This window comes from Solirubrobacter soli DSM 22325, assembly GCF_000423665.1.
GTDB lineage: Bacteria > Actinomycetota > Thermoleophilia > Solirubrobacterales > Solirubrobacteraceae > Solirubrobacter > Solirubrobacter soli.
Map to the genome: position 1 here is coordinate 224,143 of NZ_AUIK01000020.1, position 57,671 is coordinate 281,813.

Genomic DNA, 57,671 nt, shown 5'->3' on the forward strand with positions numbered 1-57,671 from the left:
TGAACCCGGCCGCCGCGCAGGCGGCCAGAACCGCGTCGTAGCGGGCCGGCAGGGCGGCTCGCTCATGCAACAAGAGGCTGCGGTCGGCGAGCTCGCCCAGCTCGATCTCGGCGCGGTCGGCCAGGGGGTCGTCGGCTCGCAGGACGATCCCGGCCGCGTGGCGGCCGAGCTCCTGCACGAACAGGCCTTCGGTGTTGGTCGTCCAGCGCGCGAGCCCGACGTCGATACGCCCGTCGCGCAGAGCCTGCGGCAGGTCGGGAGACGGCAGCTCGGACACCTCGATCCGCACGTCCGGATGGGCCTCAGCCATGGCCGCCACCAGGCGCGGGGCGGTAGTGAAGGCAGCCGATCGCCAGAAGCCGAGACGCACGACGCCCGCCTGGCCGGTGCCGTGGCGTCGCATGTCCTCCCACAGCGCTTCGACCTCGCGCAGCAGCGCTCGGCCCCGTTCCGCCACCGCGGCGCCGGCTTCGGTGACCCTGACCTGGCGCGTGCTGCGGTCGAAGAGCCTCACGCCCAACTCTTCCTCGAGCTGCCGGATCTGCGCGCTCAGAACCTGCTGAGAAACGCCCTCTCGCGCTGCCGCGCGGGTGAAGTTGAGCTCCTCGGCGACGGCGACCGCATAGCGGATGTGGCGCAGCTCGGGCACGGCACCCGATTGTGACGTGACAACCGCGGGCTGTTTCTCTCCGCGGCCCGCTCGACGTATCGTCGGCGCCATGCCGGACTACGAGGTCATCGCTCTCTTCACACCCGCCGACGGCCAGGCCGATGCGGTGCACGCCGTGCTCGCAGGCCTTGTCGCGCCGTCGCGCGCCGAGCCTGCCAACCGCGGCTACATCGTCCGACGCATCAGCGCGACGCCGCCACGCTACGCAGTCCTCGAGAGCTATAGCGACCGGGCCGGGTTCGAGGCCCACAGCGCGGCGCCGCACCTGACCGCCTTCCGCGAGCGATTCGACGAACTGCTCGCCAAACCACCCGAGGTGCTTGTCCTCGAACCCGGGGAGGTCCGTTGATGCGGCTGGTGGCCAGGGCCTGACCGTGAGCGACCCAGGAAACAGTCCTCCCGTTCCCGCGCTACCGCAATGGACGACCGCCGAGCGAACTCTGGGGCGACCGCCCAACCAGACATGAGCGGCAACGTGCGCAGTGGTGCACGGTCCGTGTGGGAGCTTGGCTCGTTCGGCGAAGGCCCGTCATGGTTCGGCTAGCTCGATTGCCGCGGGCGGACGCATGGTTAAGGTCCGGGTGTGGCACGCGTGCTGGTGTTGGCGGCGATCCTGGCGATGTGGCTGTGCGCCCCGGCCAGGGCCGGCGTGGTCACCCTGGATGGGATCGACGTGATCTCGTGGCTGTCGTTCGAGGACACCGAGGGCGTAGCCGACGACCTTCGCGTCGTATCGCCGGGCGAGGACACGATGATCGTGCTCGGGCCGACCGTGATCGCCGGCAAGGGCTGTGTTCCGGTGCCCGGCGGTGCGAGCTGCACCCATCCACTCGCAGGGTCGGGGATCGGTCACGGGTGGGAACGGTCTCGCATCGGTCTCGGCGGTGGTGACGACACGCTCGTGGTCGAGGCCTCCAAGCCGCTGGACGTCGACGGCGGCGACGGGAACGATCAGATCTCGCTCGGGCCCGGCGCGCTCGCCTCGGCGAGCGGAATGGCCGGCGACGACACGCTCGTCTCCGCCGGCGCGGCGACGCTCGACGGCGGCCCGGGCAACGACCAGCTGAGCGCCGGCCCAGGGACCAGCGCAGCCGGCGGACCCGGCGCGGACCGGCTCACCGGCTCACCGGGAAACGAACTGCTCGTCGACGCAGGCGATCGCGGCGTGCGTGACGTCGTCGTGTGCAACGGCGGCGCGGACATCACGCAGGTCGATGACACCGATGTGCTCGAGGGCTGCACACGCTCCCCGCTCGACGACCTCTCCAAGGTCAAGTACCACTGGGTCGTCCGCTTCGGTCCGCGGCTGAGCTTCCCAACGAGGCTGACCGTGGTCTGGCCGGACTACTTCGGTGACCTGTATCGCGAGTTCGCATACTGCGTCGGGGCGCCCTGCCACGGGGCAAAGCTCGACGCCGGGACGATCGTCTCGGGCGGCAAGCGCGTTCGCTACAAGGGCCGCTGGTGGCGAGGCGTCTCGCCGGGCGCGCTCGTGCGCGTCGGCGTCGAATTCACATTCAGCAACGTCAGGTTCACCAAAGGGCTGGAGTTCCGTACGCGCGCCCGCGCCCTCCCGGTGCGGCGCAAGCGCTGCACCGTCGCCATCCTCAAGGCGCCGCGCACGACCGGCCGCGTGCGCGTCGTGCCATGTACGTGACCGTGCGGCGCGCCCGGCGTGTCGGGATCGAGCGCCCTCGCATCCAGTCCTAGGATCACCGGTTCATGACGTTGGGGCGTGTAGGGGTCTAAGCCCGAGGGAGCGTGCCACGGTGGCCAGGGGACCGGTGGCCAGGTGGAGCGCCTGCCGTGCCGCTCGCGAGTGCTCAGGGAACTCGTCGACGAGCATGGCGATGTAGAGCAGGGCGCGAGGGCCGTTCAGGTCGCCCAGGTCGCGCGCGTTGGCGGTGGCGCACAACGCGCGGATGTAGGGCTCGAAGTCGCGCGCGGGCCGGTGCACGTTGCGGACCCGGGCGGGCGCCGCCCCGACCCGGGAGGTGTGGACGGCACCGGCTTCGACCGAGGCGTGATCGCCTGGTCGCAGGCGGCGCCATGAGCGGTTGATCAGCAGTTCGAGCTCGCCGTCGAGCACTTCGTAGGTCTCGGTGATGTGCGGGTGGATGTGCGGCTGCGGCGACCAGCCGCCGGCCGGCAGCTGCCACTCCATCTCGAGTAGGACGCCGTCGGTGTCGGCGCTCGAGCGGGTGATCGTGTAGATGGTTCCGTCCGGCCACGTCAGCCGACGACTCACGGCGCGCTGAGCTGGGCCGCGGCGGAACCGCCGTCGAGCCAGAGGTTCTCGCGGCTGATGCGGCCGTCGGCGAACTCCCACACGTGCAGCATGCGGATGCAGACCCGGCGCCCGTGGCCGGGGATGCCGAGGAAGTGGCCGTGGACGGTCCCGGTCCACTGATGCTCGGTCACGCAGAAATCCTCGCCGTGGTAGGTGCGCGTCGGAGTCATCGACTCCGTGGCGATCTCGCGGTTGAGCTGCTCGTAGAAGCCGCGCGCGGCGTCGCGGCCCTGCAGCGGACCGTGCGGGGCGCCCACCACGTCGTGCTCGACATCTTCGGTGTACATGGCGATCGATGCGTGCGCGTCGCCCGCCCGCTCCGCGGCGAGATGCTGCTCGATCAGCCGGTCCATTTCCGCTGCGTTCACGCTGGCTCCTCGTAGTACAGTCTTTTTACCACCAGACCGTACCAGATTTTTACTATGCCCGACCAGCCCTCCCCCAGACTGCCCGCGCTGTTGCGCATGCTTTCTCAGCGCACGTACCGCGACATGCTCGACCAGGTCACCGCGGCCGGGTTCGACGACATCCGCCTCGCGCACTGGCCCGTGCTGCAGTGGCCGGGTCCAGAGGGCGAACGCCCGTCGGTGATCGCAGAGCGCGCGGGCACGAGCAAGCAGGCGATCAACCACCTGCTGCGCGATCTGGAACGGCTCGGCTACCTCGAACTGCGTCCCGACCCGGAGGACAGCCGCGCGCGGCTCGTCACGACAACCGCGCGCGGCCAGGCATTGGTGCAGACGATGTTCGCGGCCGCGGCCGCAACCGAGCGCGCGTTCGAGTCCGTCCTGACCGAGGACCAGAGCCGCGAACTCAAGGCGACGCTGAACCTGCTCTGGCGAAGTGACGTCGGCGCCAGTGGCTCCACGCGCGAGGCCATCGACGCTCCTGCCGTGGGCGAACCTGACGGGGGTGGCTGACGCGGCGCGACGCGGCGCGGCGCCGCGCCGCTGGCGTCGAGGCGCTCGATCCGCTCGGTGTGCCAGTTGCCCGCGTCGGCGAGCAGGACCTCAGGCTCGCACGCGATGTGGCTGCGGAGAGCTCGCGCTTGGCCGCGTGGACTGGTCCTCGGTGCACACGGCCCCGCACGCAGCCGCGGAGCGCCGACTTCGAGGGGCCGTCCGTCCGTCTGAGCCGGCAGGGAGATCGACAGCAGCGGGGCGGTGGCTGGCGGCGCCTCCCCGCCTGTCATCTCCCCGATGCACGCCGCCCTCCGAGAACGCCGAGCCCAACCCACCGCATCGCACCACGAGCCAGGGGTGGCAAGGAAAACTTGACTCAGAGGACGGTTTTCCTGCCCACCCCATGCTTCTGCTCTGCATCTCGACGATCTGGAGGTGCTGGCCGACGCGGACCTCGCGCAGCAGCAGCACGGCCACGCCCGCGCCGCGTGAGGATCACGCCTGGCCAGGAGGAGCAGACCCGTTCGATGATCGCGGAGGGCGGCGTGTCGATGATCCAGGGCACGGCCGGATCGGGTGCCGCGTACTGGGCGCGCCCGCAACGTTCGTGAGCGTTGACGTCTGCGACGTCGTCGGCCAGGCGTAGACCTTCCGGTCCGCGCAGGAGTCGCTCCTGACCACCACATGCCGGTCGCCCTGCCTGAGCGCGACGTGGAGCCCGACGATCAGCACCCGCCGCCGTCGAAGTGGATCACCGCCCGCTGCATTGCCTTGGCAGCACTTTGCTCGATGACCTGGTTCCGCCCGCGCGGGGCTGAGCGCGCGTTGCGCCGGACGGCGATGCCAGTGATGATCTCGAGTGCGGCGCGTTCTGCGGCCAGCGCGGTGATGCCCTGGGGATCGGCCGGCGGGCAGACCTCGACGACGTCGGCCGCGCACAGGTCGAGCGACTCGCTCGCGAGAGCGAGTGGTCACCGCCGAGGACGAGCGGAACCGCTCCCGCCGTCGTCCGCGGCGCGGATCGCACGCGGGCCGTACCGCGCGCCCGGGCGATTGGAGGTCCCGTCGTCGAACGGCGCGCCGAGCACCGCGACGTCGGCGCCGGCGAGGCCGCGCGGGTCCTCGACGAGCGGCCGCCCGCAGAAGGTGCCACCGACGCCTGCGTGCGGCGGGCCTTCACGAGTCGTCACCACGCGGCGCCATTCGGATGACATGGACGCCGACTCTATTGAGCCCGGCGCGGCCTGGTTTCAGTTTGCGTTGATCGCCAGCGCGACCGTGCGCTCCGTGGTGACCAAGGCGACCGCCATCACGTTCCCGCGATCGTCCGGGCGCGGGTCGTACACCACGTCCAGCGCGAGCTGAATGCAGATCGAGGCTTGCTCATGGCCGTCAAGGTGGGTCGGGGCGGGCTTTGGACGCTTCTTCATTGGCTCACAGGTGTCGGGCTCGGGGGTCGGTGGATCTACGAACAACGAACCCGGCTCGCGCCGGCCGTTACGTCGGCCGCGCAAGTGTGCGGAAGACCCGCAGCGGCGCTCCGCACTTGCCCGCAACTGCTCCACTGACGATCAGCCGACCGCCTCGCATCACGACCTTCGGGTTCTCCGCCGCCTGTCAGGACGCTCAGGAAACCCGCGGCGCGTTCCTATGCGACAACATCACGCTGTGGCGACACAGTCTCGACACCGACAGCGAGGTCCGGTCCGTCGCTGGGCCCGCGCCCGCCCAGCGGACGTCATCGACGTCTTCGTCTACGTGGTCGTCCTCAATCTCGCCATGCAGTACAAGCCGTCGGTCATCAGCGAGACGTTCACGCTTTCGCTCTTGACCGCGGTGCTCCTCAAGCTCGCCCTGGAGGTCGTGATCCTGCTCAAGGGCAAGGTCCTCACCCGGCTTCGCGCCGCCGACACGCGACGCGCCAAACTCGTGGCCGCGGTGTCGCTCTGGGTGGTCGCCGCCGGGAGCAAGCTCGTCGTCCTCGAACTGGTCGACCTCGTCTTCGGCGATGCGGTGAGCCTCGGCGGCTTCATATCGGTCACGTTGCTGGTCGTCGCTCTTCTCGCGTCGCGAGCCGCGGTGCGCGGCCTTCTGGACGAGACCGCGACCGCCGCCCGAGAACCCATATAGGGCGACGCACGCGCGCCAGATCCAGCGTTCGCCCGATGCGCCGCGGCCCCGATCCGCATAGGGTCGGCTGAGCAAACAAGGGGGCTCAGCCATGTCGGTCCGTCGTCCGTCTCCAGCCATGCTCGTCGCGTTGACGGCCCTCGTCGTCTCGCTCGGCGGCAACTCGTACGCCGCGGTCACGTTGGCACGGAACAGCGTCACGTCGAAAGCGATCAAGGATGGTCAGGTGAAGCGCGCGGACCTGGCCGACAACGCGGTCGGCACCGACCAGGTGGCCAACGGTTCGCTCCTCGCCGGCGACTTCAAGGCAGGCCAACTCCCGGCCGGCCCACAGGGACCGAAGGGCGACAAGGGCGACAAGGGGGACAAGGGCGTGGGTGGCTTCGTGGTGCGGGCCAACTCCGGCGAACATCAGGCGGCCGTCACGGCGAGCTGCAATCCCGGAGAGGTGGCCGTGAGCGGCGGCGCGCACAGCTTCGACGGAGTCCTCGACGCCATCGCGCCCGCAGCGGACCCGAACGCGATCTTCACGATCGGGACGCCCACCTTCCTCGGCTACCAGCCGTCGTCGTGGACCGGGCACGCGGTCAACGACACCAACGACGCGCACGTCACGGTCTGGGTGGTGTGCGCGACCCCGTGATCATTGCGATGAATTTCGGGCGTCCGCCCCGTCATACCCGTCGACCGTCCCATCGACGAGAGGAATGCGGATGCCGAGAACGAGCGTCACCATCACACCGATCTGTGTTGCCGACCTGCTCGCCGAGGACGAGCGGATGCCGGTGTACGTGCACGTCATCGACCATCCCGATGCGCGCGTGCTGGTCGACACCGGGATCACGGAGTCGCACCCGGCGGCTGCCGACCTCGACCCCCGCCTCCGGCCGCTGAGCGAGCAGGACTTCGACCTCGCCGGGATCGACATCGTCGTCAACACGCACCTGCACTTCGACCACTGTGGCGGCAACCACCTCTTCGCCGGCAAGCCGACCTACGTCCAGCGCCGGGAGCTCGACGACGCGCGCAACGAGGACGACTACACCATCCGCGAGTGGGTCGACGCGCCCGGCGTCCGATACGTGCCGGTCGACGGCGAGCTCGAGCTGCTCCCCGGGCTCCGACTCGTCCCCGCGCCGGGCCACACCCCTGGCATGCAGGTGGTCGTGGTCGAGACCGGCGGGCGTCCGCTCGTGGTCGGCGGCGACGTGGCGGTCTGGTTCGGCGAGCTGGACGAGCCGCACACCGAAGGCCAGCTGCGCGTCCGTGCGCTCGACCCCGAGCTGGTCTGGCTCACGCATGAGCACGAGCCATGGCGACCTCATGCCGGAAGCAGCGGCGGCGGTGACGCCTTCCCTCGCGATGGGCTCAGCAGCTCGAGAGCCCGTCGTTCTGGAAGTGCATGAAGTCGGTCTCGTTCCAGTTCCCGCCCCACGTGGTGAAGCCGTTGTTCGAGAGCGCCGTGACCTGGGGGTCGCCACGCGTGAACTTGCCGTATCCGGCGCGGTGGTCGAAGTGGTACTGGTTCGGGTGGTAGCCCTGCAGCACGCCGTTGTCGAACTCCTCCTCGGGGTTCTCCCACGGGTTGATGTCGATCGCGGCGCCGCAGCGATGCGGCGACCAGACGTGCTCGTTCTCGTCGAACGTCTTGTAGCGGCAGTTGAAGGCGGACGTGTTGTCCTTGCGCATCGCCTCGTCGTCGTCGGCGCCGGGATACGTCACGCCGTTGCGGGTCGTCTTTCCGAACTGGTCGGCCATGGGCTCCATCCGGCGGATGCGGAACTCCTGGTTGTAGAACGCCGTGAAGATGCGGGCGATGTTGTCGCCCTGGCCCTGACGCACCACGATCCCGCCGCGTGACCGCACCCCGTCGAAGCCCCAGAAGTTCACGCGGACGAGCTTGAGGTCGGCGCGGCCGATCGGACAACCCGAGGTGTATGAGTACCCGGTCATCCGGTTCCAGAGCCCGTCCGGGATGTCCGTGATCACGGGGTTCGCACCGGCGCCGGAGGCCAGATCGTTGCTGGGGAACTCGATCGCGGGTGGGTGGTCCACGTGGATCGCCCCGATCTGGACCGGGTCCGCCCACGCCACCGGTGCTCCCAGCCCCATCGCCCCCACGATCGCCACGATCAGCGCCTTGCCCCGCATCTCGGTCCTCCTTGCGTCGTACGACGCTGGTCATCATCCCCCCACGGGGGAGGATCATGCGCCGATGCGACCCAGGAACGCCGAGAGCGCCGCGTTGAACGCCTCGGGCCGCTCGAGGTTCGGCATGTGCCCCACGCCCTCCAACACGAGCACCTCGGGCTCGCGCAGGCAGCCGACCAGCTCGGCCGTGACCTCGGCGGTCGACCACGTGTCGTGGTCGCCGACGCACACGAACACGGGCACGTCCACCGCCCGCAGGATCGGCCGGTAGTCCGGCCGCTGCACCCGCCCGCGCATCGCCGCGGCGGCGCCCGCGGGGCGGTTGCGCTCCATCATCGCGTGCACGCTCGCGACGACATCGGGCGGAGCATCCGGGCCGAACAGCGGCGGCGCCATGTATTCGACGAGCGGGCCCATGCCGACGCGCTCGACCTCATCCGCCAGGGCGCGCCGCTCCGCCCGCTCCGCGTCGGTGACGGGCTGCGCGGTCGTGGCGACGAGCCCGAGCGCGGACACGCGCTCCGGCCGCGCGTGCACCATCTCCATCGCGATCAGGCCGCCCATGCTCATCCCGACCACGGCGACCCGCTCGACGTCGAGCGTCTCCCAGATGTCCGCCGCCAACTCCCGCATCTGCACGGTGCCAGGCGTCAACGGGCTGTCGCCGTACCCGCGGAGGTCGGGCGCGATCACCCGGCCCGGAAGCTCGTGGAGTTGCGGCGCCCACATCGACCGGTTGAACGGATGGCCGTGGATCAGGACCACGGCCGGGCCGTCACCCGCTTCGTCGAACTCGAGCTTCACCCCCGTCACGCTACGACGCCGTGCGGTCGAGCGCGGTGTCGGCGAACGAGCGGGGGTCCTCGGCGGGCTCGAGGTGGGTGAAGACCGTCGCGTGCGGGAGCTGGTGGCGCACCTCCGCCTCGACCTCCTCGACGACGTCGTGCCCGTGCTGGACCGTCCACGAGCCCGGGACCAACACGTGCAGCGAGACGAACGCGCGTGAGCCCGCCTGGCGGGTGCGCAACGCGTGGAAGCGGACGTCGTCGCTCTCGAAGCGCTCCAGCGCAGCGGCGATCTTCGCCTGCTCAGGAGCGTCGAGCGCGCGGTCCATCAGGCCGCCGACCGAGCGGCGCACGAGGCCCGAGCCGGTGATGACGATGTTGGCCGCGACCGCAAGGGCGATCAGCGGGTCGAGGACGTCCCAGCCGGTCACCGCGACCGCGACGACACCGACGAGCACGCCGGCCGAGGTCCAGACGTCGGTCAACAGGTGGCGGCCGTCCGCCTCCAACACGATCGAGCGCTCACGCCGGCCGGTGGTCAGGAGCAGGTAGCCGACGCCGAGGTTGATGACCGACGCGACGGTGGAGATCGCGACGCCGAGGCCGACCGAGTCCAGCGGCTGCGGGTCGAGCAGGCGCGGGATCGCGGTCGCGGCGATCGTGAGCGCGGCGACGACGATCAGCGCGCCCTCGACGCCCGCCGCGAAGTACTCCGCCTTGGCGTGGCCGTAGGCGTGCTCCTCGTCGGCGGGCTTCATCGCCCAGCGCAGCGCGAGCATCGCCACGATCGCCGCGACGAGGTTGACGACGGACTCGGCCGCGTCGGACAAGAGGCCGACCGAGCCCGTCAGCGCCCATGCGACGGTCTTGAGCGTGATCGTCGCGACCGCCGCGGCGATCGACAGCCACAGCAGCCGGAAGAGCATCCGCTACGTGGTGGCGCGCACGCGCTGTTCGATCAGCGACACGTCGCGGATCGCGCCGCGGTCGGCGGACGTCGCCATCGCCGCGTAGGCACGCAGCGCGGGTGAGACGACGCGGTCGCGCCCGACCGGCTCGAAACTCGACACCGCCTCGCGACGCTCGGCCAGCTCGGCTTCGGTCACCGCGAGCTCGATGGTGCGGTTCGGGATGTCGATCACGATCGTGTCGCCCTCCTCGACCAGCGCGATCGCGCCGCCGGCCGCCGCCTCCGGCGAGATGTGGCCGATCGAGAGCCCTGAGGTACCGCCGGAGAAGCGGCCGTCGGTGATCAGCGCGCACGCCTTGCCGAGCCCGCGGCCCTTGAGGTAGGACGTCGGGTAGAGCATCTCCTGCATGCCCGGCCCGCCCTTCGGGCCCTCGTAGCGGATGACCACGACGTCGCCGGGCTGCACGCCTCCCGACAGGATCAGCTCGACCGCCGCGTCCTGGGAGTCGACGACCCGCGCCGGCCCGCTGAAGGTGAGGATCGACTCGTCCACGCCCGCGGTCTTCACGACGCAGCCGTCGACGGCGATGTTGCCGTAGAGGATCGCCAGGCCGCCGTCCTTGGAGTGCGCGTGCTCGAGGTCGCGGATGCAGCCGTTCGCCGCGTCGGTGTCGAGCGACTCCCAGCGCTCGGACTGGGAGAACGCGGTGGCGGAGCGCACGCAGCCGGGCGCGGCGTGGAAGAGCTCGAGCGCCTCGTCGGTCGCCTGGCCGCCGCGGATGTCCCAGTCGGCGAGCCACGTGTCGAAGTCCGCGTGGACGGTGTTGACGCCGGTGTTGAGCAGCCCGCCGCGGTGCAGCTCGCCGAGGATCGCGGGGATGCCGCCCGCGCGGTGGCAGTCCTCCATCAGGTAGGTCCCGTTCGGCGCGAGCTTGCTCAGGCACGGCACGCGGCGCGAGATCGCGTCGATGTCCTGCATCGTGAACTCGAGCTCGGCCTCCTGGGCGGCGGCGAGCAGGTGCAGGACGGTGTTGGTCGAGCCGCCCATCGCGACGTCCAGCGTCATCGCGTTCTCGAACGCCTCGCGGGTGGCGATCGCGCGCGGGAGCACGGAGTCGTCGTCGTGCTCGTAGTAGCGGCGGGTGATGTCGACGACAGCGCGACCGGCGGCCTCGTAGAGCGCCTTGCGGGCGGTGTGCGTCGCCAGCGTCGACCCGTTGCCGGGCAGCGCGAGGCCCAGCGCCTCGGTCAGGCAGTTCATCGAGTTGGCGGTGAACATGCCGCTGCAGGAGCCGCACGTCGGGCAGGCGGACTCCTCGATGATCGCGATGTCCTCGTCGGAGACCTCGGTGGCGACGGCATCCGCGATCGCCGTGATGAGGTTGACGCGGGTGCGGACGGTGCCGTCGACCAGCGTGGCGGTCCCGCCCTCCATCGGCCCGCCGGAGACGAACACCGTCGGGATGTTCAGCCGCAGCGCGGCGTTGAGCATCCCCGGCGTGATCTTGTCGCAGTTGGAGATGCAGATCAGCGCGTCGGCGCAGTGGGCGTTGACCATGTACTCGACGCTGTCGGCGATCAGGTCGCGCGACGGCAGCGAGTAGAGCATCCCACCGTGACCCATCGCGATCCCGTCGTCGACCGCGATCGTGTTGAACTCGCGCGGGATGCCGCCCGCCTCGATGATCGCGTCCGCGACGATCTCCCCCACCGGCTTGAGGTGCGTGTGGCCCGGAACGAACTGCGTGTAGCTGTTCGCCACGGCGACGATCGGCTTGCGCCCGAGGTCGTCCTTCTCGACCCCCGCGGCGCGCAGCAGCGCGCGGGCGCCGGCCATGTTGCGGCCGTGGGTGACGGTGCGGGAACGGTATGCGGGCACGAACGATCTCCTGCGCGGAATGAACCTAGGGGTGCCCGACCGGCGGACGCTCCGACACGTTCTCCGCCGGTCGGGCGGGCCCCCGAGCATTCTCGGTAGGCTAGCGGAATGGCCATTCCGGTGTGGTCGTCGCTGACCGGCGACGAGAAGCGGGCGCGCACGTTGGCGGCCGCCGACGACCTCTTCGCCCGCGAAGGGCTGGACGTCGCGATGCCGGTCCTGGCGGCCGCGGTCGGCGCCGGGGTGGGAAGCATCTACCGGATGGTCGGCGCCAAGGAGGACGTGATCGCGGCGCTCGTGATCGAGCGGGCCCAAGCCCTCGTGCGCCGCTTCACCGACGCCTTGCGCGAGGACGATGCCTGGGCGGCGCTGTCGCGCGCGACCCTCGAGACCGCCCACGACGGCGCGACCGACTTCCTGTCGCAGCCCGCCTGGGACGAGGCCGCGGCGCTGCGCCCGGAGGTCGCGGAGGCCCGAGCGGAGGCCACGCGAGCGCTCGAGGCGCTGGTCGAACGCGCGCGGCCTGTGCTGCGCGACGACGCGAGCCATGAGGACCTGCGGCTCGTGTTCATGTCCGTCCGCGGCCGCACCGACCCCGCCGGCGCACGCCGCCTCGCCGAGCTCGTGCTGCGCGGCATGCGCCAGAACTGAGGCGCGGCGACACCGCGCTCAAGAGGCCTGATAGACAGGCGTGATGGAGCTACGTCCGGCGACCCGGGAAGAGTTCGACGACTTCGGGCGGGCGGTGCTGTCGGCCTTTCACCAGCAACTGACCGACGCCGATCGCGAACGCTACGGGCGCATCGATGAACCCGAGCGCTCGCTGGCGTGGTTCGACGGCGGGCGGATCGTCGCGACCGCCGGCGTGTACACCCGCGAGCTCACCGTGCCGGGTGCGGTCGTGCCGTGTGCGGCGGTGACCGCGGTCGCCGTCGTCGCGACGCACCGGCGGCGCGGGTTGCTGACGGCGATGATGCGCAGGCAGCTCGAGGACCTGCACGCACGCGGCGACCCGGTGGCGGTCCTGTGGGCCTCGGAGGGAGGGATCTATGGGCGTTTCGGGTACGGGATCGCCGCCCGCGCGGCCCGGCTGGTCGCTCGCCGCCCGCAGGCGCGGATCGCAGCGGCCTCGAACGTCGGCGGGCCGCTGCGGGCCGGCCCGGCGGGCGAGCATGTGGAGCCGATGCGCGCCGTGCACGAGCGGGTTCGACCACAGCGGCCGGGCATGCTCGACCGTCGCGGCCCGTGGTGGCACGACCGGCTCAGCGATCCCGAGAGTGCGCGCGGCGGCGCTCAGCCGTTGCGTGCGGTGGTCGACGAGGATGGCTACGCGCTCTATGCCGTGCGTCCGGACTCCGACGAGGATGGACCCGCGGGGGAAGTGCGGGTGCGCGAGCTGGTCGCGGCCACCCCGACGGCTCACGCGCGGCTGTGGGCGTTCCTGCTCGACCAGGACCTCACCCGGACGATCACGTGGCGCCTGGCGCCGGTCGACGAGCCGTTGTGGCTCGCGTTGACCGACCCGCGCGCGGTGCGCATGACACTGACCGACAGCCTGTGGGCGCGGCTCGTGGACGTCGCGGCGGCGCTCAGCGCCCGCAGCTACGCGCACGACACCGATGTCGTGATCGCCGTCGCGGACGAGTTCTGTCCGTGGAACACCGGGCGCTATCGGTTGTCGGCCGGCGGTTGCGAGCGTACGCGGGCCGCCGCGGACCTCGAGCTCGACGTGAGCTCCCTGGGAGCCGCCTACCTCGGAGGCACGTCGCTCCGCGCGCTGGCCGCCGCGGGCCGGGTGCGCGAGCTCACGGCGGGCGCGGTGGCGAGAGGAGCCGCGGCCCTGCGCGGTGAGGTCGAGCCGTGGTGTCCCGAGGTCTTCTAGGGTCTTCGCGTCGTGTCGATCGAGCCGGAAGACCTCGTCCTCGTCGTCCAGCGGGGGCGCACGTTCTATGCGCGGGTGCTCGGGGTCGAGCAGCACGGGCGGCTGACGATCGCACCGCTCGAGCGGGCGGTGCGCGCCCGCTCGGCTCGCCTCGACGAGCTCCGCGGGCATTGGACGCACCAGGGTGATCCCCGCCCTGGCGCCGGAGATGCGCGCCAGGGCAGCTTCGATCACCTGCTCGATCGTTAGGGGGTCGTGGTGCTCAGCGTGAAGGTGAGCGTCTTGCTGTAGGACCCCGTGCGCAGCGCGTCGGTGGCGCCGATGTGCTGCTTGAAGCCGATCGTGACCGACTCGTTCGACGTCGGAGCGGTCCAGGCGGCCTTCGACAGGGAGACCTCGAGCGGCGACGGCAGCGAGAAGGCGCCGTTGGTGAGGTGGCCCGGGTCGGAGTACGTCAGCGCCGCGTCACCCGCGGTCGAGATGACGTTGGCGGTCGTCGACGCGGTGTAGTCCTTGTCCACGCCCGGCGCGAAGGCGCCGAAGGAGGCCGAGGAGCCGAGCGTCAGCGAGAGCGTCGCGGGAACGGTCCCGCCACCGGAGCCCGGCTGGTCGACGCCGTAGTCCGAGCAGCCGCCGTTGGCGTCATAGAACCCGCCGCCGGCCAGGCCGGGGCCGGTGATCGTCGGCCGATTGCCGGCCAGCGGGGCGCCCGTGTAGGGCGTGTCGAACCACTGCTTGAAGAACGCGTCGAGCTTGTTCGAGCAGCCGATCGACTTGTTCGGCATGTACTTGTGGAACTCTTTCTCGAGGTTCTCCTCGGTCATCGAGCCCCCGCGGTAGGCGGTCTGGATGTAGTGCAGCGCGGCGTTGTAGTTGTCCTTGCCGAGGATCGCGCGCAGGGCGAGATACGCGGTGCCCGGACGCGTGTAGGCGTTGGAGTTGCCGTTCATCGACACCGACGTCGGATTGCTCGGCGCGACGTTCCAGAACGAGGTCGACGTCGTGTTGTAGTTGGTGGCGAACTGGCCCACGATGCTCGCCTCGAAGGCGGCGTCGCCGGCCGCGGTGCCCTGGCCGCCGGCGGCGTTCGCGGCGTCCAGCGCGGTCTGGAAGTACTGCGCCGTCGTCGCCTGGCCTTCCTTGTACCACATCAACTTGGGCGCGCCCTCGGCGACGTTGTCGCCCCACCACTGGTGGTAGTTCTCGTGGGCGAACGTGCCGACGTTCGTGCCCTGGGCGCCGCCGATCGTGCCGCCGACGAACACGATCTTGGTCTGCATCTCCTCCTCGAAGCTCGCGCTCGGCAGCGCGACCACGATCCCGTTGGCGTTGAACGGGAACGGCCCGCTGAACTGCTCCTGGAAGTGCGTGATCGCTTCCTGCTGGTCCATCGCGACCTTGTTCAGCGTCTTGCGCGCCGGGGCGATCGCGGCGTCCTGGGCCTCGAAGTAGACGACGTCGTTGGCGCCGTCGCGGAACGAGTAGTCGAAGTTGCCGACGCTGTTCTCGACCAGGTAGTTCGCGATCGGATCGCTCGACTTCCAGTGGTAGCTCGTCGAGCCGTTCGCGAAGTTCGCGTCGGGCGCGTTGTCGCCCGAGCTGACCAGGCGGCCGGGGCCGATCGCCAGCTTGCCCTTGGTCACCGTGTCGTAGATGTCGTAGGTCGGCTTGACGGACGGGTGGTTGTTCAGCGGCATCCAGGCCATCGTGCCGCTGGGCTCCGAGGTGACCATCGCGCCCTCGGCGCCGAGCGTGCCGTTGCGGAACCAGCCCTCGGTCCCGGTCGGCGACGGGCGGACGCCCGGGCGGCCGGTGTAGTTGACGGTCACCTTGAAGTCGGTGCCGGCCGGGATCGGGGCGGCGGGCGTGATGACCAGCTTGGTGGCGTCACACGGAAGGTCGACCTGGTTGCGCGGCGTGGAGGTCGTCACGGGCGCGCAGGCCGGCGGGTTCGGGTTGGTGGCGCTGAGCGGCGTGACCAGGCCCGTGCGGTGCGCGAGCGGGTCCGGATCGTCCTGGCCCTTCGGGTCACCGGGATACGTCGGCTGGACGAACTTGAACGTCGCCGGCTGGCCGTTGACCGTGACTGAGCCGACCGTGAAGTTCGGGCCCGGGACCGTCGTGCTGGTGATCGAGTTGTGCGTGTCGAAGTCGAGGCTGAAGTCGCTCAGGCACTGCGTCGAGCGCTGCGCGAGGTCGACGTGGGTGCCGTTCAAGAACTGGTTGGTGAGCGCGTCGTAGTTGATGAAGACGTCGCTGTGGACGCTCGTGTAGCCGCCGTTGCCGAGCTCGGGATAGACGCGATCGCCAGGCTGCGCGAGCGTGTGCGCGCCGGAGGTGCAGTCCTCCGCGCTCGCCGCCCGCGCGCCCCGCGCGGCGTTCGGCAGCTGCGCCGCCGCGCCACGGGTCGGCGCGCCGCCCTTGACGCGGATGTCCTTCTCCGAGGTCGCGCAGCCGAGATCGCCGGTGCCGTCCGGCGTGCACGCGGCGAGGTAGTAGTTGCCGCGGCTGAGCCCGCCGGGGAGCTTGACCGCGACCGTGTACGCCGCCGACGCGTTCGCCGGGACCTTGACCGTCGTGGCGCCCACGAACTTCGCGGGCGCGCCGGTGCGCTGGATGCGCACGGTGACCGGCGCCTCGACCGCCCGTCCGGTGCGGTTGGCGACCTCGCCGCGCAGCGTCCCGGCCTTCGCGCCCGCCGCGAGCGAGCTCACCGAGGACACGGTCACGCCGGGCGACGCGAGAGCCGGACTGGCAACCGACCCTACGAGCGCAACGCCGACCAGTGCGACGCCCGCGGCGCGCACCTTGTTTCTGTGCATAGACCCTCCGTTCAGACCCTTCGCGGGTGCGACATCCCGCGAACAAACGAAGCTGAGCCTGCCACATGGCCGGCGTCAGTCAATGAGATTTCGCGTTTAGACGCCTAAACGCCGATCGGCATTCACGCGTATCTCCCGCACAGCGCGCGCCGAGGCGACGTTCTGCTTGCTCTCATGCAGCGCGATGGCGTCGTCGAACGCGGCCAGCGCCCCCACCCGATCACCCGTCGCGACCAGCACCTCCGCGAGGTCGGTGAGCGCGCCCGCGGTCAGGTATTCGGCGGAGGCGCGGCGGGCGATCCTGACGCTCATGCGGCCGTACCGCTCGGCCTCATCCAGGTCTCCCATCTGGGCGAGCAGCCGCGCGCGCGTCCCCGCCCAGATGATGTGGCTTGAGGTGTCGTAGGCGTAGCTGAGGTCCTCGCTGCGCCGCGTCAGCGCCAGCGCGTCCTCGTGCATGCCGAGCCGGTCGCGCACCCGGGCGAGCACGGCGATCGCGGTCGCCAGCCGGCCGCTCTCGCCGATCCGCTCGAGCTTGTCGCACGCGCGGGCGAGCCCGGGCTCGACGATCGCGGGATCGCCGGCGATCAGCTCGACCATCGCGGCGTAGATCTGCAGCCCGGCGAGCCGCGCGGTGAGGTCGAACTCCTCGAGCCGCGCGCGAGCGCCGTGATAGAGCTCACGCGCGCGGTCGATGTCCGAGCGCATCGCCTCGAACACGGCCTGAGTGGCATCGGCGACCGCGCCGGTGGTGGCCAGGTCGCCCGCGTTCGCACGGGCCTGCTCGCAGCGGCGGATCCCCTCCGCGACGGTGCACGGCCCGACGACCGCCGCGCGCAGATACGTGTTGTAGGCCTCGCCGCGCGCCCGCGCGTCGTCGGCCGCGTTGGCGTGGTCGAGCGCCCGCTGCAGCGACTCCTCGAGCTGCTCGATCTCGAGGCTGCCCCAGTGCAGGACGCCGATGTGGTTCCACGCTCCCGCGAGCCCCGAGTGGTCGTTCGCGCGGGCGAAGATCGCGAGCGCGGTGTCGGCCGTCCGGCGCATCGCCCGCAGATCCGGCTCGGCGTTGGCGAACAGCCGCTGGTGCGAGAGCGCCACCATCGCGTGCGCCTCGACCAGGCGCAGCTTCGCGGCACGCGCGCCCTCGTGCGCGGCCTGCAGCATCGGCTCCGCCTCATGCCAGTTGCCGAGGTCGCACTGCGCGCTCCCGAGCGCGAGCAGGATCTCGGGGCGCACCTGGTCCGCCTTGCGCAGCAGCGCGACGGCGCGCTCCAGCTGCCCGCTCGCGGCGATGCAGTGCGCGCGAGCGAGCGTGCGGCGGCCCGCCGCGCCGAGCCGCTCGCCGGCACGAGCCGCCAGCTCGGGGTCCGGCGCCCCGAGCTCCTCGCGATAGCGGAACGCCTGCTCGAGGTGGAAGCCGATGACCTCGTCGACATCCTCGCCGCTGGCGCGCAGCATGCGCGGCCGCTCGCGTCGCTCGTCCTGCGCGAGCGCGTCCGCATAGCGCTCGTGCAGGCGGCCGCGTTCCTCCTTGGTCAGCGTCTTGTACGCCTCGTCGCGGATCAGGATGTGGTCGAAGCGCAGGAGCTCCTCCCCCGCGATGGGGCTGCGATCCGGCGTGATGAGCCCGCGGTGGACGAGCTCGCGCAGGTGCTGCGCCGCCGCCGGCCGGACCGCGTCCGGCACCAGCTCGACGACGGCGTCGGCCAGGAAGCGGCGGCCGATCACCGCCGCGTGCTGGATCACGACCCGCTCGCCCGGGCTGAGCCGGGCCAGACGAGCGGCGAGCAGCGCGTTGATCGTCGCCGGGATCGCGGGGGAATCGGGCTGCTCGCGCCGCATCGCGTAGATCTGCTCGATGAACAGCGGGTTGCCCTCGGCGACGTTGAGCACCTGGTCGCGCGCGAGCTCGACGTCGTGCTCGTCGATCAGGTTGTCGAGCATGCTCGCCGCGGCGTCGGGCTCGAGCTTCTCCAGCATGAGGTCCGCCCCGACCCAGTCCCCGCGGATCTCGAGGAACTCCGGCCGGGCGAGGCTGAGCACGAACAGCGGCGCGCTGCTCAGCCACTCGACGAGGTGCTGGAGCTGGTCGAGCAGCTGCTGCTCGGCGGCGTGGATGTCCTCGACGATGAGCACGAGCGGCTGTTGCTCGGCGATCGTCGCCAGCAGCTGCCGCAGCGCCCACGGCACGGCCTCCTGGTCGGCCGCCGGGTCGGCGAGGCCGAGGCCGGCCATGGCCAGGTCGGTGATCGTGTCGGCTTCCTCGACGTCGCCGAGCAGGTGCCGGATCGCCTCGCGTGACGTCCCGCCGGCGAGCTCGGCGACCGCCTCGCCGAGCGGCCACAGCGACCCGCCCGCCCCGTAGGCGCGACAGTAGGCGACGAGCACCGTCGCCTCCTCGGCCACGCGCGCGCGGAACTCCTGCGCGAGCCGCGACTTGCCGAGCCCCGGGTCGCCGAACACGGTCTGCATCCGCGCCCGACGGGTGCGCTTGGTGCGGGCGAAGCCTGCGAGGACGGTGGCGAGGTCCTCGTCGCGGCCGACCATCGGCGTCGAGTGCCGGCGCACCACCGCGGGCGCGTTCGGGATCACGTCCTCGAGCCGCCACGTCAGCGGGTCGAGCGGCTCGACGCGGATTGCGTCGGGGGCGAGCCGCCGGGTGCTCTCGCTCAGCAGGATCCCGCCGTCAGGGGCGGTGCGGGCGAGCGCGACCGCGCCGTCGAACGGGTCGCCGAACACGTCGTCGGCGGGGTCCTCGATGATGACCTCGCCGGTGTCGACGCCGATGCGCAGGCAGGCGTCGGCGTCGAGCAGTGCCGTGATCCGCTCGCGCAGCTCGACCGCCGCCTCCAGGGCGTGCAGCGCGTCGTCCTCGTCGACGGTGTCGAGCCCGAAGACGCCGACGAGCTCCGCGCCGAGGCCGCGGCGGAAGCGCCCACCGCGGGCGACGATCACGTCGACCGCCTCGTCGCGCCCGCGCTTGATCAGCCGTCGCGTCAGCTCCAGGTCGGGGTGCGCCCCGCCGAGCTCGAATCGCAGCGTGGCGACGAGCACGGTCACGGTGCGTCGCGTGAGCGGCGGTGTCGCCGGCCGTGGCGGCAGCTCCACGACCACCGCGGCCACGACCGGCTCCTCCTCGAGCTCCAGCGCCGGGTCGTTGACGAGCACCGCCTGTTCGAGCGCCCGCAACTCGCGTCCCGGCTCGACCCCGTGCTCGTCGACGAGCCGCGCCCGCGTCGCACGGAACGTCGCCAGCGCGTCGGCCTGGCGGCCGCAGCGGTACAGCGCGACGACGAGATGCCCGGCGAGCCGCTCGCGCGTCGGATGGTCCAGGCAGAGCTGCTGCAGCTCCGGGATCAGCTGGGCGTGGTGGCCGCCGGCGAGCTCGGCCTCGACCCGTAGCTCGAGCGCCGTGAGGCGGAGCTCCGCGAGCCGCCTGATCTCCGGCTGCGCGAACGACGCGAACGCGAAGTCCTCCAGCGGCTCGCCCCGCCACAGCGCGAGCGCCTGGCGCAACACGTCGACGGCGAGCTCGGGCCGGCCGCCGGCCAGCGCGTCCCGGCCCTGCCGGACGAGCTGCTCGAAGCGCTCGGCGTCGAGCTCCCCAGGCCGGACGGTCAGCCGGTAGCCGGCGGGCGTGGTCGACAGGATCGCGGCGCCGAGGGACGTCCGCAGCCGCGACACGTAGACCTGGATCGTCTTGACGGCGCGGCTCGGCGCCTCGTCGCCCCACAGCGCGTGCGCGAGCTGCTCGGCGCTGACGGCGGTGTTGGCGCGCAACAACAGCATCGCAAGGAGCGCTCTCTGCTTGGCTCCTCCGAGCTCGAGCGGGCGGCGGTCGTCGCGGACTTCAAGTGGTCCGAGGATCCGGAAGTGCATTGCCGCTGCGTGAGACGCTACTCCGGTCTGCTCCGGGCCATCAAGGGGCTCGATCCACGATGCGGTCCGCACGCACGTATGGACCCTCAGAAGCGACGCGCAGATACGCCAACCGGCAAAACGTCCGCGTACGAACAGTCCGGATTCCGGGGTTGCACACCGGTCAAGAGAAACGGTATGGATTGACAGTGTCATCCGCCGGAACGGTCGTGGCGCCGGATCAACGACATCTGGAAGTGGTCGTCGTGCTCCGCGAGGACGCGGACGCGGGTGTCGTCGCAGCCCAGCTGCGACGACACGGGTTGGAAGTCGTGGCGCTCACGGCGGGTCTGCTGGCGACGGGAGACGCGGATGCGGTCAACGCCGCCTTCGGTGCCGAGCTGCGCGTCCCGGACGCGCTGCGCGAGCACGTGGAGTCGGTCGCGGTGGTGCCGCCGAAGCGCCTGCACTGAACGCACAGAGAGAGGAAGACGCCATGCCGGAGGCCAACGAGATCGTGCTGCCGGACAAGATCGTCGGCTACCTGTCGGTCCGCGGGAAGGATCCGAAGTCCATCCTGCTGCACGACGACCTCTCGAACCTGGACCAGTTCCGCGCGGAGCAGGCCACCCGCGAGCGAGCGGAGGCTGAGATCGCCGAGAAAGGGTTCGACATCCTCACGCGGAGCGACTTCGGCTTCGCCGTGGCCGGCTCGGGCGACGCCTGGCAGACACTCGGCGACATGCAGCTCACCACGTTCGAGCAAGGTCTGTACACACGGGTCGGGCAGGTCAAGAGCGTCACTCAGATCGCGTTCGACGGCCGCGTCGGGCCGGTCACGGCGCGGATTCCGACTGGTTCGGACCTCGGCGAGCTCTTCGACGCGGTGGTCATCGAGCGCCCGCGCTCGGTGCAGGAGGACCCGCCCAGCGCCACGCCGCCGTCCGCTCCCCGGTTCCACCTGCGGGTCCCCGAGGACGTCGCGACGATCCTCGGCGCGCGCGAGGCGCACGAGCGCGGGTTCAAGGGCAAGGACGTGACGGTCGCGATGGTCGACACCGGCTGGTGGAAACACCCGTTCTTCAAGCCGTACACGGTCCTGGAGCCAGAGACCGTGATCCCGGGGACCGATGTCAAGGAGGACCCGCACGGGCATGGCACCGGCGAGTCGGCGAACCTCTTCGCGGTGGCGCCCGAGGCGACGCTGCTGCCGATCCGCGCGGCCAACGACAAGGGCGACTTCGTGGGCGGCCTCGCCGGCTTCATGCTGGCCAAGCAGCGCCTGCTCGAACGCGGCGGCCCCGTCGTGATCTCGAACTCGTGGGGCGGCGACTACCCGTCCTATCCCAGGGTCCCAGGGCTCCCGCACCCCGCCGACCGGATGCTGGAGATCGAGATCCGCGACGCGATCGCCAAGGGGATCGTGGTCGTCTTCGCGGCGGGCAACGGCTCGTTCGGGATGGAGGCGCAGGTCCCGGGCGTCATCGCGGCCGGCGGCGTGTACGCCGACGTCGGCTGGGCGCTCCAGGCGTCCGAGTACGCGAGCGCGTACAGCAGCCCGTGGTACACGGACGCGACCGGCAAGCCGATCACCGTCCCGACGGTCTGCGGCCTGGTCGGGCAGCCGCCGCGTGCCTCGTACCTGATGCTGCCGATCGCGCCCCGCTGCCGGATCGACACCGAGCGCGCGACCGCCGGCCGCGACGACCCGGCCGACGGCACGACCGCGTCCGACGGCTGGGCGCTCTTCTCGGGTACCTCCGCCGCCGCGCCGCAGGTCGCCGGCGCCGTCGCCGTGTTGCGCTCCATCAAGCCGGACAAGAAGCCCGCCGAGATCGCGCGGGCGCTCTCGGACTCGGCGCTGGACATCCGCGTCGGCCACTCGCACCCGAGGTTCGGCGCCGAGGCCGGCGACGGGCACGACCTCGCGACCGGCGCGGGGCTGATCAACGTCGTGGCCGCGGTGGACCGGATCGACCCTCCGGAGCCCGAACCGCCGCTGACGCCGAGGGGCGTCGTCGGCACCACGCCTGACGGGCTCGCCGCCGTGCTCAGCCGGGAGGGGCTGATGGAGCGGTTCCTCGAGCTGCTGGCCACCGACGACCAGTTCCGGGCGGACCTGGAGAAGAACGCGGCGGCGGCGTTGGCCGGCATCGGCGTCAAGGGCCCCGTCGACCTCCGCGAGAAGATCGAGCTCGCGCCGAAGCGGTTGTGCGCGTCGGCGTTGCGCGACTTCAAGGACGGCGAGCCATTCGACGTCGGCAACGAGACGGTGCGCGTGACGTCCATGCTGTCCTGATGCAGGTACAGCGGGCGCGGTTCGCGCTCTTCGACATCGCCGACACGCGCCGGGTCGTCCTCGGGGACACCATCGAGGTGCGTGCCGAGCCCGCCGAGATCGTCGCGCTCGCGCTGCTCACCGGCCGGCGCGAGCGGCTGACGCGCGAGGAGTTCGACGCGCTGTTGCGCGTTCCCGCCGGCGAGACGATCGACGCGGGCGAGATCGGCGAGGAGCTCGCGCGCTCGCTCGTCTCGCGCGGGCTGCTGGTGGACGAGGCCTCGCTCGCGCGTGTGGACGCGTTGCTCGATAGCGGCTGGAACCTCTACGCCGCCGGCTACCACTTCATGACACGCCGCGAGGACGTGGATCTACGGGTGAACCCCGACCACGACGAGTGGTCGCAGGTCGGCAATCCGGAGATGCGTCGCTGGGTCGAGCTGCACGGTCCGGCGCCGCCGCCGTACCACGACCCGGTCCCGGAGGCTCCGCGGACGCCGCTGCCGCGGGTCTCGCGGGCGGGTGGGCTGTTCGACGCGCTCGCGCGGCGGCGCACGACCCGCACGTTCGCCGTCGACGTGCCGATGCGGCTGGAGGACCTCGCGACGATCGCGTCCTGGGTCTTCGGCGCCCGCGGCGAGGCGGAGACCGACCTCGGCGTCACGATCAAGCGCACGAGCCCGTCCGGCGGCTCTCGCCACCCGATCGAGGCGTACGCGCTGGTCTCCGGCGTCGACGGGCTCGCCCCGGGCATCTACCACTACGACGTGCGCGCGAACGCGCTCGCGCGGCTCGAGGCGTTGGAGGCCGGCGAGGTCCGCGAGCTGGCGACGACGTTCGCCTGCGGGCAGGGGTATCTCGGCGACGCGCACGTCAGCTTCGTGCTCACCGCACGCTTCGAACGCGGCTACTGGAAGTACCGCCGGCGGGACGTCGGCTACGCCGCCGTGCTGATGGACGCGGGCCACCTCAGCCAGACGCTCTACCTGCTGGCCGCAGAGCTCGGGCTCGGGGCGTGGGTCACGCTCGCGGTGAACGCGCGCGCGATCGAGGCGCGGCTTGGCCTCGACGGCGTGCGCGAGGGCGTCCTCGCGATGAGCGGCTGCGGCGTGCCGACCGGGGAGCGCTCACCGATCGACATGCCGTTCCGTCAGGGCATCGAGCGCCTCTAGGCCGTGCTCGCGCCAGACCGTGCAGCCGAGCTCGGCGTCGCGGTCGATGCCGGCGCGCAGGTGGGCGATCGCGGCGGCGGTGTCACCCAGCAGCGCGGCGAGCTCGCCCAGGTGGCGGTCGATCGCCCCGTAGCTCATCACCGCCCGGCCGGAGGTCGCGGGGCGGCCGGCGTAGGGCGCGAGCCGGTCGTAGATCCGCTGCGCGTGGGTGCGGTCGCCGAGCAGGACGAGCGCCTGGGCGACCTCGGCCTGCGCGGAGATCCAATTGGCATCGAACGCGAGGTCGTGGCGCATCCACTTCTCGAGCTCCTGCCGCGCCTCGGCGTGACGGCCCAGCCCGGCGAGGGTCCACGCGAGGTAGCACTGGTACGCCGGGCCGGCCGGTGAGTTCTCGACCTTGTCGAGCAGGAACGCCATGTCGGTCTGCTCGTGCTCGCGGCGCTGGCAGTGGATGAGCTCCAGCACCATCCCGGCGAACAGCTCGGCGTTGTCGTCGCCCGCTCGCTCCCCCGCCGCGCGCGCCTCGGCGGCGAGCCGCTCGGCCTCCGCGAACCGCCCGGCGAGCGCCGCTTGCGTCCCCGCCCACAGCGGCGTGTACCACTCGAACGCCGGCAGCCGCAGCTCCTCGGCCAGCCGTGCGTGGCGGGCGATCTCCTCGCGGCAGGCGGGCATGTCGCCGAGCTCGAAGAGATCCACCACGCGCCAGTTGCGCGCCTGCAGCTCGAGGTGCGGCTGCTGGGCGGCGCGGGCGGCGTGGATCATCTCGCCCGCGGTGCGCAGGCGCTCCTCGACGCGGTCGGGGCGCCACAGCGCGACGTGGCGGGCGTTGAGGGCGGCAGCGAGCGCTGAGGCGGGTGCCGTGGCGACCGCCTCCGCGCTCAGCGTCTCGGAGCGGTCGCGGGCGGGCGCGTAGTAGAGCTCGACCGCGAGCCGCGCGTGCAGGCGCGAGCGCAGCGCGGGGTCGGTGGCGATCGCGAGCGCCTCTTCGAGGCGGGCGACGACCTCCTGGTCGAGGCGCACGATCGTGACGCCGAGGCCCGCGTAGCCGAGCGCCGCCTCGGCCAGCAGCGTGGTGTCGCGCGTGCGGCGCGCGAGCCTGGCGGCGGCGGTGAAGCACTCGCGGGCGGCGGTCGGCTCGCCCGCGCGCAGGAGGGCGTCGCCTCGGGCCAGCAGGACCGGGCCCGCGTCGTCCGGCGCGCCGGCGAGCTCCAGCGCCTCGAGCGCGCGGGCGAAGCGCTCCGCCGCGTCCTCGTAGGCGAGCGCCTCCGTTGCTCTGCGGCCGGTGCGCGTGAGCAACTCGGCGGCACGGCGCGCCTCGCCGGCCTCGAAGAGGTGGTGCGCGATCTCCTCGAGGTGACGGCTCTCGCCGAGCGCGGTCAGCGCGTCGGCCGCGCGCCGGTGCAGGCGCGCGCGGCGAAGCGCGTTGAGCTCGTCGTACACGGCCTCGCGCACGAGCGCGTGGGCGAACTCGACGCGCCCGGGCGTCGCCGCGGGCCGCAACAGCCGCGCGCGCAGCAGCTCGTCGAGCGCGGCCTCGGCGACCGCGTCCGCGTCCGCGCGCCCCGCGGCGCCGCCCCGCCCCTCGCCCGCGCGCCCCGCGGCGCCGTCCCGCCCCTCGTCCGCGCGCTCCGCGGCGCCGCCCCGCGCCGCGTCCGCGCGCGCCGCGGCGCCGCCCCGCCCCTCGTCCGCGCGCTCCGCGGCGCCGCCCCGCGCCTCGTCCGCGTCCGCGGTGGGCCCGGCCGGCGGCGCGGTCATCGTCGCCACCACGTGCGGGTCCACCTCGAGCCCGAGGACCGCGGCGGCGGCGATCGCCGTGTTGGCGTCGTCGCTCAGCCGGGCGAGCCGGACGCCGACCGCGTGGCGGACGCTCTCCGGCAGCTCGGCGTTCTCGGTCAGCCCGCGGAGGACCTGCTCGGCGTAGAACGCGTTGCCGTCGGTGCGGGCGTGGACGCGGGCGGCGTCGGCGTCGTCGCCGAGCAGCGCTCGCGCGAGCGCCGCGACGTCCTCCGGCGCGAGGCCGCGCAGGCCGACGCGTTGGAGGGCGCCGTCGCGCTGCAGCTCGGCCAGGGCGCCGGTCAGCGGGCTGTGGCGGCCGAGCTCCGTGTCGCGATAGGTGCCGAGCAGGAGCAGGCCCTGGCGGCGTTCCGAGCGCAGCAGGAAGCTCGTCAACAGCAGCGTCGCGCGGTCGGCCCAGTGGAGGTCGTCGATCACGAGCAGGAGCGGGCGGTCGCCGAGCGCGGCCTCGACCTGGGCGAACAGCCGGGCGCGGGCGCCCGTTCCCGCGTCCGCCCCGGGCTCGAGGACGTGCGCGGCGCCGAGCTGGCGCAGCATCTCCGCGTACGGCTCGAACGGCGCCAGCGGTTCCTCCCCGCAGCGGCCGACGAGGACGCGGGTGCCGCCGTCGAGCACGCCGCGGGCGAAGCGGTGCGCGAGCCGCGTCTTCCCCACCCCGGGCTCGCCGGCGATCAGGACGATCCGGCGCGACGCGTGCTGCTGCGTGTCGCCCCAGGCCGCGTTGAGCAGGGCGAGCTCGTGGGCGCGGCCGACGAAGGCCGCGTCGTGCTCGCGGGCCAGCACGACCGGGGCGGGCGTGGCGACCGAAGGCGTCTGCCGCAGCTCCTCCAGCAGCGCGCGGGTCTCGCGTGACGGGGCGATCGCGAGCGCCGTGCGCAGGCGCTCGGCGAAGCGCTCGCCGGCTTTGAGCGCCGCCGCGCGATCGCCCGCCCGCGCGAGCCGCTCGATCAGGCGGCGGTTGGCGTCCTCGGAGAGCGGGTCCAGCGCCACCTGCTCGCGGGTCAGGCGGACGGCCGCGGCGGGGTCGGCGATGCTGCTCGCGAGCTGTTCGAGCGCCTCGGTCAGCCGCTCCGCGTGGGTGCGGCGGGCCTCATGCGCCCAGTCGTCGTCGAAGTCGTCGAGGATCGGCGTGCCGCATGCCTCCAGCGCGGCGGCGGGGTCGCCGCGGCGGAGCGCGTCCTCGAAACGGCGGACGTCGACGTCGGCGGAAAGGGCGACGGTGTCGCGGGTGGCGACGATGCTGTCGGCCGCCGGGCCGAGCGCGCGGCGCAACTCACTCAACGCGGCGCGCAGGCTGGTGCGGGCGGAGTCGTCGAGGACGTCGGGCCAGAAGCGGGCGGCGAGCGGCGCGCGTGTGTGCGGGTCGGGATGCAGCGCGAGGTACGCGAGCACCGCGCGGGCGCGCCTGGACGCCGGCGCGGGCAGGGCCTCACCCGCGGCCTCGAGCCGCAGGGTGCCGCCGAGCCAGACCCGCAACACGGCGCAACTCTCGCGCATCGCGCCGGTTTCACGCAAGCCGAGCGGTGCGCGAACGGTCGCCGAGGAGGATCGCCCTCATGACCCGCGACCTCCGCCTGCTCGCCGGCGCGGCCGGCCTCTCCGCCCTCGGCGACTTCCTCGCCCTGATCCCGCTGGTGCTGCACGTGCGATCGGCCACGGGGTCGACGTTCGCGGTGTCAGCCGTGTTCTTCGCGCTGTGGGCGCCGGTCGTGCTCGGTGCGGGGCTCGCGGGCGCGATCGTCGACCGCTTCGAGAACCGCGCGCTGCTGATCGGCGTCTCGCTGGTGCAGGCGGCGACCGCTCTCGCCCTGGTCGCGAGCGTCGACACGCTCTGGCTCGTGCTGGTGCTCGTCGCGCTGCTCGGGTTCACGGTCGCGCTCAGCCAGCCGGCCGAGTTCGCGCTCGTCCCCGCCGCCGCCGGCGACGTCCCGCTCTCGCGCGCGAACGGGGCGATGGAGAGCGTGCGCGCGCTCGGCTTCTCCGCCGGTCCGTTGATCGGCGGCGTGCTGGGCGCGGCGGGGCAGTTGCGGCTGGCGCTGGCGATCGACGCGTTGTCGTTCCTCGTCGTCGCCGGCGCGGCCTGCCTGCTGCGTGCGCGCCGCAGGCCGGTGCGCACCGAGCGGGCCCGCGCGGGCGTCGCGTTCCTGGTCGCCGACCGCACGCTGGCGGTGACGCTCGCCGGCGCGATCGCGGCGCTGTGCGTGTTCACGATCTCGGCCACGGCGGAGCCGTTCTTCGTCACCGACGTGCTCGGTGCCGGGAGCTTCGGCTACGGGCTGCTGATCAGCGCCTGGACGGTCGGGATGCTGTTCGGCGCCGCCGGCCTGCCGGGCCGTGTCCCGCCGGGGCGGCTCGCCGTCGTGGCGCTGGGCGCGATCGTCGCGCAGGGCCTCGGCCTCGCGGGCGCCGCGGTGGCGCCCGTGCTGTGGACGGCACTGATCGGCTTCGCGTTCGGCGGCGTCGCCCACGGCTTGAAGAACGTCCTACTGCGCACGCTGATCCACGAGCGCGTGCCCGAGGCGCTGCGGGGCCGCGCGTTCGCCGCCTACAACGGCGCCCGCAACGGCGCCGAGCTGGGAGCGCTCGCGCTCGGCGGCGTCGTCGTCGGGGCGTTCGGCGCCCGCACCGGGCTGCTCGTCTCCGGGGTCGGCCCGGCGGCGATCGGCCTCGCCTGTCTGCTCTACCTCAACCACACCCTCGAAGGGAGCATCGTCCATGCACGCGTCCAGAGCTGACCTGACCGCGATGGTCTTCGGCGACTACGAAGGCCGGACCGTCGACTGGGACTCGATGCGGTTCGCGTTCGAGTCGATGCCCGCCCACTTCCCGCCGGACGCGTCCCCGTTCGCCGGCCTGCCCGACGACCGCTGCCAGTGCCCTCACTGGGGCTACGTGCTGAGCGGGTCGTTCCGCGTGTCCTACCTGGACGGACCGGACGAGATCGTCACGGCGGGCGAGGCGTACCACCTGCGCCCGGGCCATTTCGTCCAGACGCTCGAGCCGGTGGAGCTGATCGAGCTCAGCCCGGTCCGCGCGCATGACATGACGATGGCCGCGATCACCCGCAACCTGGCGGGGGCGACGTCATGACCGCGATCGATGACCTGCCGACCATCTGGGACGGGTTCGCGAAGCTCGTCGGCGCCGGCCTCGGGATCACCGCCTTCGGCGTGAACATCATGGAGCTGCCGCCGGACTACACGACCGCTTCCCACGACGAGGCCGAGACCGGTCAGCAGGAGCTCTACGTCGCCTTGAGCGGCGCGGGCGCCGTGCTGGTCGACGGCGTTCCGCAGGCGCTCGACGCCGACCACCTCGTGGCGGTTGACGCGGGCGTGGCGCGGGTACTGACGTCAGGCCCCGCGGGGCTGCGGGTCCTGTGTGTCGGCGGCGTCCCCGGCGGGGTGTACGTCCGCCCGGCGTGGGCCGAGGAGGCTGTCGCCGGCTAGCCCCGGGGGGTGGGCGACGGGAAGGTCCACCACGGACCTCCATGTCGCCCACCCCCTTGCGAACTCACGCGATCGTGCAGGTCTGGGCGGTCGTGTCGATCGTCAGCGTGCGGTTCGTGAAGCGGCGGGCCCATGTGGGTGAGCCCGTCGTGTGGCGGGTGGCCTCGAGCGGTGCGCCGAGGTCGAGCTCGAACACCGGGTCCCACGCCAGCGGGGCGGAGCCGTAGGCGGTCTGATTGGTGATCAGGACCTTGTCGCGCTCGCCCATGATCGCCGCCGCGCAGAAGGCGTAGCGGGTCAGCGTGGTCGAGTGGACGATGCCGAGGTAGGTGCGACCGGCGGCGATCGCGCGGCGCATGCTCGCGTACTCGTTCTCGATCTCGCCGATCCCCTGGCCGGCGCCGCCGCCCCACGTGAGGAACCACTCGTTCAGGCCGCCGGAGGCGACGTCGGCGACGGCGTTCATGTCCGGCTCCTGCGGCCAGTTGCCGATGTTGGGGATGACGGTGCCGCCCTTGGTCGTGGCGATCGCGGTGGTCACCGTGCGCATCAGCGGGACCACGGCGCGGTTGATCCAGTCGCTCGCGCTCGTGTAGCCGTCGATCGTGTAGCCGAGGTTGCGCCACGCGTTCACGTCGTCGGCGAAGATGCCCTGCCAGTTGCGGGTGCCCCACTTCGCCTTCAGCGCAGCGACGTAGGCGTCGGCGACGCCGGGCTTGCCGAGGTCGACGAGCCAGCTCGAGCCGCCCCACGGGTTGGGGATCTTGGCGCCGTTGCGGGTCGCCCACCAGCCCTTGGCCTCGACCGTCGCCGCGTCGAGCACGCTCGCCACGCAGCACGGGTCGCCGGCGACGCCGAAGTCGACGTAGAAGTAGGCCTGGCCGGCCGGGCGATTGAGGTGGTACGCGTCGGCGGCGGCGTAAGAGTCGGAGCTGTGCGCGATGAAGACGTCCGTCTTCGCGCTGTCGGTGAGGGCGTTGAAGGCCGATGCCACGTCGCTGTTGGTCCAGAGGTGGCGCACGGAGAAGCCAGGCGTGGGCGTCGCGGTCGGCGTGGGCGTGGGGGTCGCGCTGGGCGTGGGGGTCGCGGTGGGCGTGGGCGTCGCGGTGGGCGTGGGCGTGGCGGTCGGCGACGGCGTCGCGGTCGCTGTGGGCGTGGGCGTCGCGGTGGGCGTGGGGGTCGCGCTGGGCGTGGGCGTGGCGGTCGGCGACGGCGTCGCGGTCGCCGCGGGCGTGGGCGTCCCGGTCGCGATCGGCGTCGGCACGGCGAGCGTCGACACGTCCAGGTAGAGCCTGCGGTTGCACCTCGAGCTCGTGCGGTCGTTCGTGTACGCCAGCGTGAGCGTGCGAGTCCCCGTGGCGATCGACCTCGTGACCACGTAGGTCGACCACGTCGTGGCGCTCACGGAGAACGTACCGACGGTCGAGCCGTCCACCTTCACGGCCAGCGCGGGAGCGCCGAGGCATTGGTCGCCCTTGGCGCGCACGGTGACGCTCGTCGCCGAGCTCGGCAGGTTGACCTTGGCGGAGACCGAGCCGTTGCCCGACAACATGACGTCACGACCGCCGCTGGCCGTCGCATCCGTCTTGATCGTGCCTGCTGCTGACATCGCCTCCGCTTCCAGCGTGACGAGACCGGTGGCCGAGTACGCGCGCTCGATCGGTCCCGACGCAAGCGCCGCGACGCCGAGAACCAGCGCGCCGACCAAGCGCGTAGTTCCGTTCATGCGTTAACACGTCGGGACGATCGCCGGCGGCGAACACCCGGTCCACACCCCAACGGGGGATGTTCGCGATCAGACGCGGGGTGCGAGCGCGGGGTCGGCCACGAGGTGGCTGACCGGCACGTCGAGCTCCTCCCGCAGCCGCTCGAGGATCCCGGCCTCGAGCCAGTTGGACCGCTGTGGAGGCAGCGTCGAGATCAGGACCTCGTCGGCACGCGAGCGCCGCAACTCGTCCTCGATCGCGCCGAGCGCGGCGTTCGGATCGCCGACGCGCCCGGTCATCGCCACGCCCTGGGCGTCGGCCCACGCCAGGACGTCGCCGAGCCGGGTCCGCGCGTCCTCGTACTCACGATCGATGTCCGAGGCGATGTAGTGCGCCCGCGAGGCGAGGATCGGCGCGACGAGGTGCAACTCGTCGCCTCGGCGCGCGTGCTCGAGCAACTTGTCGCGCAACTCGTCCGTCCCGAGCGTCCGGTTGGCGACGACCAACACGCGCCGCCGGTTGGAGGACCCGAAGCGCCGGCCGTCGGCCGCGGCCTCTCGCAGCGGGCGCCGCCGGTCCGGATCGACCGTCGCGAACTCCCAGATCAACCCGCCCGCGACCGCGCCGACCAGCAGCGCGATACCCACCAGCGGGCTGACGAGCGCGCCCAGAGCCGCCGCGGCGATGATGACCGCCGTGCTGCCGACCACGATGTGGAAGGCGTCGGCTTCTGATCGAACCGGGTTGCGCATACGAACATTCCGCGCGCTGAGTACCACCGAATGTATGCCCGTGTCGGCGCGGCGTCAACCCACCCGTTTTGGAGCCGGGCGACAGACCTTTCGTCGGCTGCTTGACGAAACGACCTACTGTCAGTAGGTTGCCTCTCACGCCCGCCGGCCGGCAGTGCGCGCCGGCCGCGCGGGACAGCAGAACAGAGGAGAGGAACACGTTGTCGATGCGACTTGCCAGGTCACTGGCAGGCCTGTCTGCGTGCGCGCTCGTCGCGCTCCCGGCAGGCGCATCCCAGGCGGCCACGCCTTCCACCAAGGTGCGGTCGATCAGCTCGCCGCCCAAGACGGCCGTGACGCCGGGGGCGAAACTGACCGTCTCCGGACGGCTGACGAACCAGACGCGCAAGAGCGCGAGAGCGCGCGTCACGCTGACGCTGCGCAAGACCAAGACCGGGCGCGCGACGACGCTCGGAGCCAAGAGCACCGCCCGCATCAAGGCGGGCAGGACCGCGCGTTACTCGCTGAAGGTCACGCTGCCGAAGTCACTCGCCGACGGCAGCTACTACCTGCGCGCCTGCGCCCGTGTCGGCACGCGTGCCACGGACTGCCGCTACGCCACCCGCAAGCTCAAGCTGGCGACACGCAAGCCGGCACCGACCACCCCCGCCCCGCTCCCGGCGCCCGGTCCCACGACCGGCCCGAAGTTCGACGTCCTCGCCTTCGGCCCGAACGGCCCGGGCGTCGACGCGCTGAAGGACCTGGCCAAGGACGGCGGCTTCAAGGTCACCCAGAGCGATGACCCCACGATCTTCGCGCGGCTGAAGGACTTCCGCGCGGTCGTCCTGCTCGGTGACATCGGCTCGCCGCTGAACGCCGCGCAGGAGTCCGCCTTCGAGGCCTACTACAAGGACGGCGGCGGCCTGCTGGCCGTCGGCTCCGCGATCGAGTCCGAGCCGCAGTGGTCCTACCTGACCCAGCTGCTCGGCACCCGCGCCGATGGCGCGCCCGTGCAGGCCGAGGCCACGATCAAGGTCGCCGACCGCGTGCACGAGGCGAGCAAGTCGCTGCCCGAGTACTGGAAGCGCAGCGACCGCTTCTACAACTTCAAGGACAACGTCCGCGGCCTCGCACATGTGCTCGCGACCGTGGACGAGAACACCTACGCCGGCGGCAAGATGAAGGCGCTCGCCGATCATCCGATCGCCTGGTGCAAGGACTACCAGGGCGGTCGCGCCTTCTACACGAACGCCGGCGCCAACGGCGACTTCTCCGGCACCGACATCCGCCGCCACCTCGCGGGCGCGATCCAGTGGACCGCAGGCGAGGCCGATCCCGTCTACAGCGACTGCGGCGCGACCGTGCTGGCCAACTACCAGCAGGTCAAGATGTCCGACAACACCGTCGCCGGCAGCCCCGGCCTGCGGGAGCCGATCGGCTTCGACGTCCTCCCCGACGGCCGCCTGCTGCAGACCGCCCGCGGCGGCGAGCTGCGCCTGCACGACCCGAAGGACGGCAGCTCGAAGGTCGTCGCCACGCTGCCGGTCTACACCAACTCCGAGGACGGCCTCTACGGCCCCGCGGTCGACAACGACTTCGCGTCCAACAAGTGGGTGTACCTCTACTACGCACCGCAGACCGTCACCAACGTCAAGCAGTCCGACGGCACGGTGCGGACGATCACGACGCCGCCGAACAGCAGCGCGCCCACGACCGCGCCGTCGCTGAGCGCGTGGGACGACTACGTCGGCTACTTCCAGCTCAGCCGCTTCAAGTTCGTCGACGGCGCCGACCCGCACCTCGACCTGAGCACCGAACAGAAGATCCTGCGGGTCAGCAACAACCGCGGCGCGTGTTGCCACGTGGCGGGTGACATCGACTTCGACAAGCACAACAACCTGTGGCTCGTCACCGGCGATGACACGCCCTCGGGCGGCGGCAACTCGGGCGGCTTCTCGCCCCACAACGACATGAAGACCGACGAGACGCAGACCGTCACCCCGTCGGGCGCCTTCACGCTGACCTTCGACGGCCAGACGACCACTGCGCCGCTCACGGCGAACGCGACGGCCACCGAGATCCGGACGGCGCTCGAGGGCCTGTCGAACATCGACCCCGGCGACGTCATCGTCACCGGCACGACCGTGCAGTTCGACGGCCGCTACGCGCAGCGCGACGTGCCGCAGATGACCGCGACCGGCGCGACCGTCGCCACCACCCAGCAGGGCAACTGGTTCCAGGCGCCGTACGTCGACGCCCGCCGCAGCGCAGGCAACACGAACGACCTGCGCGGCAAGGTCCTGCGCATCCACGTCAACGCGAACGGCAGCTACACGTCACCGGCGGGGAACCTGTTCCCGGAGGCACAGGACGCGGGCGACCGGACGCGGCCGGAGATCTACGCGATGGGCTTCCGCAACCCGTTCCGGATCCAGGTCGACCAGAACGACGTCGCGTACGTGACGGACTACTCGCCCGACTCCAACGTGCCCGAGCAGTACCGGGGCCCGGCGGGGACCGGGCGCGTCGAGGTGGTGCGCAAGGCGTCCAACTACGGCTGGCCGCTGTGCTATTCGCCGAACCTCCCGTACTACCGCTGGAACTTCAACACCACCAAGCCGTTGGACTCGCCGCCCGAGGCGTACGAGTGCGGCAACCCCGAGGGCGGTCCGGAGAACCGGTCGCGCTGGAACACCGGTCAGACGGTCGACCCGGCGTCGGAGCCGGGCCGCGTCAACGTCCCGCCGGTCGCCCAGCCGGACATCTGGTATTCGTACCGCGACAACGCCAACCCCCCGCTCGGCACCCCGTGCCTGGCGTCCTACAACGAGTCCGGCGCGGCGTCCTGCCCGCAGCTCTTCCCCGAGCTCTACACCACCGGTGTGGCACCGCATGGCGCCGCGCCCTACCACTACGACGCGAGCAACCCGAGCGCGACGAAGTTCCCGCCGTACTACGACGGGGCGTTCATCCTCGGCGAGTTCAACGTCGACACGCTGCGCGAGGTCCGCGTCGACGCGAACAACCGGATCTTCAAGATCAACCGCTTCCTCGACTGCGGAGCGGCGCTCTCGAAGACCTCCCCGTTCCCGTTCGAGTGCGACAACCCGATGGACATGCAGTTCGCCGCGGACGGCAACTACTACCTGCTGACCTACGGCGACGGGTTCTTCCAGTCCAACCCGGACGCCGGTCTGTACCGGTGGGAGTACGTCAAGGGCAAGCGCGCGCCGCAGGCGACGCTGAACGCGACGCCCACGAATGGCATCGCGCCGCTGAACGTGCAGTTCTCGAGCGACGGCTCGCGTGACCCGGACCCGGGTGACTCGATCCGCTTCGCGTGGGACTTCGACGGCAACGGCACGGTCGACTCGACCGACCCGAACCCGTCGCACGTCTACACCGCCAACGGCATCTACGCCGCCAAGCTGACCGTCACCGACTCGGCCGGCAAGACCGACACCAAGACGGTCCAGATCATCGTCGGCAACACCGCGCCGACGATCACCATCACGACCCCGCTCGACGGCGACTTCTTCGAGTGGGGCGACACGATCCCGTACACGGTCACGGCCTCCGATCCCGAGGACGGACCGATCGACTGCTCGCGGGTCACCGTGACGTTCGTGCTCGTGCACGACACGCACGGCCACGCGGAGGAGGCCAAGACGGGCTGCAGCGGCACGCTGCACACGCTGGCCGAGGACGCGTCGCACGGCGGCTACATCGCGGGTGGCATCAGCGCCACCTACACCGACAAGGGCTCGGGTGGCATGCCGGCGCTCTCCGCGACCGACCAGCACGTGGTGCAGCTGCGCCGCCAGCAGGTCGAGTACGCGCAGGACCAGGAGGGCACGGGCACCGTCGCCGCCGGCGAGGCCGATCCGGGCGGCGGACAGGCGCGCAACAGCCTCGATCCGGGCGACTGGATCGCGATCAACCGCGCCGTGAACCTCGAGCACATGGACAAGCAGATCACGCTGCGCTTCGCGGGGCCGGACAGCTTCCCGCCGTTCATCCCGGTGACCCCGGTGGGGACGGAGCTGGCCGACGTCGAGGTCCGTGATGGCAGCCCGACCGGCCCGGTCCTGACGACCGTGCGCCTGAAGGCGACCGGCAACACGAGCACGTTCCAGAACTTCAGCGCGCCGCTGAGCTTCACCGGCTCCAAGCGCCTGTACCTGGTGTTCAAGCAGATCCCCAACGGCCCTGTCATCCCGTTCATCGGCTATGGGGCGCTCAACTGGGTCTCGTTCTCCGGGACCGGAACGAAGGAGTAGACGAAGTGAGAAGGACGACCCTCGCGCTCGCCACCTTGGCGGCGTCCGCGGTGATCGCGGCCACGCCGGCGGCGCAGGCGCAGACGCCGCCGTCGTGCAACGGCACGATCCCCAAGGACAAGATCAGCTTCCAGCTGTACAACTACCTCGTGCCGGTGTTCGGGGCGATCCCGCTCGGCAACGGCCAGTTCTTCCCGCCCGGCGGCACACCCAACACGCCGGAGCAGATGCAGGTGGCGCTCAAGAACGTGTTCGCCCAGCTCTCGGCCGACGGCTTCAAGTCGTTCGAGAACTTCAACGGCACGTTCGGCTACACCGACGCGCAGTACCGCCAGCTGTTCGAGAGCTATGGCATGCACGCCGTCGCCGACCACGGCGCGGTCGACACCGCGACGTGGGACGCGCGGCTGAACCAGGCGCAGGCGCTCGGCCTGAAGTACGTCGGCTCCGGCGGCTGGCCCGCCGGCACCGACATGAACACCGTCGAGGGCGCGCTGAATATGGCGAACGTCCTCAATCAGCTCGGCACCAAGGCGCGGGCGAAGGGCCTGTGGGTCTACGGCCACAACCACGTCGACGAGTTCGCCAAGAAGCTCTCCTACGACGTGACGGGTGACGGCGTGCCGGAGCAGGTGCCGGCGCTGGAGGTCGTGATCCGCAACACCGATCCGTCGCTGGTGACGTTCGAGATCGACGTCCACTGGGCGCTCGAGGGGCTCAAGTACAACACCGACGAGCTCGTCGCCTTCCTGCGCAAGTACTCCAAGCGCATCTCGATGCTGCACGTGAAGGGCTCCAACCCGAGCGGCGGCACGCAGCCGACGCCCGCGTTGGACTTCGGCCGCCTGACCGATGCCGGCGGCCCGCAGGACACGACGGACTGGAAGCGCATCTTCGAGGCCGCGGCCGACGTCGACTACTACCACTGGGAGTACGACCAGTCGCCCGACCCGTTCGCGTCCGCGAAGGTCTCGTACAACCTGATGAACTGCTTGCAGTTCGGCAAGGTCCGCGACGAGTCCGGCGGGGTCGGCGGCACGGTGCCGGCGACGCTCTCCCTGACGCTCGGCGCGTCCGCGTCCTTCGGCGCGTTCACGCCGGGTGTGGACAAGGACTACACCGCCTCGACGACCGCGAACGTCATCTCGACCGCGGGTGACGCGGCGCTGACGTATTCCGACCCAGGTCGTCTGACCAACGGCACGTTCTCGCTGCCGTCGCCGCTCGAGGTGACGTTGTCGAAGGCCGCCTGGACCGCCCCGGTGTCAAACGACGTGGTCACCGTCGGCTTCAAGCAGCACATCGGTGCCAATGACGCTCTGCGCACCGGTTCGTACAGCAAGACGCTGACGTTCACGCTGTCGACCACCACGCCGTAAGCGGACCGCGCCGGTCGCCATTCGGCGGCCGGCGCGTACGCTTGTTCACCAATGGCCGCCACGCGACCGCGCACCACCACGCCTGAAGGCCGCGAGCAGCGGGAGCGGATCCTGCGCGCCGCGCTGCGCCTGTTCACCGCCCAGGGGTTCCGGGGCGCGTCGCTGGACGCGGTCGCGGCCGAGGTCGGCATCAGCCGCCAGGGCGTCCTGCACTACTTCCCGTCCAAGACGCTCCTGCTGCTCGGCGTCCTCGACCTGCGCGACGAGACCTCCATCGCCCGCGCCGAGGAGCGCCACGAGACGGACTTCGCGGACGGCCTGATCGGCGTCGTCGCCGACAACCAGCGCGAGCCCGACCTCGTCCGCCTCTACACCGTGCTCGCCGCCGAGAGCGTCGCGCCGGAGCACCCCGGCCACGACCATTTCCAGGAGCGCTACCGAGGCGTCCGCGCCGCGCTCGCGCACGGCATCGACGAGGCCCAGCAGGCGGGCGAGCTCGACGCCGGGATCGACGCCGTCCACCTCGCCACGCTGCTGACCGCTGTGATGGACGGGCTCCAGCTGCAGTTCCTGCTCGACCCCGAGTCCGTGGACATGGTCGAGCCGCTCACCGCGCTGCTCACGCTGCTGCGGGCTCCGCGCTAGCCGATCGTCGCCAGGAAGTCGTGGAACGCCTGGTCGGTGCGGGCGGCGTCGCCGGTGGCGTCGAGGTCCATGAGCAGACCGCGGATGACGGCGAGCACGACGGTGGCGAGCTCGGGGCGACCCACGGTCGCCATGCCCTGCTCGAGCGGCGCGAGCCAATCGGTGGTCGCGGCGTGGCGGAACCCGGGCCAGAGCGGTTCGCCGGCGGTGTCGTGGAGCCGGCCGAACATACGCAGATACGGGCGCCCGTGCGGGCCCGTCATCGCCGACCACGCGTGGCTCAGGGTCGCCGCGTAGGGCTCCTCGGGGCGGACGCGCAGCAGGTCGGTGAACGCCTCGAGCTGGCGCCGGCGCGCCTGTCCGAGGATCTCGCGGAGCAGGCCGTCGCGGGTCTTGAAGTGGTAGATCAGCATCCGGTTCGAGGTGCCGGCGGCGGTCGCCAGCGGCCCGAGCCGGTCGGGCAGCCCGTGCTCGAGCGCGTAGTCGGTGCACGCGTCGAGCAGTCGCTGCCTGATCTGCGGTTGCGGGTGCCGTCCCACGGGCGCACTTTTTCACGTAACGTTTGGTTCGTCTACTGTCGGGACGATGAGAGTCGTCTTCGTACATGGGGCGTGCGTCAAGGACGGGTCGTGGTGGTGGCACCCGACCGCGGAGCTGCTCGCCGAGCGCGGCGTCGCGAGCGAGGCGCCGGCCCTGCCGAGTTGCGGTGAGACCGGTGAGCCGCTCGGCGGACTGAGCGAGGACGTCGCCGCCGTCCGGGCGATCCTGACGGCGAGCGACGAGCCGACGGTCGTGGTCGCCCACTCCTACGGCGGCATCGTCGCCGCCGAAGCCGCCGCGGGTGTCGACAGCGTGCGCCACGGACTGCTGGTCGCGAGCTACCTGGCCGAGATCGGGGAGAGCCTCTCCTCGTTCGGCAGCGGGGAGCCCGCTCCCTACCTCGATCTCGATCCCGAGGGCGGCACGTTCACCGTGTTCGCGGAGACGCTGGCCGACACGTTCTTGCGGGACTGCGATCCGGAGCTCCAGCGGGCCGCCCTGGAGCGAACCGCGCGTCAGAACCTGGCGGTCGTCGGAGCGCCGGTGCGCTCGACCGCCTGGCCGCACGTGGCGACGACGTACCTCGTCTGCGGCGAGGACCGCGGCACGCCCGCCCAACGACAACGCGAGTTCGCTCGCCGGGCGGACCGCGTCGTGGAGCTCGCCGCCGGTCACCACCCGTTCCTCTCGCAGCCGGAGGCCGTCCGCGACCTGGTGCTGAGCCTGGCGTAGGCTGTTCGCATGGCGCCACGTCCCAAGAAGCGCTGGAGCGAGCTCTCGAGCGGTCAACGTACGGCCATCCTCGGGGCGGGCACGGTCCAGCTCGCTCTCCATCTCGCCGCGCTCGTGGACCTGCGGCGCCGTCCGGCCGCCGAGATCAGCGGCAGCAAACGGGTCTGGGTGGCGCTGTCCTTCGTGAACTTCATCGGACCGCTCGCGTACTTCGCGTTCGGGCGACGTTCGCGGAGTTAGTCGACGGCGCGCCCGAGCCAGTTCCAGAACGCGCGCGCCGGCCCTTGGAGCGCCGGACGCGTGCGGCGCACGGCGCGCAATGAACGATGCAGCTGGGCATCCGCGACCGGGATCGCGACGAGCGTTCCCGCGGTGATCTCCGTCGCGACCGTCCGCTCCGAGATCAGGGCGAAGCCGCCGGCGAGGACAGCGCGCTTGAGCGACTCGGCACTCGCGAGCTCCATCTCGGGCTGTAACTCGACACCGGCGGCGGCAAGCGCGTCGGTGACCACGGCGCGGGTGCCTGAGCCCTCTTCGCGGGTGAAGTACGAATCGCTGCGAAGCGCCTGGACCGGCACGGATGACCGGCGGGCCCACGGGTGACCGGCGGCGACGACCGCGACGATCTCGTCGTGGGCGACGACGAGCTCCGCGAGGCCGCGGGTTCGGGTCGGCGGACCCTCGACGAAGCCGATGTCGCACTCGCCGTCGCGGACGGCCCGGATCACCTGCTCGCTGTTGGTCACGGTCGCGGCGACGTGACAGCGTGGGCTGGTGGCGCGGAAGGCGGCCAGCCACTCGGGCAGCAGCGTCTCGCCGATCGTCCGGCTGGCGTGCAGCCGTAGCACCTGCAGCTCGTGGGGCGAGCGCAGCGCTGCCTCGGCGCGCGCGAGCACGGCCAGCGCCTCGCGTGCCAGCGGGTAGAGCACCAACCCGTCCGGCGTGGGTTGGACGCCCGCCGGTCCGCGCTGGAGAAGCGGACGCCCGACGCGCCGCTCGAGCGCCTGGATGCGCTTGGTCGCCGCCGACTGCGTCAGCTGCAGCGAGTCCGCGGCGCCCTGCACCGTGCCCGACTCGACCGCGGTGACGAACGCGGCCAGTTCCCGGCCCGGGAGCGGATCCGCGAGTGACATTCCAGGACGGAATACTACGCCCGCGATCGGACTGGCGACGACACGGCCACGGGCGGACCATCGAACCATGTCCGCACTCGCCGCTCTCAGCCCTCTCCGCGTCGCTTCTCCGTCGCGGAGCCGCACCCTCGTCTTGACCGCGATGGTGTTCGCGGTCGCGATGACGTTCATCGACCAGACGATCGTCGCCATCGCGATCCCGGACATCCAGCGCGAGTTGTCGCTGTCGGCCACGGGCTCGCAATGGGTCATCAACGGCTATCTGCTGTCGCTGTCGGCGCTGTTCGCCCTCGGCGGCAAGCTCGGCGACGTCCTCGGTCGCCGGCGCATGGTCAGCTTCGGGGTGATCGGCTTCGCGGTCGCCTCGGCCTTGGCCGGCATCACTCCGAGCGGCGGCGTCGCCGAGGCGTGGATCATCTCCGTGCGAGTGCTCCAGGGGGCCGGCGCGGCGCTGCTGTTCCCCGCGGCGGTCGGGATCGTCGCCGCGGCGTTCCCGCAGCGCGAGCGCGGCCGGGCGATGGCGATCTTCTTCGGCGTCGCGGGTGGCATGACCGCCATCGGCCCGATCGCCGGCGGCTATCTGACCGAGTGGACCTGGCGCTCGATCTTCTGGATCAACATCCCCGTGGCGATCGTCGCGCTCGCGCTGATCCGCCGCGCCGTCGAGGACACCGAGATCCGCCGCGAGCGACTGGACTACCGCGCCACGGCGCTCATCACGGGCGCGATGGCGCTGATCGTGCTCGGCCTTCAGCAGTCCGCCGCCTGGGGCTGGGGCAACGCGGCAACGTGGGGCGCTCTCGCGGCCGGCGCGCTGCTCGGACTGGCGTTCGTCCGGCGCGAGCTGAGCGGGGCGAACCCGTTGCTGCGACTGCAGATCTTCCGCGAGCGCGCCTTCGCCGCCGACACCGCGGTCCTGGGGCTGATGTCGGTGGTGTTCATCCCGTTCTTCTTCTTCGCCAGCATCTACGCGCAGGTCTCGCTCGGCGCGACAGCGACCGACGCCGGCCTGTACGTCCTGTACTTCTTCCTCGGCTACGTCGTCATGTCCCAGCTCGGCGGTCGGATCCTCGACCGGCGCGGCGCGCGCCCCGCGATCGTGCTCGGCAGCGCGATCAGCGCGCTGGGGTTCTACCTGCTCGCCGGCCGGCTCACCGATCTCTCGCTCAGCGACCAGTGGCTGTTCGTCGCGATCGCCGGCGGCGGGATCGGCCTGATGCTCACCCCGGCAAGCACCGACGCGTTGAACCGCGCCTCGAACGCGGCCTACAGCGAAGTCACCGGCATCACCCAGACCGCGCGCAACTTCGGCGCCAGCCTGGGCCTCGCGGTGCTCGGAGCGATCCTCGTCACGCAGACCGACGCCAACGTCACCCGCGCGCTCACCGCCGACGGCGTCCCCGCAGACGTCGCCCACCGCGTCGCCTCCTCCTTCGGCAGCGTCGCGGCGCATGCCGGGGGCCAGCCGTCCGCGCTCGTGCACGACGTCCAGCTCGCGTTCGCGCACTCCACCCAGACCGTGTTCTATGTCATGGCCGGCGTGATGACGGCGACCTTCCTGCTCTCACTCGTCTGGGTCCCACGCGTGAAGGAACAAGAGGAACGATGAACGACCAGATCGTCACCAAACTCAGCTCCAGGCCGGTACCCGTCGAGCGCCTGTCCGATGAGATCGCCGCGCGGGGACTGACGCTGTTCGCGGTGATCGACCACAGCGGCGAGGCGCACGCCGCCGGGCTCGAGTTGCGCGACACCGAGCTCGTGATCTTCGGCAGCCCGCTCGCCGACGCGGCGCTCCGATGACGCCGTCCGTGCTGTACCTGCTGCGCCACGCGAAGTCGAGCTGGGCGGACCCGGCGCTCGCCGATCACGACCGCCCGCTCGCCGCGCGCGGACGGCGGGCCGCCGCGGCGATCGCCGCTCACATGGCCGAGCGCGAGATCGTTCCCGACCTCGTCCTGTGCTCGACGTCGCTCCGGACGCGCGAGACCTACGAGCGGCTCGAGGCGGTGCTGGCGGGGGCGCCGGTGCGTTACGAGCGCCGCGTGTATGCGGCGAGCGCCTCGGAGTTGCTCGAGCTGCTGCGCGCGGTGCCCGACGAGATCGGCAGCGTGCTGCTGATCGGCCACAACCCGGGGATCGAAGAGCTCGCGCTGGCCGTCGCGCGGCCTTCCCCCACGCGAGACGATCTCCAAGCGAAGTTCCCGACCGGTGCGCTCGCCACCCTCGAGCTCTCGCGCTGGTCCGAGCTCGCGCCGGGCTGCGGGAGCCTGGTCGACTACGTGCGGCCGCGTGATCTCGCGTCCTGACGCGTCCACGGGTCATCCGCGTACCACGGGTCGTTCCACTGGTCGCGAACGTCGTCCTCGGCGCGATGGGCGAAGCCGGCGATCGCGCCTCCGTCGACCTTGAGATCGATGCCCGTGATGAAGCTCGCTTCAGGTCCGGACAGGAAGTCGATCGCGGCGGCGATCTCCTCCGGGCTGGCGGGGCGGTTGATCGCGGCCGTGCTCTCCAGGCGCTTGGCACCGGCCGCGCGCTCGAGCTCGCCCATGGGTGTCGCGATCAGCCCAGGAGACACCGTCACGAGGCGTGCGTGGCGGCCCGCCCAGTCGTGCGCCCGCTGCTCGCAGAGGAGCATCACGCCGCGCTTCGAGAGCGCGTAGCCCACGCCGGGGCGTTCGAGCGACACACGCGCCTGGACCCGATCCAGGAACCCCGGATCGCGCGGATCGGCGAGCAGGTCGTCATGCGCGTCGAGGCTCGCACGATGACCGGAGATCGACGCGACGCACACCGCGCACCCGCCGGGTGCGATCGCGGGAAGGAAGGCATCGAGCACGATCGCCGTCCCGACGAGGTTCACGTTCAAGATCGTGCGGGCGTCGGCCATGCTCGGCGAGAGCCCGCTGGTGTGGACGACACGTTCGATCGGACCGAGCGCTCCTGCGACCGCGACCAGGCGGTCGACCGCGTCGGGCACGGTGACCTCGCAGACGACCGGCGTCACGTCGGCGTCGAGTGCCGCGACGGCGTCCTCCAGCGCCGAAGCGCGCAGATCGGCGATGACGACGGCGTGGGTCCGGGCGAAACGGCGCGCCGTCGCCAGCCCCACCCCACCCGCACCGCCGGTGATGACCACGACTCCCCGATCGTCCATGGCTGATTTCTACCATACGTTTGGTGGAGCACCGCGCCGACGTCGACCGGCAGCGACGCCTACGGCGAGCAGCGCGACGAAGATCGGCGTCGCCGGCACCGCGAGGAACAGCATCGGCAACGGCTCATAGAGGTCGTCGCGGTCGAACGGCGGAAAGCCGACCGCCCACAGCACGTCGCCGACGAAGACGCCACCGAGCACCGCCGCGGCGAGCCACAGCGCGCGCCAACCCCGCACCTTGAGCCCCGCGTACAAACACAGGGCCACCACCGCGAGCTCAGCCGCGACCGCGACCCACGCATAGTCGACGCAGACCACGCAAGCCGCGAGAGCGATCGCCAAGCCGTACCGACCCACATGCTCGGGAATACCCGAAACGTCAGGGCGAGGAGCGCGGGAGATACAGCATCACCAACGTCCCGCTGATGAACGTCGCGATTCCCGCAATCTGAGCGAGGAGGTCCAGCCCGGCGCCCAGGCCGACGATCAACGCGATGGCGCAGATCCCGAGCAGGATCCGCAGGTGAAGGTGGTGCGCACGAAACCAGCGGTCGAGTGGGTGATCGCGCATCTCGGGCATTGTCGCGAGAACCATTTTCCGGTGTCGTCGTCACTGCGGACGACGGCAAGATCCGCCTTGGGAATGACGACTTGACGAGGCGATTCTGCAGGTCGGGGCACCGGCCGGTTAGCCACACCTGACCCGGTGAGGCAGCACCCGGGCGACGGTATTTCCGGCGCGGCAAGGTCGCTCTTGCACATAGACGACGAGCGCGAGCAGACGCACCTGCACGGCCGCGACCAGCGGCGACTCAGCAGCGGTGCCCCTCCTGCTCGGGGTGTGCGAACGACCACGAAACGAACCCTGGCGGAAGCATGAATTCAACCGGCGCAGCAACGCGGCTGCACGAGCTCGTCCGCGCGCAAGCGGCACGGACCCCCTCGGGGATCGCCGTCATCGCGGGCGAGCGCGAGGTGCGCTACGACGAGCTCGAGGAGATGGCCGGCGCCGTCGCCGCGCGGTTGCAGCTGCGCGGCGTCGGCCGCGGGTCGTTGGTCGGTGTGTGCCTCGAGCGCGACGAGTGGCTTCCGGCCGCGCTGCTCGGTGTGCTGATGACCGGCGCCGCGTACGTGCCGCTCGACCCGCGCTATCCCGCCTCGCGACTGCGGTTCATCGCGGAGGACTCGGGGATGAGCTGCGTCGTGACATCGCCCGCGCGTCCGGCCGCGGACGCCCTGCCGGCGATCGACACCGTGATGGTGGGTCCCGGGCCGAAGGCCGCGGCGGCGCCCGGGGAGTCGACCGACCCCGCCTACGTCATCTACACGTCCGGCTCGACCGGCCGCCCGAAGGGCGTCGTGGTCCGCCACGACAACGCGGTCAACCTGCTCACGTTCGAGGCGAAGACCTACTCCGCCGCCGAGCTCGAGGGCGTGCTGGCCGCGACGTCGGTCTGCTTCGACCCGTCGGTCTCGCAGCTCTTCCTCCCGCTGATCACGGGTGGCACGGTGATCATGGCGCCCGACCTGCTCGCGCTGCACACGCTGCCGGCGCGCGAGCGGGTGACGCTGCTGCACGGCGTCCCCTCCGTCCTCGCCGAGTTGCTCAACCAGCCGCTCCCGCGTTCGCTGCGCACGGTCCTGTCCGGCGGCGAGCCGCTGACCCGCGCGCTGGCCGACCGCATCTACGCCAACGCGCACGTCGAGCGCCTCGTCAACGTCTATGGCCCCACCGAGTGCACCACCCGCTGCGTCGCCGCCGAGGTCGGCCGCAACGACACGGGGGCCCCGCCGATCGGCCGCCCCTACGCGGGTGCGGAGCTGTCGGTCCGCGATGGCGGCGAGCTCTGGGTGTCGGGACCCGGCGTCAGTGCCGGCTACCTCGGCCGGCCGGACTTGACCGCCGAACGCTTCGTGGACGGCGCCTACCGCACCGGCGACCTCGTGCGGGTCATCGACGGCGACCTGCACTTCGCCGGCCGGATCGACGATCAGGTCAAGGTCCGCGGCGTCCGCATCGAGCTCGGCGAGATCGAGGCCGCGCTCGCGAGCCACCCGGCCGTCGCGCTGGCGGTCGCGACGGCGGGCGACGGCCGCCTGCGCGGGTACGCCGAGGCCGCCGATGTCACCGGCGCCGAGCTGCGCGCGTACCTGCGTGAGCAGCTCCCGGACGCGCTCGTCCCGGACCGCGTGATCGTGCTCGACCGGATTCCGCTGACCCCGAACGGCAAGGCCGACCGCGGCGCGCTGCCCGAGTTCGTCGACGACGGTGCCGAGCGCATCGAGCCGGGGACGGACACCGAGCGAGCGCTCGCCGAGATCGTCGCCGAGGTCGTGGGACTCCCCGCCGTCGGCGTCCTGGACGACTTCACCGAGATCGGCGGCCACTCGCTCGCCGCCGCGCGGGTGGTCGCGCGCGCCGGGGAGCGCTTCGGCGTCGTCGTGCCACTCGCCGGCTTCCTCGCCGAGCCGACGGTGGCGGGCCTCGCCGCGCGGGTCGAGACCGCGAGCGCGCTCCCGCCCGTGCGCCACGTCGGCCGCACCCGCTTCCCGCTCACGCAGCTCCAGCGCGAGCTGTGGACGCTGCGCCGGCTGCGCCCCGAGTCGACCGCCAACACGATCGCGCTGCACATCCGCGTGAGCCCGATCACGAGCGCGGAGCCGCTGCGCGCCGCGCTCGACGGCATCGTGCGCCGCCACGAGGTGCTGCGCACGGTCTTCCTCGACACGCCGGACGGTCCGATCGCCGAGGTCCGGCCGCCCTGCCCGGTCCCCGTGCAGGAGTTCCGCGGCGAGGACCCGACGCTGCTGATCGACGCCGCGGCGCGCCACCGCTTCGACCTCACCGCCGCCCCGCTCATGCGCGCGACGCTCATCTGGGTCGAGCCGGACGCCGCGGAGCTCGTCCTGACCGTCGACCACTGCGCCTTCGACGGCTACTCGACGGCGATCCTCCTCAAGGAGCTCGCGGGGGCTCCCAACCGCGAGCCCGCCCTGCAGGTCGGCGACCTCGCCGTCTACGAAGCGCAGCTCTCCAAGCCGGACCGCGTACCGGCGGACGTGACGCCGCCGGAGCTCTCGACCCGGCCGACCCAGCGGGCTCGCGGCGCGCGCGTGACGCTGCCGTGCATCCCGGCCGACGGCGCGACGTACCTCGCGGCCGTCGGCGCGCTGCTCGGCAGCCTGACCGACGCACCGGAGACCGTCGTCGGCGTCACCTCCGCGCGGCGCGACCGGCCGGGGACCGAGGACGTCATCGGCCCGCTGGTGAGCGTGCTGCCGGTCAAGGTCCCCACGAGCGCGGGCTCGTTCCGCGAGCTGGAGCGCCACGCCCGCGCCGCGCTCACCCGCGCGCTCGCCCACCAGGACGAGCCCGCCCCCGCTCTGCCGGTGCTGCTGTCGATCCAGCCCGAGACGCCGGCCGTCGAGGGCTTCGAGCTGGTCCGCAGCCTGAGCGCGGGCGGCGCGGCCGCCGATCTGACGTTCCTCGTCCGCGCACAAGAGCTGCAGGTCGAATACGACGCCGAACGCTTCACCGCGGCCGAGGCCGAGACGCTGGGCCGCGCGCTCGTCAAGCTGCTCGAGGCCGACCCCGCGCAACCGCTCCCGGAGCTCGGCGAGCTGGTCGTCACGGGCCCCGCGCTGAACCAGGATCGACCCGCGACCGTTCAGGAGGCCGTCCTGAGCGCCGCCCGTCGCACGCCCGGCGCGATCGCGGTGCAAGGACCCGACGCGACGTTCACCTATGGCGAGTTGGAGCGCTTCTCGGACCGGCTCGCGCGTGCGCTCGTCGCGCACGGCGTCCGCCCGGGTGACATCGTCGGCGCCTGTCTCCCGCGCGACCACCGCCTGTCCGCGGCGCTGCTCGCGATCTGGCGGGCGGGCGCGGCGTACCTGCCGCTGGACCCCGACCACCCGGCCGAGCGGATGCGCGAGGTGCTCGCCACCGCCGGAGCGAGCCTCGTGGTCGCCGCCGGCTCCGCACGAGCGAAGGCCGAGGAGACCGGCGCCGAGGTCTTCGACGCGGCCGCGGCGGCGGAACACGACACGAAGCTTCCCGAGCCCCGCCCGACGCGGCTCGCCTATGTCCTCTTCACGTCCGGCTCGACCGGCCGCCCGAAGGGCGTGGAGGTCACGCACGCGAACCTCGCGGCCTTCGTCGCGGGCATGCTCGAGACGCCCGGCTTCACGCACGACGACGCGATGCTCGCCGTGACCTCGCTGTCGTTCGACGTCGCCGGATCCGAGCTGTGGGTGCCGCTCGCCGCGGGCGGCCGCACGATCGTCGTCGAACGCGCCGCCGTGCTCGACGCCCACCAGCTCGCGGAGCGGATCACGGCCACGGGACCGACCGTCGTGGACGCGCCACCGACGCTGCTGCGCGCGCTGCTCGCCGCCGGCTGGCGTGGCGACCCGCAGCTGCGCGTGATCACCGGCGGCGAGGTGCTCGACCCGGCGCTCGCGCGCGAGCTGCTGCCGCTCGTGCGCGAGCTGTGGAACGCCTATGGCCCGACCGAGACGACGATCAACGCGACGCTGCACCGCGTCACCGCGGCGAACGGCCCGAGCGTCCCGATCGGGCTGCCGGTCGCCGGCGCGCACGGCTACGTCGCCGACCGCCACGGCCGCCTCGTGCCCGACGGCTTCGTCGGCGAGCTGTGGATCGGCGGTGCCGGCGTCGCGCGCGGATACGCCGGGCGCAAGGACCTCACCGACGCGGCGTTCGTGCCCGACCCGAAGCGCCCGGGCGAGCGCTGCTACCGCACCGGCGACCTCGTCCGCCTGCTGCCGGACGGCACGCTGGACTTCGTCGGACGCCGCGACACGCAGGTCAAGCTGAGCGGCAACCGGATCGAGCTCGGCGAGGTCGAGAGCGTGCTCCGCGAGCATCCCGCGGTCGCCGACGCGGCGGTCGTCGTGCACGAGGCGCAGCTCGTCGCCTACGTGGTGGGTGACGTCGGGGACCTGGAGGCGTTCGCCGCGCGGCGCCTGCCGGGCTACATGGTGCCGCGGGTGTGGATGGCGCTGGACGCGCTGCCCACGCTGCCGAGCGGCAAGGTCGACCGGCGCGCGCTGCCCGAGCCGCAGCGCCAGGCCCGCGGCGGCGCGCCGCGGACGGCGACCGAACGCCTGGTCGCGGCGACGTGGTCGGAGGTGCTCGGCAGGGCCGAGATCGGGGTCGATGACAGCTTCTTCGCGCTCGGCGGCAATTCGTTCGCCGCCACTCGCGTGGTCGGGCGCCTGCAACAGGCGCTCGGAAGCCGGCTGCCGGTACGGGTGCTGTTCGAGCACCCCGTGCTGGCGGACTTCACGACCGAGCTGGAGCGCCACGTCCTGGCGCAGCTCGCCGCACAGATCGACATCTCGGAGGCACGACCCGCATGACCCAGCCCGTCACGGACGACCTCGCCCGCCTGCGGGCGCTGCTCGAGGACCGAGCTGAGGCCGCACTGGCCGATGTCACTCCGGCGATCCCGCGCCGGCCGGACCCGACGCGGCCCGCTCGCCTGTCGGCGGCCCAGTCCCGGCTGTGGTTCCTGGCGCAGTACGAGCAGAGCACCGCCGCGTACCACGTCCCTGTCGCGCTGCGGCTGTGCGGCGCGCTGAACCGGGACGCGCTGCTGCGGGCCGTGCGTGAGGTCGCCGAGCGCCACCACGTGCTGCGCAGCGCGATCCGCGTCATCGACGGCGAGCCGGCGTCCGTGCTGCTGCCGGCCGACGCGGTGCCGGTCTCTACGGCGGCCTTCTCCGAGGAGGCCTTGCGCGCCGAAGCCGCGCGGCCGTTCGCGCTCGACGCGGAGCCGCCGATGCGCGCGGTCCTGTTCCGCGTCGCCGACGACGAGCACGTGCTCGCGCTCACGTTCCATCACGTCGCCTTCGACGACTGGTCCTACGACCTGCTGTTGCGCGACCTCGACGCGTGCTATCGCGGCGCCGCCCCGGAGGCGCCGGCGCTCCAGTACGCCGACATCGCCGCCGTGGAACCCCCGGTCGACACCGACGAGGTGAACTGGTGGAGCGAGCGGCTCGACGGCCTCGCGCCTGTGCTCTCGCTCCCGGCCGACCGGCGTCGCCCCGCCGTCGCCGACTGGGCCGCGGGCCAGGTCACGGTGACGATCCCCGAAGCGCTCGCCGAGCGCGTCCGCACCATCGCATCCGAGAGCGGCGGCACGCCCTTCATGGTGCTGCTCGCCGCCTGGCAGGCGCTGCTCGGGCGGCTCGCGGGCGTCGAGGACGTCGCGGTCGCCGTGCCGGAGGCCGGACGCCACCGGCCCGAGACGGAGGACGTGATCGGCTGCCTCGTCAACACGGTCGTCGCCCGCACCGACCTCGCCGGCGACCCGACCGGGCGCGAGCTGCTCGGCCGCGTCCGCGAGGTCGTGCTCGACGCGTTCACCCACGCGGGCGTCCCGTTCGACGCCGTCGTCGGCGCGCTGAGGCCCGAGCGCACCCTCGCCGGCGCCCCGCTCGTCCAGGCGCTGTTGAACGTGCTCGACACGGCGGGCGCGGAGCCCGAGCTCGGCGGCCTGCGGGTCAGCGCGGTCGAGACGCCCGCGCTGACGACGCAGTTCGACGTGCGGCTGACGCTGGCGCGCCGCGGTGCGACCTACGAGGGCGCGCTCGTGTACCGGTCCGATCTGTTCGAGCCCGAGACCGCCGCCAACTGGGCGCGGTGGTACGTCGCGCTGCTCGACGGCATGCTGACGGCGCTCGACGAGCCAGTCAGCGCGGTGCAGATCGCCGAGCCGACGGTGCTCGCCGGCCCGCGTCTGGACGCGCCCGCGACCGTGCTCGACGCCGTGATCGAGCACGCGCGCCGGACGCCTGACGCGGTCGCCGCGCAGGACGAGCACGGCGAGCTGAGCTATCGCGAGCTGGTCGCGTGGGCGGGTGCTCGCGCGGCCGCGATCGACGGCGAGGTCGTCGGCGTGTGCCTGCCGCGCGACCGGCACCTCCCGGCCGCGCTGCTCGCCGTCCTGTGGGCGGGCGCCGCCTACCTGCCGCTCGAGCCGGGCCAGCCGGTCGAGCACCTCTCGAGTCTTGCCGCCGAGGCGGGCGTGAAGGTGGTCGTCTCGCGCGGCGACGCGCTCGCCACCGCGCGTGCGATCCCCGGCGTCGCGGTGCTGGATCTCGACACGCTGCCGGAAGCCGCACCGCCCGCGCTCCCTCAGGACGGGCTCGCGTACCTGCTGTACACGTCCGGCTCGACCGGAGCGCCGAAGGGCGTCGAGATCACCCACGCCAACCTCGCCGCGTTCGTCACGGCGAGCGCCGCCCGGCCGGGCCTCGGCGCGGATGACACCGTGCTGGCGCACTCGTCGCTCTCGTTCGACGCGTCCGCGTTCGAGCTGTGGGCGCCGCTCGCCACCGGCGCGCGCTGCCACGTCGTCAGCCGTGACGTCGCGGTCGACGGGCACCTGCTCGCGGAGCGCATGCGGGGCACGACCGTCATCCTCGCGCCGCCGACGACGTTCCGGATGCTCCGCGCCGCCGGCTGGACCGGCGACCCGCAGCTGCGCGTGTGGTGTGGCGGCGAGGCGATGGACGCCGCGCTGGCGGCCGACCTCACCGGCCGCGTGAAGGAGCTGTGGAACGTCTACGGCCCGACGGAGGCGACGATCGTCTCGACCGTCCAGCTCGTGTCCGACGTGGCCGGCGAGACCGCGCCGATCGGCACGCCGCTCGCCGGCGAGTGGGCGTACGTCATGGACCGGCACGGCCGGCCCGTGCCGCCCGGCGTCGTCGGCGAGCTGTGGCTCGGCGGCGCCGGGGTCGGCCGCGGCTACCGCGGCCGACCGGACCTGACGGAGGCGGCCTTCGTCACCGACCCGTGCCGTCCGCGCCTGCGCTGCTACCGCACGGGCGACCTCGTGCGCCGGCGGCCGGAGGGCGGGCTCGAGTTCATCGGCCGCCGCGACCGGCAGGTGAAGGTGCGCGGCTACCGCGTCGAGCTCGGCGCTGTGGAGGCGGCGCTGCTGGCCCAGCCGGTTGTCGAGGAGGCCGCGGTGCTGGTGGGCGGCCGCGATGCCGGTGCCCACCTCGTCGGCTACGTCGCGCCCGCGTCGATCGACGCCGAGGCGCTGCAGGCGGCGCTCGCGCGCACGCTGCCGGACCACCTGGTGCCGCGCCGGTGGGTCGTGCTCGACGTCTTCCCGAGCCTGCCCAGCGGCAAGATCGACCGCCACGCGCTGCCCGCGCCGGGCGAGGCGCCGACCCGCCGCGAGCGGGTCGCGCCGGCGACCGAAGCCGAGCTGCTCGTCGCCGACGTCTGGGAGGCCGTGCTCTCGCTGGCCGAGGTCGACGCGCGCGACGACTTCTTCGGGCTCGGCGGGCACTCGCTCGCCGCGACCCGCGTCGCGGGCCGGCTGACCGACGCGCTCGGGTTCCGCATCCCCGTTCGCCTGCTGTTCGACCGGCCGGTGCTGGCCGACCTGGCGCTCGAGGTCGAGCGCCTCGTGCTCGACGCGATCGCCGAGGAGGCCGTATGACCGCCGTAGGAGAGCCGAGCGCGCTGCAGGCGCGTCTCGCCGCCGCGAGGCGCGCCCACGCCGAGCCCGCCCGGGCGATCCCGCGCTGCACCGGCGCGGCGCCGTTGTCGCCGGCCCAGGCCCGGCTGTGGTTCATGGCGCAGCTCGAGCCCGACAGCTCCGCCTACAACGCGCCGTGGCTGCTGCGCCTGCGCGGGCGGCTGGACGAAGACGCGCTCCTGGCCGCGCTTCGCGATCTCGCGGAGCGCCACACGGTGCTGCGCAGCGTCATCGAAGAGCGCGAAGGCGGAACGGTGGCGGTGCCGCTGTCGGCCGACGCGGTGCCGGTGCGCTCCGCCGCGGTGGCGCCCGGCGCGCTCGAGGCGGCGGTGCGCGCGGAGACCGAGCGCCCGTTCGCGCTCGACGCCGAGCCGCCGCTGCGCGCGGCGCTCTTCCGCGTGCACGAGGACGAGCACGTGCTGGCGTTGACGCTGCACCACATTGCCACCGACGCGTGGTCGGCCAACCTGCTGCTCGACGACCTCGCCGCCCTGTATGCGGCGCGGCTCGGCCTCGGCGGGGTGCCGGACGCTCCCGCGGTCCAGTACGCCGACTATGCGGCGTGGCTCGCGGAGGGTCACGAAGCCGCGCGCACGACCGCCGCGGTCGAGTGGTGGGCCGCGCGGCTCACCGGGCTGGCCCCCGCGCTCGACCTTCCCGTCGACCGTCCGCGCGGGCTCGGTGCCGACGCGGCGGCCGACCGCATCGACGTCGGCCTGGACGAGGCGCTCACCGCCCGCGTGCGGGCGGTCGCCGCCGAGCGGCGGTGCACGCCCTTCGTCGTCCTGCTCGCGGCCTGGCAGGAGGTCCTCGGTCGCGTCTGCGCGACCGACGACGTTCCCGTCGCGGTGCCCGAGTCGGGACGTCACCGGGCCGAGACCGAGGCCGCGGTCGGCTGCTTCGTCAACACGCTCGTCATCCGGACGGACACCTCGGGCGATCCGAGCGCCCGCGAGCTGATCGATCGCGTCCGCGACGGCGTGCTCGACTCGTTCGCGCACGCCGCCGCGCCGTTCGACCAGGTCGTCGCGCGGCTCAACCCGGACCGTGCGGCGGGCACGACCCCGCTCGCGCAGGTGCAGCTGAACGTCTACGACGAGCCGGTCGATCCGCGCTTCGCGGGCCTGTCGGCGGAGCTGTCGGAGGCGCCGGCGCAGACGGCGAAGTACGACCTCAGCCTCACGCTCGTCGACCGCGGCGCGACGTTCGCGGGCGGGCTCGTGTTCAAGCGGGCGCTGTTCGACGAGCGGACGGCGGAACGGCTCAGCCAGTGGTACCTGCACGTGCTGAACGGGATGCTCGCCGACCTCGACCGCCCGGTCGGGGCGGTGCCGCTCGAGCCGGTCTCAGGACCGCTGCTCGTCGGCCCGGCGCGCGACTGGCCGCGCGAGCGTTCGGTGCGCGCGCTGATCGAGGCGCAGGTCGACGCGCGGCCCGACGCGACCGCGGTGATCGCCGCCGACGGCGAGCTCACGTACGCCGAGCTCGAACGCCGTGCGAACGGCATCGCGCATCGGCTGCGGGAGGCGGGCGTCGTGCCGGACCAGCCCGTGGGCGTGCTGCTCGAGTCCAGCGCCGCGCTCGCGTGTGCGCTGCTCGGGATCATGAAGGCGGGCGGCGGCTACCTGCCGATGGACGCCACCTATCCGGCGGCGCGGATCGCCGGCATCCTCGACACCGCGGACGCGCGGGTGCTGCTCACGACCGCGGAGCTGGCGGACCGGGGCGCTGGGCGGACGGTGATCGCGCTCGACGAGCCGCTGGACCGTCCTAGCGAGCGGCCGGACCCGGTCTCCGGCCCCGATCACCTCGCCCACGTCATCTTCACGTCCGGCTCGACCGGCGCGCCGAAGGGCGTCGCGCAGACGAACGCCAACGTCGCCAACTATCTGCACGGCGTGCTCGAGCGGCTCGGCGACGTGGCCGGCGGCTCATTCGCGATGGTCTCGACGCCGGCCGCCGACTTCGGCCTGACGCCGATCTTCGCCGCGCTGACCACCGGCGGCTGCATCCACCTCGTCGACCGCGAGATCGCGACCGATCCGGCCGCGTTCGCGCGCTACCTCGCCGAGCGGCCGGTCGACGTGCTCAAGTGCGTGCCGAGCCATCTCGAGCTGCTGGCGACGCACGGCGAGCTCGCCGACGTGCTGCCGCGCCGGCTGCTGATCCTCGCGGGCGAGGCGTGCCCGTGGGCGCTCGTCGCCCGCGTGCGCGCGACGCGTCCGCACCTGCGCGTACAGAACCACTACGGCCACACCGAGAGCACGATGATCTCGCTCGTCTGCGAGACCGGCGAGGTCGGCGAGGGCGTGGTGCCGCTCGGCGCGCCGCTCGCCAACATCACGGGCTACATCGTCGATCGCGCGGGGCGGCCCCTGCCCGCCGGCGTGCCGGGCGAGCTGGTCGTCACCGGGCCGGGCGTCGCGCGCGGCTACATCGGCCGGCCGGACCTGACGGCGGACCGGTTCGTGCTCGACCCGGTCGACGGCACCCGCCGCTGCTATCGGAGCGGCGACCGCATCCGCGTCCGCCTGGACGGCACGGTCGAGTTCCTCGGGCGCGTCGACGACCAGGTCAAGATCCGCGGCTACCGCGTCGAGCCGGGCGAGGTCGTCGCCGCGCTGCGGGCGCTGGAGGGCGTGCGCGAGGCGGTCGTGCTGGCGGTCGGCGAAGGCCGGGAGCGCAAGCTGGCGGCGTGGCTCGTCGGCGACGCGCTCGACGTCGCCGCGCTGCGCGCACGGCTGCGCGAGTCGCTGCCGGACTACATGGTCCCGGCCAGCTTCGTGCTGCTCGACCGCCTGCCGCTGACACCGAACGGGAAGATCGACCGCGCGGCGCTGCCGGCGCCGGTCGCGGAGCGCGTGGCTCGGCGGGAGCCCTCGACGCCGGCCGAGGCGCGCGTGGCGGCCGCGTGGGCCGAGGTGCTGGGCGTCGAGGACGTCGGCGCCGACGACGACTTCTTCGCGCTCGGCGGCGACTCGTTCGCGGCCGTCCGGGCGGTGCGGGCGGTCGACCCGGCGCTGCGCGTCATCGACCTGTTCACACATCCGACGGTGCAGCAGCTCGGCGCGTTCCTGGACTCGCGTGAGTCGGGCGGCGGTCTGCTGCACCGCCTCGGCTCGCCGCGCGCCGCCGTCGCGACGCTGATCGGCGTGCCGTATGGCGGCGGCTCGGCCGCGGCGTTCCAGCCGCTGGCGGCGCCGCTGGGCGAGCGCGGGATCGCGGTCGTGGCGGCCGAGCTGCCGGGGCACGATCCGGCCCGCCCGGACGAGGCGCCGCTCTCACTCGAGGAGCTCGTGGACCGGCTGGCGGCGGAGGTCGGCGAGACCGTGACCGGGCCGGTCGCCGTGTACGGGCACTGCGTCGGCTCGGCCGTCGCGACCGCGCTCGCCCGCCGGCTCGAGGCCGACGGGCGCGCGGTGCTCGGCGCGATCGCCGGCGGCAGCTTCCCGGCCGCGCCGGTGTCGCGCGTGTTCGGCGAGCGCTTCGTCTCCGACAAGCTCTACCGCGACGCGCTGCGCTCGTCGGGCGGCGTGACGGCCGACATGGACGAGGCGGCGACGACCGTCGCGCTGCGCGCCATGCGCCACGACGCGGAGGAGGCGCAGCGGTGGTTCGGCGCGCAGCTCGCCGGCTCCGGGCCGAAGCTCCAGGCGCCGATCCTGTGCCTGGTCGGCGAGCGCGACCGTCAGACCGAGCTGTATGCGGAGCGCTACCGCGAGTGGGGCGCGTTCGCCGACCATGTCGCGCTCGCCACGATCCCGCGGGCGGGGCACTACTTCCTGCGCCACCAGGCCGCCGAGGTGGCCGACGTGCTCGCGTCCACGGTCGAGGACTGGGCCGCGGGACGGCTCCCTGAGCCGGTGCGCGACGTGCCGGTCAAGCGCGGCGACCTGCGCCGCTTCTACACGGTCGCGGCCGGTCAGCTCGTGTCGAACGTCGGCAGCGCGCTGACGGCGTTCGCCCTCGGCGTCTGGGCCTACCAGCGCAGCGGCCGGATCGTCGACCTCGCGCTCGTGATCATGCTCGCGCAGCTTCCGGCCGTGCTCGCGACGCCGCTGGGCGGCGCGCTGGCGGACCGGTTCGACCGGCGCCGGATCATGCTCGTCAGCGACGCGCTCTCGGGGCTGGCGATGACCGCGCTCGTGGTGTTGCTGGCAACGGACTCCCTGACGCTCGCCGGTGTGCTCGCGATCGTCGGCGTGACCTCACTCGTCACCGCGCTGCAGCAGCCGGCGTGGCTGGCCGCGATCTCGCAACTCGCACCGAAGCCGTACCTGCCGCAGGCGAACGCGCTGGCGAACCTGGGCCGCAGCCTCGGCAACATCGTCGCGCCGCTGGCGGGCGGCGTGCTGGTGGCGACGGTCGGCCTCTCGGCCGTGGTCGCGATCGACGTCGCGACGTTCGCGGTCGGCTTGATCGCGCTGCTCGCCGTGCGCTTCCCGGACCGGCTCGTGCGCGGGCGCGAGGAGTCGTTCCGGTCCTCGATCAGCGGCGGTTGGCGGTTCATCCGGCGGCGCCCGCCGCTCGTCGTGATGGTCGTCTTCGTGGCCGTGGCGAACTACTTCAACGCGGTCCTGTGGGTCGCGGTCACGCCGCTCGTGCTCTCGTTCGCCGGCCCGGCCTCGCTCGGCGTCATCACCGCCGTGGGCGGCGCGGGTGCCGCGCTCGGCGGCCTGGCGGTGCTCTTCTGGGGCGGCACGCGGCGACGGGCCACCGGGATGGTCGGGTTCATCGTCGGCGCCGGTATCGGCACGGTGCTGATGGGCCTGTGGGCGTCGGTCGCGGTCGTCGCGATCGGGCTCGCGCTGCGGTGGGGCTCGATGGCGATCGCCAACGCGCATTGGCTGTCGCTGATCCAGGTGAAGGTCGGCCCGGAGCTGCAGGGCCGCGTGCTCGCGACGAACCTGATGCTCGTGACGGTGATGGAGCCGATCGGCTTCCTCACCGCGTCGCCGCTCGCGGGCGCGCTGGGCGTCAGCACGCTGGTGCTGGTCTCAGGCGTGTTCCTGACCGTCTGGGGGCTGCTCGGCCTGCGCTACCGCCCGCTGCGCTACATGGAGGATGCGCTGCCGGACGCGGAGGCGGGCGCGGAGATCGAAGAGGACCTCGATCGCGTGCAGGCGCGGGTGGATCTCGCATGGGCTCGCTGATGGTCGGGGAGACCGATGTGCTCGAGGCCGCGGAGCGCATCGCCCCGTACGTCGAGCGGACCCGGCTGCGGCGGGCGGGCGCACTGTGGGTCAAGCCGGAGTGCCTTCAGCCGACCGGCTCCTTCAAGGTGCGCGGCGCGGTCAACGCGGTCGCGCGCCTGGCGGCGCGCGGCGACGTGACGCAGGTCGTCGCGCAGTCCTCCGGCAACCACGGCCAGGCGCTCGCGTACGCGGCGTCGCTGTTCGGCCTGCAGGCCACCGTGGTCGTGCCGGACACGGCGCCCGCGCTGAAGATGGACGCGATGCGGGGGCGCGGCGCGTCGCTGGTCGTCGTCCCACCGGCCCGGCGCGAGGCGGTCGCCGTCGAGCTCAGCGAGGCGCCGGGCGCGGCGCTCGTCCGCTCCGACGACCTCGACGTGATCGCCGGCCACGCGACCGCCGGGCTCGAGATCGCGGACGACTTCCCGTCGTTCGACGTCGTGCTCGCGCCGGTCTGCAACGGCGGGCTGCTCGCGGGCGTCGCGGTGGCAGTCAAGGCGTGGAACCCCGGCGCGGTCGTGATCGGCGTCGAGCCCGAGCTCGCGGCGGACGCGTTGGAGAGCTTCCGGCTCGGGCGGCGCGTGCGCTGGTCGACGGACCTCACGTACCGGACCGTCGCCGACGGCCTGCGCGCGCCGGTGGTCGGCGAGCACGCCTGGGAGCACATCCGCGA

Annotated in this window: 47 protein-coding genes (2 of these 47 only partly in view); 27 read left to right on the plus strand and 20 right to left on the minus strand. The window is 72.5% G+C overall.

Features of this window, described 5'->3' with window-relative positions; translation table 11 throughout:
- Positions 1-649: the 5' portion of a LysR family transcriptional regulator gene (locus tag G569_RS48585; RefSeq protein WP_053226390.1), read on the minus strand. 299 nt of this gene lie to the left of the window's left edge; the window shows 649 of its 948 coding nt (coding positions 1-649); the start codon lies at positions 647-649; its stop codon lies off the left edge, out of view.
- A 70-nt stretch (positions 650-719) separates the two neighbouring features.
- Here G569_RS48585 and G569_RS48590 point away from each other — a divergent pair, with 70 nt between their 5' ends.
- A complete protein-coding gene (locus tag G569_RS48590; protein WP_053226391.1) occupies positions 720-1,019 on the plus strand; it encodes a putative quinol monooxygenase in 300 nt (99 codons plus the stop codon).
- A gap of 234 nt (positions 1,020-1,253) precedes the next feature.
- Positions 1,254-2,327: a calcium-binding protein gene (locus G569_RS0114930; RefSeq protein WP_028063993.1), complete on the plus strand. Its 1,074-nt coding sequence runs from the start codon at positions 1,254-1,256 to the stop codon at positions 2,325-2,327.
- Between the two features lie 63 nt (positions 2,328-2,390).
- On the opposite strand, the gene G569_RS58030 is transcribed toward G569_RS0114930, so the two are convergent.
- Positions 2,391-2,918, minus strand: a complete 528-nt coding sequence (locus G569_RS58030) for a cupin domain-containing protein (RefSeq protein WP_053226392.1) — start codon at positions 2,916-2,918, stop codon at positions 2,391-2,393.
- Positions 2,915-3,328: a nuclear transport factor 2 family protein gene (locus tag G569_RS0114940; RefSeq protein WP_211232999.1), complete on the minus strand. Its 414-nt coding sequence runs from the start codon at positions 3,326-3,328 to the stop codon at positions 2,915-2,917. Before G569_RS0114940 ends, G569_RS58030 begins: the two co-directional genes overlap by 4 nt.
- 96 nt (positions 3,329-3,424) lie before the next feature.
- Between G569_RS0114940 and G569_RS48600 the strand changes: the two genes are divergently transcribed.
- Complete coding sequence (locus tag G569_RS48600) at positions 3,425-3,880, plus strand: MarR family winged helix-turn-helix transcriptional regulator (protein ID WP_211233000.1); 456 nt, start codon at positions 3,425-3,427, stop codon at positions 3,878-3,880.
- Between the two features lie 707 nt (positions 3,881-4,587).
- On the opposite strand, the gene G569_RS66370 is transcribed toward G569_RS48600, so the two are convergent.
- Genes G569_RS66370 through G569_RS0114960 form a run of 3 tightly spaced genes read right to left on the minus strand, consistent with a single transcriptional unit; the run spans position 4,588 to position 5,292 of the window.
- Positions 4,588-4,803, minus strand: coding sequence for a hypothetical protein (locus tag G569_RS66370; protein WP_371683468.1), 216 nt, complete (start codon positions 4,801-4,803; stop codon positions 4,588-4,590).
- Between the two features lie 30 nt (positions 4,804-4,833).
- Positions 4,834-5,076, minus strand: coding sequence for an arginase family protein (locus G569_RS62620; protein WP_037496647.1), 243 nt, complete (start codon positions 5,074-5,076; stop codon positions 4,834-4,836).
- Between the two features lie 36 nt (positions 5,077-5,112).
- The gene (locus G569_RS0114960) at positions 5,113-5,292 is read right to left on the minus strand and encodes a hypothetical protein (RefSeq protein ID WP_028063996.1); all 180 of its coding nucleotides are present in this window, start codon (positions 5,290-5,292) and stop codon (positions 5,113-5,115) included.
- Positions 5,293-5,530: 238 nt separating this feature from the next.
- On the opposite strand from G569_RS0114960, the gene G569_RS48605 reads away from it, so the two are divergent.
- From G569_RS48605 to G569_RS48610, 3 genes are all read left to right on the plus strand, one after another.
- On the plus strand, positions 5,531-5,992 hold the full coding sequence (locus G569_RS48605) for a hypothetical protein (RefSeq protein WP_157592052.1): 462 nt from the start codon (positions 5,531-5,533) through the stop codon (positions 5,990-5,992).
- A gap of 118 nt (positions 5,993-6,110) precedes the next feature.
- Entirely contained in the window at positions 6,111-6,635 is a 525-nt protein-coding gene (locus G569_RS0114970) for a hypothetical protein (protein WP_028063997.1), read from the plus strand.
- 70 nt (positions 6,636-6,705) lie between these two features.
- On the plus strand, positions 6,706-7,398 hold the full coding sequence (locus tag G569_RS48610) for an MBL fold metallo-hydrolase (RefSeq protein WP_157592053.1): 693 nt from the start codon (positions 6,706-6,708) through the stop codon (positions 7,396-7,398).
- Here the strand turns inward: G569_RS48610 and G569_RS48615 are convergent.
- Genes G569_RS48615 through ilvD form a run of 4 tightly spaced genes read right to left on the minus strand, consistent with a single transcriptional unit; the run spans position 7,361 to position 11,717 of the window.
- The gene (locus G569_RS48615; RefSeq protein ID WP_053226394.1) at positions 7,361-8,143 is read right to left on the minus strand and encodes a M15 family metallopeptidase; all 783 of its coding nucleotides are present in this window, start codon (positions 8,141-8,143) and stop codon (positions 7,361-7,363) included. The two genes, G569_RS48610 and G569_RS48615, sit on opposite strands and share 38 nt — an antisense overlap.
- 54 nt (positions 8,144-8,197) lie before the next feature.
- Complete coding sequence (locus G569_RS0114985; protein ID WP_157592054.1) at positions 8,198-8,947, minus strand: alpha/beta fold hydrolase; 750 nt, start codon at positions 8,945-8,947, stop codon at positions 8,198-8,200.
- A gap of 10 nt (positions 8,948-8,957) precedes the next feature.
- Positions 8,958-9,854, minus strand: a complete 897-nt coding sequence (locus G569_RS0114990; protein ID WP_028063999.1) for a cation diffusion facilitator family transporter — start codon at positions 9,852-9,854, stop codon at positions 8,958-8,960.
- 3 nt (positions 9,855-9,857) lie between these two features.
- A complete protein-coding gene (gene ilvD / locus G569_RS0114995; protein ID WP_028064000.1) occupies positions 9,858-11,717 on the minus strand; it encodes a dihydroxy-acid dehydratase in 1,860 nt (619 codons plus the stop codon).
- 108 nt (positions 11,718-11,825) lie between these two features.
- On the opposite strand from ilvD, the gene G569_RS0115000 reads away from it, so the two are divergent.
- From G569_RS0115000 to G569_RS0115010, 3 genes are read left to right on the plus strand one after another with little or no spacing between them, the layout of a single operon-like run.
- The gene (locus G569_RS0115000) at positions 11,826-12,368 is read left to right on the plus strand and encodes a TetR/AcrR family transcriptional regulator (RefSeq protein WP_028064001.1); all 543 of its coding nucleotides are present in this window, start codon (positions 11,826-11,828) and stop codon (positions 12,366-12,368) included.
- Positions 12,369-12,411: 43 nt separating this feature from the next.
- Complete coding sequence (locus G569_RS0115005) at positions 12,412-13,599, plus strand: GNAT family N-acetyltransferase (RefSeq protein WP_037496651.1); 1,188 nt, start codon at positions 12,412-12,414, stop codon at positions 13,597-13,599.
- Between the two features lie 12 nt (positions 13,600-13,611).
- The gene (locus G569_RS0115010; RefSeq protein ID WP_028064003.1) at positions 13,612-13,848 is read left to right on the plus strand and encodes a hypothetical protein; all 237 of its coding nucleotides are present in this window, start codon (positions 13,612-13,614) and stop codon (positions 13,846-13,848) included.
- Here the strand turns inward: G569_RS0115010 and G569_RS0115015 are convergent.
- Together G569_RS0115015 and G569_RS0115020 are read right to left on the minus strand one after the other, a co-directional pair.
- Positions 13,845-16,313: a M1 family aminopeptidase gene (locus G569_RS0115015; RefSeq protein WP_157592055.1), complete on the minus strand. Its 2,469-nt coding sequence runs from the start codon at positions 16,311-16,313 to the stop codon at positions 13,845-13,847. The genes G569_RS0115010 and G569_RS0115015 overlap by 4 nt on opposite strands.
- Before the next feature lie 204 nt (positions 16,314-16,517).
- Positions 16,518-20,300, minus strand: coding sequence for an ATP-binding protein (locus G569_RS0115020; RefSeq protein WP_169542149.1), 3,783 nt, complete (start codon positions 20,298-20,300; stop codon positions 16,518-16,520).
- Positions 20,301-20,488: 188 nt separating this feature from the next.
- On the opposite strand from G569_RS0115020, the gene G569_RS0115025 reads away from it, so the two are divergent.
- From G569_RS0115025 to G569_RS48625, 3 genes are read left to right on the plus strand one after another with little or no spacing between them, the layout of a single operon-like run.
- Entirely contained in the window at positions 20,489-20,752 is a 264-nt protein-coding gene (locus tag G569_RS0115025; RefSeq protein WP_157592056.1) for a hypothetical protein, read from the plus strand.
- A 23-nt stretch (positions 20,753-20,775) separates the two neighbouring features.
- Entirely contained in the window at positions 20,776-22,578 is a 1,803-nt protein-coding gene (locus tag G569_RS58035) for a S8 family serine peptidase (protein WP_053226395.1), read from the plus strand.
- Positions 22,578-23,729, plus strand: a complete 1,152-nt coding sequence (locus G569_RS48625; RefSeq protein WP_053226396.1) for a putative peptide maturation dehydrogenase — start codon at positions 22,578-22,580, stop codon at positions 23,727-23,729. Before G569_RS58035 ends, G569_RS48625 begins: the two co-directional genes overlap by 1 nt.
- Here G569_RS48625 and G569_RS58040 read toward each other — a convergent pair.
- Entirely contained in the window at positions 23,685-27,002 is a 3,318-nt protein-coding gene (locus G569_RS58040; RefSeq protein WP_157592057.1) for an ATP-binding protein, read from the minus strand. The two genes, G569_RS48625 and G569_RS58040, sit on opposite strands and share 45 nt — an antisense overlap.
- A 77-nt stretch (positions 27,003-27,079) precedes the next feature.
- Between G569_RS58040 and G569_RS0115045 the strand changes: the two genes are divergently transcribed.
- From G569_RS0115045 to G569_RS48640, 3 genes are read left to right on the plus strand one after another with little or no spacing between them, the layout of a single operon-like run.
- Entirely contained in the window at positions 27,080-28,258 is a 1,179-nt protein-coding gene (locus tag G569_RS0115045; RefSeq protein WP_028064008.1) for an MFS transporter, read from the plus strand.
- Positions 28,239-28,613 carry a cupin domain-containing protein gene (locus tag G569_RS48635; protein ID WP_064750360.1) on the plus strand — a complete coding sequence of 125 codons (375 nt, stop codon included), beginning with the start codon at positions 28,239-28,241 and terminating at the stop codon, positions 28,611-28,613. The genes G569_RS0115045 and G569_RS48635 overlap by 20 nt, the downstream gene beginning before the upstream one ends.
- Positions 28,610-28,972 carry a hypothetical protein gene (locus G569_RS48640; protein ID WP_037496655.1) on the plus strand — a complete coding sequence of 121 codons (363 nt, stop codon included), beginning with the start codon at positions 28,610-28,612 and terminating at the stop codon, positions 28,970-28,972. Before G569_RS48635 ends, G569_RS48640 begins: the two co-directional genes overlap by 4 nt.
- A gap of 64 nt (positions 28,973-29,036) precedes the next feature.
- Here the strand turns inward: G569_RS48640 and G569_RS48645 are convergent, their stop codons facing one another.
- Together G569_RS48645 and G569_RS0115065 are read right to left on the minus strand one after the other, a co-directional pair.
- Positions 29,037-30,698 carry a carbohydrate-binding domain-containing protein gene (locus G569_RS48645; RefSeq protein ID WP_037496658.1) on the minus strand — a complete coding sequence of 554 codons (1,662 nt, stop codon included), beginning with the start codon at positions 30,696-30,698 and terminating at the stop codon, positions 29,037-29,039.
- Positions 30,699-30,767: 69 nt separating this feature from the next.
- Positions 30,768-31,430, minus strand: coding sequence for a hypothetical protein (locus G569_RS0115065; RefSeq protein WP_028064009.1), 663 nt, complete (start codon positions 31,428-31,430; stop codon positions 30,768-30,770).
- Between the two features lie 206 nt (positions 31,431-31,636).
- Here G569_RS0115065 and G569_RS58045 point away from each other — a divergent pair, with 206 nt between their 5' ends.
- Genes G569_RS58045 through G569_RS48655 form a run of 3 tightly spaced genes read left to right on the plus strand, consistent with a single transcriptional unit; the run spans position 31,637 to position 37,713 of the window.
- Complete coding sequence (locus tag G569_RS58045; protein WP_084284986.1) at positions 31,637-35,689, plus strand: ThuA domain-containing protein; 4,053 nt, start codon at positions 31,637-31,639, stop codon at positions 35,687-35,689.
- A gap of 5 nt (positions 35,690-35,694) precedes the next feature.
- Positions 35,695-37,068: a sugar phosphate isomerase/epimerase family protein gene (locus tag G569_RS0115075; protein WP_028064010.1), complete on the plus strand. Its 1,374-nt coding sequence runs from the start codon at positions 35,695-35,697 to the stop codon at positions 37,066-37,068.
- 51 nt (positions 37,069-37,119) lie between these two features.
- Positions 37,120-37,713, plus strand: a complete 594-nt coding sequence (locus tag G569_RS48655; RefSeq protein WP_037496661.1) for a TetR/AcrR family transcriptional regulator — start codon at positions 37,120-37,122, stop codon at positions 37,711-37,713.
- On the opposite strand, the gene G569_RS48660 is transcribed toward G569_RS48655, so the two are convergent.
- Complete coding sequence (locus tag G569_RS48660) at positions 37,710-38,252, minus strand: TetR/AcrR family transcriptional regulator (RefSeq protein ID WP_037496664.1); 543 nt, start codon at positions 38,250-38,252, stop codon at positions 37,710-37,712. The two genes, G569_RS48655 and G569_RS48660, sit on opposite strands and share 4 nt — an antisense overlap.
- A gap of 46 nt (positions 38,253-38,298) precedes the next feature.
- Here G569_RS48660 and G569_RS0115090 point away from each other — a divergent pair, with 46 nt between their 5' ends.
- Together G569_RS0115090 and G569_RS0115095 are read left to right on the plus strand one after the other, a co-directional pair.
- Positions 38,299-38,985: an alpha/beta hydrolase gene (locus G569_RS0115090; protein ID WP_028064011.1), complete on the plus strand. Its 687-nt coding sequence runs from the start codon at positions 38,299-38,301 to the stop codon at positions 38,983-38,985.
- A gap of 9 nt (positions 38,986-38,994) precedes the next feature.
- Positions 38,995-39,225 (plus strand): PLD nuclease N-terminal domain-containing protein, encoded by a 231-nt coding sequence (locus G569_RS0115095; protein WP_028064012.1) that lies wholly within the window; start codon positions 38,995-38,997, stop codon positions 39,223-39,225.
- On the opposite strand, the gene G569_RS62625 is transcribed toward G569_RS0115095, so the two are convergent.
- Positions 39,222-40,118, minus strand: a complete 897-nt coding sequence (locus G569_RS62625) for a LysR family transcriptional regulator (RefSeq protein ID WP_028064013.1) — start codon at positions 40,116-40,118, stop codon at positions 39,222-39,224. The two genes, G569_RS0115095 and G569_RS62625, sit on opposite strands and share 4 nt — an antisense overlap.
- A 142-nt stretch (positions 40,119-40,260) precedes the next feature.
- On the opposite strand from G569_RS62625, the gene G569_RS48665 reads away from it, so the two are divergent.
- Genes G569_RS48665 through G569_RS0115115 form a run of 3 tightly spaced genes read left to right on the plus strand, consistent with a single transcriptional unit; the run spans position 40,261 to position 42,427 of the window.
- Positions 40,261-41,727 carry an MFS transporter gene (locus G569_RS48665; protein WP_053226416.1) on the plus strand — a complete coding sequence of 489 codons (1,467 nt, stop codon included), beginning with the start codon at positions 40,261-40,263 and terminating at the stop codon, positions 41,725-41,727.
- Complete coding sequence (locus G569_RS0115110; protein WP_028064014.1) at positions 41,724-41,921, plus strand: DUF302 domain-containing protein; 198 nt, start codon at positions 41,724-41,726, stop codon at positions 41,919-41,921. The genes G569_RS48665 and G569_RS0115110 overlap by 4 nt, the downstream gene beginning before the upstream one ends.
- On the plus strand, positions 41,918-42,427 hold the full coding sequence (locus G569_RS0115115; protein WP_028064015.1) for a SixA phosphatase family protein: 510 nt from the start codon (positions 41,918-41,920) through the stop codon (positions 42,425-42,427). The genes G569_RS0115110 and G569_RS0115115 overlap by 4 nt, the downstream gene beginning before the upstream one ends.
- On the opposite strand, the gene G569_RS48670 is transcribed toward G569_RS0115115, so the two are convergent.
- Genes G569_RS48670 through G569_RS0115130 form a run of 3 tightly spaced genes read right to left on the minus strand, consistent with a single transcriptional unit; the run spans position 42,397 to position 43,849 of the window.
- A complete protein-coding gene (locus tag G569_RS48670; protein ID WP_084284989.1) occupies positions 42,397-43,278 on the minus strand; it encodes an SDR family oxidoreductase in 882 nt (293 codons plus the stop codon). The genes G569_RS0115115 and G569_RS48670 overlap by 31 nt on opposite strands.
- Positions 43,279-43,287: 9 nt before the next feature.
- Positions 43,288-43,620: a hypothetical protein gene (locus tag G569_RS0115125; RefSeq protein WP_157592059.1), complete on the minus strand. Its 333-nt coding sequence runs from the start codon at positions 43,618-43,620 to the stop codon at positions 43,288-43,290.
- Between the two features lie 37 nt (positions 43,621-43,657).
- Complete coding sequence (locus G569_RS0115130; RefSeq protein ID WP_157592060.1) at positions 43,658-43,849, minus strand: hypothetical protein; 192 nt, start codon at positions 43,847-43,849, stop codon at positions 43,658-43,660.
- Between the two features lie 305 nt (positions 43,850-44,154).
- Between G569_RS0115130 and G569_RS0115135 the strand changes: the two genes are divergently transcribed.
- The 4 genes in view from G569_RS0115135 to G569_RS48685 are tightly spaced (each overlapping or abutting the next) and all read left to right on the plus strand, a layout consistent with a single transcriptional unit that may run on beyond the window.
- Positions 44,155-48,663 (plus strand): non-ribosomal peptide synthetase, encoded by a 4,509-nt coding sequence (locus tag G569_RS0115135; protein ID WP_028064018.1) that lies wholly within the window; start codon positions 44,155-44,157, stop codon positions 48,661-48,663.
- Positions 48,660-51,767 (plus strand): non-ribosomal peptide synthetase, encoded by a 3,108-nt coding sequence (locus G569_RS48675; protein ID WP_053226401.1) that lies wholly within the window; start codon positions 48,660-48,662, stop codon positions 51,765-51,767. The genes G569_RS0115135 and G569_RS48675 overlap by 4 nt, the downstream gene beginning before the upstream one ends.
- Positions 51,764-56,959 (plus strand): non-ribosomal peptide synthetase/MFS transporter, encoded by a 5,196-nt coding sequence (locus tag G569_RS48680; protein WP_037496670.1) that lies wholly within the window; start codon positions 51,764-51,766, stop codon positions 56,957-56,959. Before G569_RS48675 ends, G569_RS48680 begins: the two co-directional genes overlap by 4 nt.
- Positions 56,947-57,671, plus strand: partial view of a threonine ammonia-lyase gene (locus tag G569_RS48685; protein WP_053226402.1) — the 5' portion only. Its footprint extends 232 nt past the window's final position; only the first 725 of its 957 coding nucleotides appear in the window; it begins with the start codon at positions 56,947-56,949; its stop codon lies beyond the right edge, outside the window. The genes G569_RS48680 and G569_RS48685 overlap by 13 nt, the downstream gene beginning before the upstream one ends.

Bases quoted from the DNA above. Each gene is read 5' to 3' on its own strand.
- G569_RS48590 (WP_053226391.1), top strand. From the start codon at position 720: ATGCCGGACTACGAGGTCATCGCTCTCTTCACACCCGCCGACGGCCAG.
- G569_RS48600 (WP_211233000.1), top strand. From the start codon at position 3,425: ATGCTTTCTCAGCGCACGTACCGCGACATGCTCGACCAGGTCACCGCG.
- G569_RS62620 (WP_037496647.1), bottom strand. From the start codon at position 5,076: ATGTCATCCGAATGGCGCCGCGTGGTGACGACTCGTGAAGGCCCGCCG.
- G569_RS0114960 (WP_028063996.1), bottom strand. From the start codon at position 5,292: ATGAAGAAGCGTCCAAAGCCCGCCCCGACCCACCTTGACGGCCATGAG.
- G569_RS0114970 (WP_028063997.1), top strand. From the start codon at position 6,111: ATGCTCGTCGCGTTGACGGCCCTCGTCGTCTCGCTCGGCGGCAACTCG.
- G569_RS48610 (WP_157592053.1), top strand. From the start codon at position 6,706: ATGCCGAGAACGAGCGTCACCATCACACCGATCTGTGTTGCCGACCTG.
- G569_RS48615 (WP_053226394.1), bottom strand. From the start codon at position 8,143: ATGCGGGGCAAGGCGCTGATCGTGGCGATCGTGGGGGCGATGGGGCTG.
- G569_RS0114990 (WP_028063999.1), bottom strand. From the start codon at position 9,854: ATGCTCTTCCGGCTGCTGTGGCTGTCGATCGCCGCGGCGGTCGCGACG.
- G569_RS0115000 (WP_028064001.1), top strand. From the start codon at position 11,826: ATGGCCATTCCGGTGTGGTCGTCGCTGACCGGCGACGAGAAGCGGGCG.
- G569_RS0115005 (WP_037496651.1), top strand. From the start codon at position 12,412: ATGGAGCTACGTCCGGCGACCCGGGAAGAGTTCGACGACTTCGGGCGG.
- G569_RS0115020 (WP_169542149.1), bottom strand. From the start codon at position 20,300: ATGCACTTCCGGATCCTCGGACCACTTGAAGTCCGCGACGACCGCCGC.
- G569_RS58035 (WP_053226395.1), top strand. From the start codon at position 20,776: ATGCCGGAGGCCAACGAGATCGTGCTGCCGGACAAGATCGTCGGCTAC.
- G569_RS48625 (WP_053226396.1), top strand. From the start codon at position 22,578: ATGCAGGTACAGCGGGCGCGGTTCGCGCTCTTCGACATCGCCGACACG.
- G569_RS0115045 (WP_028064008.1), top strand. From the start codon at position 27,080: ATGACCCGCGACCTCCGCCTGCTCGCCGGCGCGGCCGGCCTCTCCGCC.
- G569_RS48635 (WP_064750360.1), top strand. From the start codon at position 28,239: ATGCACGCGTCCAGAGCTGACCTGACCGCGATGGTCTTCGGCGACTAC.
- G569_RS48640 (WP_037496655.1), top strand. From the start codon at position 28,610: ATGACCGCGATCGATGACCTGCCGACCATCTGGGACGGGTTCGCGAAG.
- G569_RS48645 (WP_037496658.1), bottom strand. From the start codon at position 30,698: ATGAACGGAACTACGCGCTTGGTCGGCGCGCTGGTTCTCGGCGTCGCG.
- G569_RS0115065 (WP_028064009.1), bottom strand. From the start codon at position 31,430: ATGCGCAACCCGGTTCGATCAGAAGCCGACGCCTTCCACATCGTGGTC.
- G569_RS58045 (WP_084284986.1), top strand. From the start codon at position 31,637: ATGCGACTTGCCAGGTCACTGGCAGGCCTGTCTGCGTGCGCGCTCGTC.
- G569_RS48655 (WP_037496661.1), top strand. From the start codon at position 37,120: ATGGCCGCCACGCGACCGCGCACCACCACGCCTGAAGGCCGCGAGCAG.
- G569_RS0115090 (WP_028064011.1), top strand. From the start codon at position 38,299: ATGAGAGTCGTCTTCGTACATGGGGCGTGCGTCAAGGACGGGTCGTGG.
- G569_RS0115095 (WP_028064012.1), top strand. From the start codon at position 38,995: ATGGCGCCACGTCCCAAGAAGCGCTGGAGCGAGCTCTCGAGCGGTCAA.
- G569_RS62625 (WP_028064013.1), bottom strand. From the start codon at position 40,118: ATGTCACTCGCGGATCCGCTCCCGGGCCGGGAACTGGCCGCGTTCGTC.
- G569_RS48665 (WP_053226416.1), top strand. From the start codon at position 40,261: ATGGTGTTCGCGGTCGCGATGACGTTCATCGACCAGACGATCGTCGCC.
- G569_RS0115110 (WP_028064014.1), top strand. From the start codon at position 41,724: ATGAACGACCAGATCGTCACCAAACTCAGCTCCAGGCCGGTACCCGTC.
- G569_RS0115115 (WP_028064015.1), top strand. From the start codon at position 41,918: ATGACGCCGTCCGTGCTGTACCTGCTGCGCCACGCGAAGTCGAGCTGG.
- G569_RS48670 (WP_084284989.1), bottom strand. From the start codon at position 43,278: ATGGACGATCGGGGAGTCGTGGTCATCACCGGCGGTGCGGGTGGGGTG.
- G569_RS0115130 (WP_157592060.1), bottom strand. From the start codon at position 43,849: ATGCGCGATCACCCACTCGACCGCTGGTTTCGTGCGCACCACCTTCAC.
- G569_RS0115135 (WP_028064018.1), top strand. From the start codon at position 44,155: ATGAATTCAACCGGCGCAGCAACGCGGCTGCACGAGCTCGTCCGCGCG.
- G569_RS48675 (WP_053226401.1), top strand. From the start codon at position 48,660: ATGACCCAGCCCGTCACGGACGACCTCGCCCGCCTGCGGGCGCTGCTC.
- G569_RS48680 (WP_037496670.1), top strand. From the start codon at position 51,764: ATGACCGCCGTAGGAGAGCCGAGCGCGCTGCAGGCGCGTCTCGCCGCC.